The organism is Tenacibaculum sp. ZH5_bin.1 (assembly GCF_042865525.1).
Classification (GTDB): Bacteria; Bacteroidota; Bacteroidia; order Flavobacteriales; family Flavobacteriaceae; genus Polaribacter; species Polaribacter mesophilus.
Map to the genome: position 1 here is coordinate 57,672 of NZ_JBEGIO010000006.1, position 57,671 is coordinate 115,342.

At 31.8% G+C, this 57,671-nt stretch carries 51 protein-coding genes and 3 tRNA genes (2 of these 54 cut by a window edge); 21 read left to right on the plus strand and 33 right to left on the minus strand.

The window, feature by feature from the left end:
• The 11 genes from ABHQ57_RS13980 to ABHQ57_RS14030 form a co-directional block, all read left to right on the plus strand.
• Positions 1-360: the end of a UDP-N-acetylmuramoyl-L-alanyl-D-glutamate--2,6-diaminopimelate ligase gene (locus ABHQ57_RS13980; RefSeq protein ID WP_167712389.1), read on the plus strand. The gene continues 1,107 nt to the left of window position 1, outside the view; 360 of the gene's 1,467 nt are visible here — the last part of the coding sequence; its start codon lies beyond the left edge, outside the window; the stop codon is at positions 358-360.
• Between the two features lie 3 nt (positions 361-363).
• The gene (mraY, locus tag ABHQ57_RS13985; RefSeq protein ID WP_167712388.1) at positions 364-1,593 is read left to right on the plus strand and encodes a phospho-N-acetylmuramoyl-pentapeptide-transferase; all 1,230 of its coding nucleotides are present in this window, start codon (positions 364-366) and stop codon (positions 1,591-1,593) included.
• Positions 1,594-2,928, plus strand: a complete 1,335-nt coding sequence (gene murD / locus ABHQ57_RS13990) for a UDP-N-acetylmuramoyl-L-alanine--D-glutamate ligase (RefSeq protein WP_159615081.1) — start codon at positions 1,594-1,596, stop codon at positions 2,926-2,928.
• Between the two features lie 16 nt (positions 2,929-2,944).
• Positions 2,945-4,135 carry an FtsW/RodA/SpoVE family cell cycle protein gene (locus ABHQ57_RS13995; protein WP_073184272.1) on the plus strand — a complete coding sequence of 397 codons (1,191 nt, stop codon included), beginning with the start codon at positions 2,945-2,947 and terminating at the stop codon, positions 4,133-4,135.
• A 69-nt stretch (positions 4,136-4,204) separates the two neighbouring features.
• Positions 4,205-5,296: an undecaprenyldiphospho-muramoylpentapeptide beta-N-acetylglucosaminyltransferase gene (gene murG, locus ABHQ57_RS14000; protein ID WP_073184274.1), complete on the plus strand. Its 1,092-nt coding sequence runs from the start codon at positions 4,205-4,207 to the stop codon at positions 5,294-5,296.
• Positions 5,296-6,642, plus strand: coding sequence for a UDP-N-acetylmuramate--L-alanine ligase (murC, locus tag ABHQ57_RS14005; RefSeq protein WP_159494752.1), 1,347 nt, complete (start codon positions 5,296-5,298; stop codon positions 6,640-6,642). Before murG ends, murC begins: the two co-directional genes overlap by 1 nt.
• A gap of 1 nt (position 6,643) precedes the next feature.
• Positions 6,644-7,384, plus strand: coding sequence for a cell division protein FtsQ/DivIB (locus tag ABHQ57_RS14010; RefSeq protein WP_159494751.1), 741 nt, complete (start codon positions 6,644-6,646; stop codon positions 7,382-7,384).
• The gene (gene ftsA, locus ABHQ57_RS14015; RefSeq protein ID WP_047790372.1) at positions 7,371-8,711 is read left to right on the plus strand and encodes a cell division protein FtsA; all 1,341 of its coding nucleotides are present in this window, start codon (positions 7,371-7,373) and stop codon (positions 8,709-8,711) included. Before ABHQ57_RS14010 ends, ftsA begins: the two co-directional genes overlap by 14 nt.
• An 84-nt stretch (positions 8,712-8,795) precedes the next feature.
• Entirely contained in the window at positions 8,796-10,658 is a 1,863-nt protein-coding gene (gene ftsZ, locus ABHQ57_RS14020) for a cell division protein FtsZ (protein ID WP_047790373.1), read from the plus strand.
• A 69-nt stretch (positions 10,659-10,727) separates the two neighbouring features.
• A complete protein-coding gene (locus ABHQ57_RS14025; protein ID WP_073184279.1) occupies positions 10,728-11,174 on the plus strand; it encodes a GatB/YqeY domain-containing protein in 447 nt (148 codons plus the stop codon).
• 13 nt (positions 11,175-11,187) lie between these two features.
• Positions 11,188-11,261: transfer RNA gene (locus ABHQ57_RS14030), tRNA-Arg, on the plus strand.
• A gap of 94 nt (positions 11,262-11,355) precedes the next feature.
• Here ABHQ57_RS14030 and ABHQ57_RS14035 read toward each other — a convergent pair.
• From ABHQ57_RS14035 to ABHQ57_RS14075, 9 genes are all read right to left on the minus strand, one after another.
• A complete protein-coding gene (locus ABHQ57_RS14035) occupies positions 11,356-12,840 on the minus strand; it encodes a SusD/RagB family nutrient-binding outer membrane lipoprotein (protein WP_083574834.1) in 1,485 nt (494 codons plus the stop codon).
• 5 nt (positions 12,841-12,845) lie between these two features.
• Positions 12,846-16,040, minus strand: coding sequence for a SusC/RagA family TonB-linked outer membrane protein (locus ABHQ57_RS14040; protein ID WP_167712387.1), 3,195 nt, complete (start codon positions 16,038-16,040; stop codon positions 12,846-12,848).
• Positions 16,041-16,473: 433 nt separating this feature from the next.
• Positions 16,474-17,586, minus strand: a complete 1,113-nt coding sequence (locus ABHQ57_RS14045) for a DUF4932 domain-containing protein (RefSeq protein WP_159494749.1) — start codon at positions 17,584-17,586, stop codon at positions 16,474-16,476.
• Positions 17,587-17,866: 280 nt separating this feature from the next.
• Entirely contained in the window at positions 17,867-19,864 is a 1,998-nt protein-coding gene (locus ABHQ57_RS14050; RefSeq protein WP_167712386.1) for a cadherin domain-containing protein, read from the minus strand.
• 173 nt (positions 19,865-20,037) lie between these two features.
• Positions 20,038-20,493, minus strand: coding sequence for a hypothetical protein (locus ABHQ57_RS14055; protein ID WP_047790376.1), 456 nt, complete (start codon positions 20,491-20,493; stop codon positions 20,038-20,040).
• Position 20,494: 1 nt separating this feature from the next.
• Positions 20,495-21,502, minus strand: a complete 1,008-nt coding sequence (locus ABHQ57_RS14060) for a hypothetical protein (RefSeq protein ID WP_047790377.1) — start codon at positions 21,500-21,502, stop codon at positions 20,495-20,497.
• Between the two features lie 3 nt (positions 21,503-21,505).
• Entirely contained in the window at positions 21,506-22,339 is an 834-nt protein-coding gene (locus ABHQ57_RS14065) for a hypothetical protein (protein ID WP_159615075.1), read from the minus strand.
• Positions 22,340-22,467: 128 nt separating this feature from the next.
• A complete protein-coding gene (locus ABHQ57_RS14070; RefSeq protein WP_167712385.1) occupies positions 22,468-25,425 on the minus strand; it encodes a histidine kinase in 2,958 nt (985 codons plus the stop codon).
• Complete coding sequence (locus tag ABHQ57_RS14075; RefSeq protein WP_053056758.1) at positions 25,409-26,152, minus strand: LytTR family DNA-binding domain-containing protein; 744 nt, start codon at positions 26,150-26,152, stop codon at positions 25,409-25,411. The genes ABHQ57_RS14070 and ABHQ57_RS14075 overlap by 17 nt, the downstream gene beginning before the upstream one ends.
• A gap of 135 nt (positions 26,153-26,287) precedes the next feature.
• Between ABHQ57_RS14075 and ABHQ57_RS14080 the strand changes: the two genes are divergently transcribed.
• Entirely contained in the window at positions 26,288-26,365 is a 78-nt protein-coding gene (locus ABHQ57_RS14080) for a hypothetical protein (RefSeq protein ID WP_156167118.1), read from the plus strand.
• 18 nt (positions 26,366-26,383) lie between these two features.
• Here ABHQ57_RS14080 and ABHQ57_RS14085 read toward each other — a convergent pair whose 3' ends face one another.
• The 8 genes from ABHQ57_RS14085 to ABHQ57_RS14120 all read right to left on the minus strand — a co-directional run bounded on the left by ABHQ57_RS14085 (position 26,384) and on the right by ABHQ57_RS14120 (position 35,832).
• The gene (locus ABHQ57_RS14085; protein ID WP_167712384.1) at positions 26,384-26,572 is read right to left on the minus strand and encodes a DUF2892 domain-containing protein; all 189 of its coding nucleotides are present in this window, start codon (positions 26,570-26,572) and stop codon (positions 26,384-26,386) included.
• A 1-nt stretch (position 26,573) separates the two neighbouring features.
• Positions 26,574-29,780 (minus strand): efflux RND transporter permease subunit, encoded by a 3,207-nt coding sequence (locus ABHQ57_RS14090; protein WP_167712383.1) that lies wholly within the window; start codon positions 29,778-29,780, stop codon positions 26,574-26,576.
• Positions 29,781-29,843: 63 nt separating this feature from the next.
• On the minus strand, positions 29,844-30,917 hold the full coding sequence (locus tag ABHQ57_RS14095) for an efflux RND transporter periplasmic adaptor subunit (RefSeq protein ID WP_167712382.1): 1,074 nt from the start codon (positions 30,915-30,917) through the stop codon (positions 29,844-29,846).
• 7 nt (positions 30,918-30,924) lie between these two features.
• Positions 30,925-32,238, minus strand: coding sequence for a TolC family protein (locus tag ABHQ57_RS14100; protein ID WP_167712381.1), 1,314 nt, complete (start codon positions 32,236-32,238; stop codon positions 30,925-30,927).
• Between the two features lie 117 nt (positions 32,239-32,355).
• Positions 32,356-33,432: a cytochrome d ubiquinol oxidase subunit II gene (gene cydB / locus ABHQ57_RS14105; protein ID WP_167712380.1), complete on the minus strand. Its 1,077-nt coding sequence runs from the start codon at positions 33,430-33,432 to the stop codon at positions 32,356-32,358.
• 3 nt (positions 33,433-33,435) lie between these two features.
• A complete protein-coding gene (locus tag ABHQ57_RS14110; RefSeq protein ID WP_167712379.1) occupies positions 33,436-34,764 on the minus strand; it encodes a cytochrome ubiquinol oxidase subunit I in 1,329 nt (442 codons plus the stop codon).
• A 75-nt stretch (positions 34,765-34,839) separates the two neighbouring features.
• Positions 34,840-35,139 (minus strand): thioredoxin, encoded by a 300-nt coding sequence (gene trxA / locus ABHQ57_RS14115; RefSeq protein WP_167712378.1) that lies wholly within the window; start codon positions 35,137-35,139, stop codon positions 34,840-34,842.
• Between the two features lie 60 nt (positions 35,140-35,199).
• On the minus strand, positions 35,200-35,832 hold the full coding sequence (locus ABHQ57_RS14120; protein ID WP_047790387.1) for a Crp/Fnr family transcriptional regulator: 633 nt from the start codon (positions 35,830-35,832) through the stop codon (positions 35,200-35,202).
• 142 nt (positions 35,833-35,974) lie between these two features.
• Here ABHQ57_RS14120 and ABHQ57_RS14125 point away from each other — a divergent pair, with 142 nt between their 5' ends.
• Together ABHQ57_RS14125 and ABHQ57_RS14130 are read left to right on the plus strand one after the other, a co-directional pair.
• On the plus strand, positions 35,975-36,394 hold the full coding sequence (locus ABHQ57_RS14125; protein ID WP_047790388.1) for a CBS domain-containing protein: 420 nt from the start codon (positions 35,975-35,977) through the stop codon (positions 36,392-36,394).
• A gap of 125 nt (positions 36,395-36,519) precedes the next feature.
• Entirely contained in the window at positions 36,520-36,672 is a 153-nt protein-coding gene (locus tag ABHQ57_RS14130; RefSeq protein WP_156167105.1) for a hypothetical protein, read from the plus strand.
• A gap of 121 nt (positions 36,673-36,793) precedes the next feature.
• On the opposite strand, the gene rpe is transcribed toward ABHQ57_RS14130, so the two are convergent.
• Together rpe and ABHQ57_RS14140 are read right to left on the minus strand one after the other, a co-directional pair.
• Entirely contained in the window at positions 36,794-37,450 is a 657-nt protein-coding gene (rpe, locus tag ABHQ57_RS14135) for a ribulose-phosphate 3-epimerase (RefSeq protein ID WP_159494738.1), read from the minus strand.
• A 150-nt stretch (positions 37,451-37,600) separates the two neighbouring features.
• The gene (locus ABHQ57_RS14140; protein ID WP_028891227.1) at positions 37,601-38,464 is read right to left on the minus strand and encodes an RNA polymerase sigma factor RpoD/SigA; all 864 of its coding nucleotides are present in this window, start codon (positions 38,462-38,464) and stop codon (positions 37,601-37,603) included.
• A 221-nt stretch (positions 38,465-38,685) separates the two neighbouring features.
• Here ABHQ57_RS14140 and ABHQ57_RS14145 point away from each other — a divergent pair, with 221 nt between their 5' ends.
• The 3 genes from ABHQ57_RS14145 to ABHQ57_RS14155 are packed head-to-tail and all read left to right on the plus strand — an operon-like array spanning position 38,686 to position 40,319.
• Positions 38,686-39,255, plus strand: a complete 570-nt coding sequence (locus tag ABHQ57_RS14145) for an RNA polymerase sigma factor (protein ID WP_159494737.1) — start codon at positions 38,686-38,688, stop codon at positions 39,253-39,255.
• 6 nt (positions 39,256-39,261) lie between these two features.
• On the plus strand, positions 39,262-39,456 hold the full coding sequence (locus ABHQ57_RS14150) for a hypothetical protein (RefSeq protein ID WP_047790391.1): 195 nt from the start codon (positions 39,262-39,264) through the stop codon (positions 39,454-39,456).
• Between the two features lie 35 nt (positions 39,457-39,491).
• Positions 39,492-40,319: a hypothetical protein gene (locus ABHQ57_RS14155; protein ID WP_047790392.1), complete on the plus strand. Its 828-nt coding sequence runs from the start codon at positions 39,492-39,494 to the stop codon at positions 40,317-40,319.
• 332 nt (positions 40,320-40,651) lie between these two features.
• On the opposite strand, the gene ABHQ57_RS14160 is transcribed toward ABHQ57_RS14155, so the two are convergent.
• From ABHQ57_RS14160 to ABHQ57_RS14180, 5 genes are all read right to left on the minus strand, one after another.
• Positions 40,652-41,350 carry a porin family protein gene (locus tag ABHQ57_RS14160; RefSeq protein WP_047790393.1) on the minus strand — a complete coding sequence of 233 codons (699 nt, stop codon included), beginning with the start codon at positions 41,348-41,350 and terminating at the stop codon, positions 40,652-40,654.
• A gap of 1 nt (position 41,351) precedes the next feature.
• Positions 41,352-42,080, minus strand: coding sequence for a bifunctional demethylmenaquinone methyltransferase/2-methoxy-6-polyprenyl-1,4-benzoquinol methylase UbiE (gene ubiE, locus ABHQ57_RS14165; protein WP_047790394.1), 729 nt, complete (start codon positions 42,078-42,080; stop codon positions 41,352-41,354).
• 25 nt (positions 42,081-42,105) lie between these two features.
• Positions 42,106-42,999, minus strand: a complete 894-nt coding sequence (locus tag ABHQ57_RS14170) for a NifU family protein (RefSeq protein ID WP_159495183.1) — start codon at positions 42,997-42,999, stop codon at positions 42,106-42,108.
• A 100-nt stretch (positions 43,000-43,099) separates the two neighbouring features.
• Positions 43,100-44,494 carry an OmpP1/FadL family transporter gene (locus ABHQ57_RS14175; RefSeq protein WP_047790396.1) on the minus strand — a complete coding sequence of 465 codons (1,395 nt, stop codon included), beginning with the start codon at positions 44,492-44,494 and terminating at the stop codon, positions 43,100-43,102.
• Positions 44,495-44,540: 46 nt separating this feature from the next.
• Positions 44,541-45,770 (minus strand): hypothetical protein, encoded by a 1,230-nt coding sequence (locus ABHQ57_RS14180; RefSeq protein ID WP_167712377.1) that lies wholly within the window; start codon positions 45,768-45,770, stop codon positions 44,541-44,543.
• A gap of 145 nt (positions 45,771-45,915) precedes the next feature.
• On the opposite strand from ABHQ57_RS14180, the gene proS reads away from it, so the two are divergent.
• The 4 genes from proS to rpsT all read left to right on the plus strand — a co-directional run bounded on the left by proS (position 45,916) and on the right by rpsT (position 48,006).
• Positions 45,916-47,394 (plus strand): proline--tRNA ligase, encoded by a 1,479-nt coding sequence (gene proS, locus ABHQ57_RS14185; RefSeq protein ID WP_073184319.1) that lies wholly within the window; start codon positions 45,916-45,918, stop codon positions 47,392-47,394.
• 74 nt (positions 47,395-47,468) lie between these two features.
• Positions 47,469-47,540, plus strand: a tRNA-Glu gene (locus tag ABHQ57_RS14190).
• A gap of 108 nt (positions 47,541-47,648) precedes the next feature.
• Positions 47,649-47,720 (plus strand) — tRNA-Glu (locus tag ABHQ57_RS14195).
• Between the two features lie 34 nt (positions 47,721-47,754).
• The gene (rpsT, locus tag ABHQ57_RS14200; RefSeq protein ID WP_028891217.1) at positions 47,755-48,006 is read left to right on the plus strand and encodes a 30S ribosomal protein S20; all 252 of its coding nucleotides are present in this window, start codon (positions 47,755-47,757) and stop codon (positions 48,004-48,006) included.
• 608 nt (positions 48,007-48,614) lie between these two features.
• Here the strand turns inward: rpsT and rodA are convergent.
• From rodA to ABHQ57_RS14245, 9 genes are all read right to left on the minus strand, one after another.
• Positions 48,615-49,892: a rod shape-determining protein RodA gene (gene rodA / locus ABHQ57_RS14205; protein WP_047790399.1), complete on the minus strand. Its 1,278-nt coding sequence runs from the start codon at positions 49,890-49,892 to the stop codon at positions 48,615-48,617.
• Positions 49,873-51,759 carry a penicillin-binding protein 2 gene (gene mrdA / locus ABHQ57_RS14210; protein WP_073184324.1) on the minus strand — a complete coding sequence of 629 codons (1,887 nt, stop codon included), beginning with the start codon at positions 51,757-51,759 and terminating at the stop codon, positions 49,873-49,875. Before mrdA ends, rodA begins: the two co-directional genes overlap by 20 nt.
• Positions 51,756-52,262 carry a rod shape-determining protein MreD gene (gene mreD, locus ABHQ57_RS14215; protein WP_047790401.1) on the minus strand — a complete coding sequence of 169 codons (507 nt, stop codon included), beginning with the start codon at positions 52,260-52,262 and terminating at the stop codon, positions 51,756-51,758. Before mreD ends, mrdA begins: the two co-directional genes overlap by 4 nt.
• Complete coding sequence (mreC, locus tag ABHQ57_RS14220) at positions 52,255-53,082, minus strand: rod shape-determining protein MreC (RefSeq protein ID WP_073184325.1); 828 nt, start codon at positions 53,080-53,082, stop codon at positions 52,255-52,257. Before mreC ends, mreD begins: the two co-directional genes overlap by 8 nt.
• A gap of 16 nt (positions 53,083-53,098) precedes the next feature.
• Positions 53,099-54,127: a rod shape-determining protein gene (locus ABHQ57_RS14225; protein WP_047790403.1), complete on the minus strand. Its 1,029-nt coding sequence runs from the start codon at positions 54,125-54,127 to the stop codon at positions 53,099-53,101.
• 82 nt (positions 54,128-54,209) lie between these two features.
• Positions 54,210-55,736 (minus strand): bifunctional phosphoribosylaminoimidazolecarboxamide formyltransferase/IMP cyclohydrolase, encoded by a 1,527-nt coding sequence (gene purH, locus ABHQ57_RS14230; RefSeq protein WP_167712376.1) that lies wholly within the window; start codon positions 55,734-55,736, stop codon positions 54,210-54,212.
• A gap of 136 nt (positions 55,737-55,872) precedes the next feature.
• Complete coding sequence (locus ABHQ57_RS14235; RefSeq protein ID WP_255724779.1) at positions 55,873-55,998, minus strand: hypothetical protein; 126 nt, start codon at positions 55,996-55,998, stop codon at positions 55,873-55,875.
• Positions 55,999-56,080: 82 nt separating this feature from the next.
• Complete coding sequence (locus ABHQ57_RS14240) at positions 56,081-56,533, minus strand: GAF domain-containing protein (protein ID WP_047790405.1); 453 nt, start codon at positions 56,531-56,533, stop codon at positions 56,081-56,083.
• A 245-nt stretch (positions 56,534-56,778) separates the two neighbouring features.
• A protein-coding gene (locus ABHQ57_RS14245; RefSeq protein ID WP_167712375.1) for a DUF5458 family protein crosses the window boundary here: on the minus strand, positions 56,779-57,671 show its 3' portion. The gene runs 472 nt beyond the window's last position; 893 of the gene's 1,365 nt are visible here — the last part of the coding sequence; its start codon lies beyond the right edge, outside the window — the gene reads right to left on this strand; it ends in the stop codon at positions 56,779-56,781.

Below are 57,671 nucleotides of genomic sequence, written 5' to 3' on the forward strand. Positions count from 1 at the left end.
ATTACAGTTGTAGGTTGTGGTGGAGATAGAGATACAACAAAGCGTCCTAAAATGGCATTAATTGCTTCTCAGTTGAGTGATCAAGCTATTTTTACTTCAGATAATCCTAGGACAGAAGACCCTCAATCGATAATTGATGAAATGGAAACTGGAGTTGCGGCAGAAAACTATAAAAAAACACTATCAATTGTAGACCGAAGACAGGCTATAAAAACAGCTTGTAAACTAGCAACTTCAGGAGATATTGTACTTATTGCAGGAAAAGGACATGAAACTTACCAAGAAATAAATGGTGTTAGGCATCATTTTGATGATTTAGAAGAAGTAACCAACTATTTTAATCAACTAAAAAAACACTAACGAATGCTGTATTATTTATTTCAATATTTAGAAAGTGAATTTAGCTTAACAGGAGCAAGTGTGTTTCAATTCATCACATTTCGATCTGCAATGGCATTCATATTATCTCTGTTGATTTCAACCATTTTTGGTAAAAAAATCATTAACTACTTAAGAAGGCAGCAAGTAGGTGAAACAGTAAGAGATTTAGGTTTAGATGGTCAAGTACAAAAAGCAGGAACACCAACTATGGGAGGTGTAATTATAATCCTTGCAACATTAATTCCTGTGTTATTTTTAGCAAAGCTAGAAAATATATATATCGTTATTTTATTGATTACGACTGTTTGGATGGGGCTTATTGGTTTTGCCGATGATTACATCAAAGTATTTAAAAAAGATAAGGCTGGTTTAAAAGGAAAGTTCAAAGTTTTAGGACAAGTAGGATTAGGTATAATCGTAGGTTCTATGCTGTATTTTCACCAAGATGTAACCATCAAAGAACAACTGCCAACTTCAGAACAAGTTGTGCAAGTAGATGATGGTAAAAAGAAGGTGTTTGGTGAGGCTCATAAATCGACAAAAACAACAGTTCCTTTTTTAAAGAATAACGAGTTAGATTATGCAAAAGCATTAAGCTTCTTAGGAGATGGATATGAAAAATTTGGATGGATAATCTTCATTTTTGTTACCGTTTTTATCGTTACAGGAGTTTCAAACGGTGCGAATTTAACAGATGGTATTGATGGATTAGCGGCAGGTTCATCAGCAATTATGGTAATAACGCTGGCAATTTTTGCATGGGTATCTGGTAACATCATTTTTGCAGACTATTTAGATGTAATGTACATTCCGAAGTCTGGAGAAATGACTGTTTTCATTTTAGCGTTTGCAGGAGCTTTAATCGGTTTTCTATGGTATAATACTTATCCAGCGCAAGTGTTTATGGGCGATACTGGAAGTTTAACTATTGGAGGTATCATAGCTGTAATAGCTATTGCCATAAGGAAAGAGTTGTTACTGCCAGTTTTGGCTGGAATATTTGTAGTCGAGAATTTATCGGTAATACTACAAGTTTCATGGTTTAAGTACACAAAGAAGAAGTTTGGAGAAGGAAGACGAATTTTTAAAATGTCTCCTCTACACCATCATTATCAAAAACTAAATTATCATGAAAGTAAAATTGTAGTACGATTTTGGATTGTAGGAATTTTATTAGCGGTATTTACCATAGTAACATTGAAGTTAAGATAAATGAAAAGATTAGTTGTGCTTGGTGGAGGAGAAAGTGGTGTAGGAACAGCGCTTTTAGGGAAGCAAAAAGGATATGAGGTTTTTGTTTCAGATAAAGGAGGTATAGCAGAGCGGTATAAAAAAGTTCTTTTACATAACTCAATCGATTTTGAAGAAAATCAGCATACAGAAGATAAAATTTTAAATGCTGATGTGGTAATGAAAAGCCCTGGAATTCCAGAGAAAGTTACACTTGTGCAAAAGTTGGTTTCAAAAGGAGTTAAAGTGATTTCAGAAATAGAATTCGCTGCTCAGTTTACAGAAGCAACTATTGTGGGGATTACAGGCTCAAACGGAAAAACAACCACAACCATGCTGGTACATTATGTGTTAAAAAAAGCAGGTTTAAATGTGGGAGTTGGAGGGAATATAGGTGATAGCTTCGCTGAACAAGTGGTTGAAGATAAGTATGACGAATATGTATTGGAATTAAGCAGTTTTCAGTTAGATGGAATTGAAAATTTTAAACCACATATTGCAATAATCACCAATATAACACCAGATCATTTAGATCGATATGAATATGAATTTGATAACTATATAAACTCAAAATTCAGAATTACAAAAAATCAAACGAAAGATGATTTTTTAATATATGATGCTGATGACGAAGCAATTCAAAATTGGTTAAAAAATAACAAAACAGAAGCAACGCTAGTGCCATTTTCAATGGAAAAAGAATTAGAGTACGGGGCTTTTTTAAGACAAGACACGATAATAATGAAATTTAATACAGAAGAAAAATTAATGAAGGTTTCTGAGCTAACATTACAAGGAAAGCATAACACTAAAAATGCAATGGCTACATCAATGGCAGCAAGGTTATTGAAAGTAAGAAAAGAAACAATTGCAGAAAGTTTGTCTGATTTTGAAGGAGTAGAACATCGTTTAGAAAAAGTGCAAAAAGTAAATGGAATTGAATTCATTAACGATAGTAAAGCTACAAATGTAAATGCGGTCTTTTATGCGTTGGAGTGTATGGACAATCCAACAGTTTGGATTGTAGGAGGGGTTGATAAAGGAAATGATTATACAGATTTACTACCTTTAGTAAGAGAAAAAGTAAAAGCAATAGTTTGTTTAGGGTTAGATAACCAAAAAATCATAGACACTTTTGCGAATGTAGTAGATGTTATGGTAGAAACTGCTGGAGCAGAAGAAGCAGTAAAAGTAGCTTATAAAATAGCGCAAAAAGGAGATACAGTATTGTTGTCACCAGCATGTGCAAGTTTTGATTTATTTGATAGTTATGAAGATAGAGGAAGAAAATTTAAAGAAGCTGTAAGAAATATATAAAGTACACTAAAGATTGATGAAAAACATCTTTCGACATATTAAAGGAGACCGAGCCATTTGGGCTATAGTTGCGATGTTGGCAATATTTTCATTTATGCCAATATACAGTGCAAGTACCAATTTGGTATACGTAGTAGGAAATGGATCTACCTTAGGGCATTTAGTAAAACATATTGTATTATTAATTACAGGTTTTGCAGTCATTTATGGAGTACATAAAATACCATATAGATATTTTAGTGGAGGTTCTGTATTAATGCTTCCTGTAGTTGTTTTACTGCTGGTTTTTACCTTAGCACAAGGAACTACCATTGGAGGAGCAAATGCAAGTAGATGGATTCGTATTCCGTTTGTAGGTATTGGATTTCAAACCTCTACATTGGCAGGTTTGGTATTGATGGTATATGTTGCTCGATACTTGGCAAAAAATAAAGAAAAAGTAATTTCTTTTAAGGAAAGTTTGTTGCAGTTATGGCTTCCAGTAGGTTTAGTATTGGTGTTAATATTACCAGCTAACTTTTCAACTACAGCCATGGTGTTCTTTATGATTTTAATGGTCTCGTTTATTGGAGGATATCCACTAAAATATATAGGATATATATTAGGAATAGGACTTTTTGCTTTTTTGTTTTTTATCTTAGTAGCTAAAGCATTTCCAGATGCAATGCCCAATCGTGTAAACACATGGAAAAGTAGAATTGAAAGCTTTTCTCAGTCTGATGGTGAAGAAGATTACCAAGTAGAAAAAGCCAAAATAGCAATTGCAACAGGAGGAGTAATAGGAAAAGGGCCAGGGAAAAGCGTACAGAAAAACTTTTTACCACAATCCTCATCCGATTTTATCTATGCAATTATAGTTGAAGAATACGGTTTTGCTGGAGCGATAGTGGTAATATTTATTTATTTCTTGTTGCTTTTCAGAATCTTAATAACTGCCAAAAAGGCTACAACCATATTTGCGACTTTATTAGTTGTAGGTGTGGGAATTCCCATTGTTTTTCAAGCAATGATTAACATGGCGGTAGCAGTGAATATTTTACCAGTAACAGGACAAACACTCCCGCTAATTAGTAGTGGAGGTACCTCAATTTGGATGACATGTTTCGCATTAGGAATGATTTTAAGTGTAAGTGCTTCTAAAAACGAAACTGAAGAAACAATTTTAGATGATAACCCTTTAGATATTTTACATGAAACGCTGGACTAAAAATACAGATGTATGGGTAGGAACTATTATGAGCGTTACATACAACACTGTTAACATAAAAAAGACTGTATGAAACAATCGATTAATATCATAATAAGTGGTGGAGGTACAGGAGGTCATATTTATCCTGCAATAGCAATTGCTAACGAAGTAAAAGTTCGTTATCCAGAAGCTAACATTTTGTTCGTAGGAGCAAAAGATAAAATGGAAATGGAAAAAGTTCCACAAGCAGGATATGAAATCAAAGGATTGTGGATTTCAGGAATCCAAAGAAAACTAACTTTAAAGAACTTAGTGTTTCCTTTTAAACTCTTAAGTAGTTTATGGAAAGCATATAGAATTATACGAAAATTTAAACCAGATGTTGCTGTGGGTACTGGAGGCTTTGCAAGTGGACCAACGTTAATGATTGCTAATAGAAGAGGGATACCGACCTTAATTCAAGAACAAAACTCGTACCCAGGAATAACAAATAGATTGTTAGGAAAAAAAGCGCAGAAAATATGTGTTGCATATGATAATTTAGAACGCTTTTTCTCTGAAGATAAAATAATAAAAACGGGAAATCCAGTTCGTCAAGATTTACTATTTATTCATACGAAAATAGAAGAAGGAAAAGAGTTTTTTGAATTAGATACATCAAAAAAGACAATTTTAATATTAGGAGGAAGTCTTGGTGCTCGTAAAATAAATCAGTTGGTAGAAGAAAATTTAGACTTCTTCAAAAAACAAGGAGTTCAATTGATATGGCAATGTGGTAAGCTGTATTATGAAGAATACAAAAAGTATGATGAATTAGAAAATGTTCAAGTGCATCAGTTTTTGAATAGAATGGATTTAGCCTATGCAGCTGCAGATTTCATCGTGTCGAGGGCAGGAGCAAGTTCAGTATCGGAATTATGTATAGTAGGGAAGCCAACTATTTTTATTCCATCACCAAATGTGGCAGAAGATCATCAAACAAAAAATGCAAAATCTATTGCCGACAAACATGGGGCTCTAGTAGTTAAAGAGAGTGAATTAGATACTTTTCCTGTCGTATTAGAAACTTTATTAAAAGACAAAGGGAAACAAGAAAGTTTAAGTGAAAACATTAACGAGTTAGCGTTGCCAAATGCAACAAGTAATATCGTTAACGAAATAGAAAAATTAATTAGTTAGTGAATTTAAAAACGATACATAACGTTTATTTTATTGGTATTGGCGGAATAGGAATGAGTGCCTTAGCTCGCTATTTCTCTGTCAATGGAAAAGTAGTTGCAGGCTACGATAAAACACCAACACCTATCACTAAAGGTTTAGAAGAAATAGAAATTGAAGTAAGTTTTGAAGATGAAGTAAAGAATATTCCAATTTCATTTTTATATAAAGAAAAAACATTGGTGGTATATACACCAGCAGTTCCTAAAAATCACTTACAATTAAATTATTTTAAAGACAACGGATATACCGTCTTGAAAAGAGCAGAAGTGTTGGGAGAAATTACAAAGAATACTTTTTGTTTGGCTGTAGCAGGAACGCATGGAAAAACAACAACTTCTTCAATTTTAGGACACATTATGCAACCAGAGAAAGCAACTTCGTTTTTAGGAGGTATTGCAGAAAACTATGATTCTAATTTAATTTTAGGAGAAGATAGGATCTCTGTTGTTGAAGCCGATGAATTTGACCGTTCGTTTTTAAAATTATCACCCAATATTGCTTGTGTAACCTCTATGGATGCTGATCATTTAGATATCTATGGAGAAAACGAATTCTTACAACAATCATTTAGAGATTTTGCAAGCAAAGTTTCTGATACTTTAATTGTCGCAAAAGGGTTGCCTTTAAAAGGTTTAACATATGCTGTTAATGAAGAAGCAGATTACAAAGCTTATAATGTAAAAATAGAAGAAGGTAAATATGTTTTTGATGTAAAAACACCAACATCGGAAATTAAAAATGTAGCATTTCATTTACCAGGAAATCATAACATGATGAATGCTTTAGCAGCATTAGCTATTGCAGATGTGTATGGAGTGTCTTTAGAGAAAGTTAAAAAGCAATTAGGAAGTTTTAAAGGAGTACAACGTAGGTTTTCGTATAAGATAAAAACAGAAGATGTTGTGCTAATTGACGATTATGCGCATCATCCTACTGAAATAAAAGCAGTAGCGCAATCTGTTAGAGAAATGTATCCCAAAGAAAAGGTATTAGCTGTATTTCAACCACACTTGTTTAGTAGAACAAGGGATTTTGCAGATGATTTTGCTAAAGCATTATCGTTGTTTGATGAAGTGTTGTTATTAGATATTTATCCAGCAAGAGAGTTACCGATAAAAGGAGTTACCTCAAGTTGGTTATTAGAGAAAATAACCATTGAAGCTAAAAAACTAATCTCTAAAGAAAAATTAAGTGACGAAATTATAAAGTCAGAGTCAAAAATTATAGTAATGTTGGGAGCAGGGGATATTGGTTTATTAGTTAATAAGGTAAAAAACAAATTAGAAGAAAAATATAAAAAATAGAATGAAAAAATTAGCAACATTTTTATCTTTTTTCTTGCTGCTGATGTTTTTGATGTTTTTGTATGGTTTTACAACTAATAGAAATGGATCAAAAAAAGTAAAAAGCACGGTAGTAGAGTTTGCTGCTGGAGATAATAACTTTTTGACACACAGTATGGTTGATAAAATGTTAATACAAAATGATGAATTTGTTAAAAACCAACCAAAAAGATTGGTAGATTTACATTTTCTAGAAACTAATGTTTCGGCGAACCCGTATGTTGAAAAAATAGCTGTGTTTTTAACCATAGATGGGGTGTTAAAAACTACCATAAAACAACGAACACCGATAGCTAGAATTGTTGATAAATACAAATCTTTTTATGTTGATAAGTATGGGGTTAAAATTCCGTTATCTACAAATTTTTCAGCAAGAGTACCATTAGTTTTAGGAGTGAGTGAGCCAGAAGAAATCAAAGAATTAACAACGTTAATAAAAACCATAAATAGTAGTAGTTTTTTTGCTAAAGAAATTATTGCTATAGAAAGAGACGCCCAAAGCGAATATACATTTACAGTTCGTAGTGGTGACTATAAGATAATTTTTGGAGAGTTAATAGATGCCTCAATAAAGTTTAAAAAGCTAACAGCATTTTATAACAAAGCATTTACAGACAAAACCATTAATAATTACAAAGCTATAAATGTAAAATACCACAACCAAGTTGTGTGCACAAAACAAAATCAAGATGGAGAACAATAAAATAGCAGTTGGTTTAGATATTGGTACAACCAAGATTGTTGCCATGATTGGTCGTAAAAACGAATACGGTAAGCTTGAAGTTTTAGGTATTGGTAAAGCGAAAAGTTTAGGTGTAAAAAGAGGTGTAGTCAATAATATTACGCAAACAATTCAATCTATTCAGCAAGCAGCTGAAGAGGCAGAAAGTATTTCGGGATATAAAATAGAAAATGTTGTTGTAGGTATTGCTGGACAACATATACGTAGTTTACATCATAGCGACTATATAACTAGAGAAAAATCAGAAGAGGTAATTGACAGAACTGATATAGAAAATTTAGTGAGTCAGGTACACAAATTGGTTATGTTACCTGGTGAAGAAATTATTCATGTATTACCACAAGAATTCAAGGTAGATAGTCAGCCAGATATCAAAGAACCTATAGGAATGTATGGAGGAAGGTTAGAAGCTAATTTCCATGTTGTAGTAGGTCAAGTATCTTCCATTCGAAATGTAGGAAGGTGTATTAAAAGTGCAGGTTTAACTCTCTCAGATATTACACTTGAACCACTAGCCTCAGCTTCGGCAGTGCTTAGTCAAGAAGAAAAAGAAGCTGGAGTAGCACTAATTGATATAGGTGGCGGAACTACAGATTTAGCAATATTTAAAGATGGAATTATTCGTCATACAGCAGTTATTCCCTTTGGAGGTAATGTTATTACAGAAGATATTAAAGAAGGTTGTTCAATAATTGAAAAACAGGCAGAATTATTAAAAATAAAGTTTGGTTCAGCATGGCCCGGAGAAAACAAAGAAACAGAAATTGTTTCGATTCCAGGGTTAAGAGGAAGAGAACCTAAAGAAATTACACTTAAAAATTTATCAAAAATAATTCACGCAAGAGTTCAAGAAATAATTGAACACGTATATCTAGAAATTAAGAACTACGGACACGAAACTCAAAAAGGAAAATTAATTGCAGGTATTGTATTAACAGGAGGTGGAGCTCAATTAAAACATTTACGTCAGTTGGTAGAATATATTACTGGAATGGACGTTCGTATTGGATATCCTAATGAACATTTAGCTGGAGATTCTGATGAAGTATTATCGAGTCCAGCATTTGCAACAGCTGTAGGATTGTTAATGGAAGGTTTACAAAAAGAAGCAGAAGAAAAAGTAGTTATTGAAGAAACACCAGAGGTGTTAGTAGAAGAAACTATTGAGGAAGAAAAAGAAATTATAGAAGAAGTTCAAGAAGAGAAGGAACATAAAGCGAAAAAACCTAAATCTTTTTTTGATAAGTTCACAGAACGATTCAAAGAATTTTTAGATAACGCAGAGTAATTAGTATATATAAGAATACTCCTAATTAATCCCCTAAAAAGGAGTGTAAAATTGAATAAGAATTAATAAAAAAGAAAAGTTATTATGAGCGCAGAATTTGATAACATTTCATTCGACATGCCAAAAACACAATCGAATGCCATTAAAGTAATTGGTGTTGGTGGGGGAGGAAGCAATGCTGTAAACCACATGTATAGTAAACAAATTCACGGAGTAGATTTTGTAATTTGTAATACAGATGCACAAGCATTAGAAAACAGTCCTATACCTAATAAGGTTCAATTAGGAGCACACTTAACTTCTGGTTTAGGTGCAGGTGCTAATCCAGAAATTGGAGCACAAGCAGCGGCTGAAAGTATACAGGAAATTCAACAAATGTTGAGTACACATACCAAAATGGTGTTTATCACCGCAGGTATGGGAGGAGGTACGGGTACAGGAGCAGCTCCTATTATAGCAAAAATAGCTAAAGATATGGATATTTTAACGGTAGGAATCGTTACGATGCCATTTCAATTTGAAGGACGAATGCGCTCAAAACAAGCTCAAAAAGGAATTGATGATTTACGTGATAATGTAGATTCATTAATTGTTATCAATAATAATAAACTGCGCGAAGTTTATGGTAACTTAGGTTTTAAAGCAGGTTTTTCTAAGGCAGATGAAGTATTAGCAACAGCAGCCAAGGGTATAGCAGAGGTAATTACCCATCATTATAAGCAAAACATCGATTTACACGATGCTAAAACAGTACTATCAAACAGTGGTACAGCAATTATGGGATCTGCAAAAGAAACAGGAGCAAACAGAGCTAAAAATGCTATTGTAAAAGCATTAGACTCTCCTTTGTTGAACGATAATAAAATTACAGGAGCTAAAAATGTATTACTATTAATCGTTTCGGGAGGAAATGAAGTTACGCTAGATGAAATAGGAGAAATTAATGATTATATTCAGGATGAAGCAGGTTATGATGCCAATATTATTATGGGTATTGGAGAAGATGAATCATTAGAAGACGGAATAGCTGTAACCGTTGTAGCTACGGGTTTTGCTGCTGATCAGCAAGGGAATATAACCAATACTGAGGTGAAAAAAATAGTTCATACTTTAGAAGATGAACAAAAGGCAACTTATAATTTTGGAGATCAACAAGTACAAACTTCTACACCAATTAATGAGCCTATAAAAAACAAGCCATCAAATAAAGTTATTCATGTTTTAGAGGAAGAAAAAGTTGAACCAAGAGCTGAAATTATTCCAACAACACAAGCAATAAAAAATATAGATGTTACATACGATGAAATTGAAATAGAAACAGTTTCTGAAGACGATTTCATTATTACTAATATAGCCGAACCTAAAGTAGAAGAAAGAGAAGTAAAAGAGCAATCAACACAACAAGACTTGTTGTTTGATTTACCATTAAATTCTTATGAAGAAATAAAACCAGCATCTCATCTAGTTGAAACGTCTAACGAGATTAAAAATATCGAAGTAGAAGCTGAAGAAGTAAAGTACCATAAGGTTGAAAAGCGCTATGTATTAGATGACTTCAGTGCACAACCAACAATTGGTAAAAGCTCTACTCCGATAATTAAAGACCAAGTAGAAGAGGAGTTACAATTTGAGGTAAAATCTCAAACACAAGAAAAAATTAATAATATAAACACTACAAGTGAAGAAGTTTCTCCGTTAGATTTAACAATTTCTGAATTGCAGAAAAGAGCTAAGGAAAGAAGAGAGAAAATGAAGGGTTTTAATTATAAATTTAATGATCAGGTTAGTAAAAATATAGATGAAATAGAACGTCAACCAGCATATAAAAGATTAGGAGTTGATATTGAAGCAGGATCAGATATTAGTAAATCAGATACAGCATTGAATACAGATAATAACGATTTATTACGTTCTAATAATTCGTTTTTACACGATAATGTAGATTAATAAAAGAATAACACTTATTTTTAAAATCCCGATTTATCGGGATTTTTTAATACTTTAAAATATAAAAATATGAGTTTGCAAAAGCAGGTAATGGATAAAATGAAAGAAGCTATGAAGTCTAAAGACACGGTAGCTTTAACGGCTTTAAGAGCATTAAAGTCAGCTTTTATGTTAGCAAATACCGAAGCGGGAGCAGGAGAGCTTACAGAAGCAGAAGAATTAAAAATTATTCAAAAGCAGGTAAAACAACGTAAAGATAGTGCTACTGTGTTTACAGAACAAGGACGTAATGATTTGGCTGAACCTGAATTAGCTGAAGCGGCTATTTTAGAACAATTTTTACCTGAAGCTTTAAGTGAAGAAGAAATTGGAAATATTGTAGAGAAAACTATTGCAGATGTTGGTGCTGAAGGAATGAAAGATATGGGAAAAGTAATGGGAATTGTATCGAAGCAATTAGCAGGACAAGCAGATGGGAAAACAATTTCAGCAATTGTAAAAGCTAAATTGGCATAACAATTATTTTATAGACTCAGTAGTTCAACTGGATAGAACATCAGATTTCGGCTCTGAGGGTTGGGGGTTCGAGTCCTCTCTGGGTCACTAAAAATAGAAAAGAGATTGTTATAGTAACAATCTCTTTTTGATAAAAACAATCTTTTTATGAGAACAAAGTTTAGTTTTTACCTACTATGTTTTAATACTTATCCCAAAATATTTTAGTAGTCATTAAATCTCCTCCTATTTTTGCTGAAGCAGTCTCATAATTCGTTTTGTTAAGTGTTGCTTCTAAATGAGAATAGATATTCCTAACAGGTACTTTGCCATCTGCTTCAGATACAGCATTATCAGGAGCTTTTATGTTTGGAAAGTCCAGTCTACGATATTCAGTCCAAGCTTCAAAGCCTCTATTGTAATAAGATATCCATAATTGATACGCGATTTTTTCTTTTGTGCTACCAGACGCAGTATTAAAAGAAACATCAGGTCTATTTAAGTAGTTTTGCTTATCTAAAGAACTTACATTCCAATAGTCCATGCTAGCTTCAATTCCTTGCATATAATAGGTGGCACTTGTTCCTCCAACATCAAAACCTCTATTAGCAGCATCAGCTAATAAAAATGATGTTTCAGCAAAATCAAACAAAACACCAGGCAAAGAAGGATCTCTAAATATTTCAATATTTGTATTAGATGTATTTTGATACCCACCTCCACTGGGACCTATTGCGTATGGATAACCAACATATTCTCCATTTATTTTTGAATTAGAATTAAAAAAAATATCTCTTCTAGGGTCTTTTTTTGAATTTAACTCATCTACTAAAAACTTTGTTGGAACATAATGATTTTCAGTTGTAAGAGCTAGAAAAATAGGATTCCTTTGACCAGAGACAGAATAATATTGTAATAGTGCATTTTCAGAATTATTAGATATTACTCCAGATTTAAAGGCGCTTTCAATTAAATCTTTAGCATCAGAGTTAAGTTCAGGTATATCTGCTAAATGAAGTCCTAACTTTAGCTTAATACTGTTAGCTAGTTTTTTCCATAGATTAACATTTCCTCCATAAATTAAATCTCCAGAAGAAAAACTAGATTCATTCGTGTTTAGCTGATTAATGGCTTTATTAAGACGATCTGCTAAGCTTAAATAAATTTCTTGAGCATCATCGTATTTAGGTTTTGGATATTTTACAAAATCTAAAGCTTCAGTATATGGTACATCACCATATAAATCAACAAGTGTTTGAAAAACGGCAATCATTTGTATTTCTACAATAGCAATTTTGTTTTGCTTTTCAGCTTCTTTGTTAGGTGTTACATTTTGTGATATTATTATCTCTTTTGCGTTTTTAAAATCAGTTAAAACATCTCTATAAAGTAGATTCCAGAAACCTGTACCAATATTTCTTTTTGTTTGATTATATCTGTCTTCATCAACAAATTCGGTATTAGTCCAATACTGAACATATTTTCTGAAATTATTAGAGTTAGGGTTTGTATTTGTTAAGAAATACATGTAGCTCACTTGAGATTGCGTCATAAGAGCTTCAGGTAATACAGTTTCATACCCTTTAGTGTCAGTATTTAGGTTTTCAATATCATTACAAGAAGAAAATAATAAAGTTATTCCTAATCCTAATATTACAGTTCTTTTTATTTTATCGACTATTTTCATATCTATTAAAATTGAGCTTTTATGTTAAAACTATATTCTTTAGTAGTAGGTAATACACCTGTTTGGAAACCTTGTAGGTTACCAGAAGAAGCACCAGCTTCAGGGTCTGCATATGGTAAATTTTTATGTATTATCCATAAGTTGCTACCACTTGCTGTAAAAGAAAGGCTATTGAGAAAAGTGTTTTTTAAAAATTTCTTAGGAAGATTGTAACTAAAAGAAACTTCTCTTAATTTAACAAAAGAAGCATCATATACATACCCCTCATCTGGGGTATTTGCACCTAAATCATAATCAACAGGAACAATTTTGGTATTTCTAGTGCCATCTGAAAGCACTCCATCTAATATAACTCCTCCACTATTTTCATCGTTTGTAACAGAGTTTCTTTTAGGGTTTCCTAAGTGATTATTTCCAACACTACTTTGGTAAATACCAGTTTGTGCTCCGTATTTTTGATCTAAAGACCATACATCTCCTCCTTTTTTAACGTCTATTAAAAAACTAAAAGAAAAATCTTTGTATTTGAACTTATTGTTTATACCACCAATCCAATCAGGATTTATGTCACCTATGATTTTACTGTTTTCAATATCGTAGTAGCCGTTTTCTTTTATAACTTTTTGATTGTTAATGTATTTGAATCCTGAGCTAACCATTTGTCCAACAGGTTTACCTACTTCTGCAACTAGAGACACTCCTTGAAATCTTCCAATTTCAAAACGACTATCATTTTCATTAAGGCTAATAACTTTATTTTTGTTGGTAGACCAATTAATTTGAGATTCCCATGTGAAATTATCTGTTTTTATAGGGGTAGCATTTAAGCTGACTTCAATACCCTTATTTTCGACATTACCAGCGTTAACCCATGCAGATGTACTTCCTGTAGCTCCCGTTACACCAACAGACATTATTTGGTCTGTAGTGTTGGTTTTGTATAATGAAAGATCTAACCCCAATTTATTATTAAACATTTTTGTTTCTAAACCAATTTCATAACCTTTAGTTTTTTCGCTTCTTAAGTTTGGGTTTTTTCTGCTGTTTTCTGTGGAAAATTGTATAGCGTCTCCAAAGTTTGAATATTTAATATACTGAGAGTTAAGTACAGCAAAAGGAGCATCGTTACCTGTTTCAGCATAATTAAGGCGCAGTTTTCCAAATGAAAGCCAGTTAGCTTTCAAGTGTTTGCTAAAGATATATGTAGCAGTTAGAGAAGGATAATTATAAACATTATTTTCTTTAGGTAAAGTAGAAGACTGATCAACTCTGTAGGTAGCTTCTAAAAAATAAGTATCATAAAAGCTCAAAGAAGCGTTTGTATAAATACTATTAGTACCAATTGATGATATAGACTCAGATAAAGGGTCTGGATTTTGAACAGAATTGTTTATAGCGTAGATGTTAGGTATAACTAAGCCGCCTTTTGTAATAGCGTAAGTATAATTGCTTTTTGTTCTTCTTACGTTTCCTCCTAATAATGCAGTGAAACTTATATTATTGGTAATTTTTCCTTGAGCATTAAAAATTAAATCTAAGTTGAACTCCCTAAAGTTTTTATCAAATCTAGAGTATTGCCCTTTAAGTTCAGGTTGTCTTTTAGAGCCAACAGCTATTGTTTCTTCTTGAGTTTGATTATAAGAATCAATACCACCTCTTCCGGTAACACTTAACCAGTCTTTTATTTCAGTTGTTAAACTAAAATTACCGAAAAAGCGGTTTCTTCTTATACTTCCTATATTATTCTTTCTTTGAAAATAAGGATTGTCATGAAATGCAACATTTAAATCGTAAGGTCCATATACACTCCAAGTTGTGTTTAGTTGTGTTTCTTTATAAGCTGTTTTTAAATCAGCAAAGTCAACACTAGAAGAGTACCATTGTCTTACACTACTGAGGTAATTGTTACCACCAGCACCATATCCAGTTTCATTAAGACCTCTACCATGGGTTTTATTGTAGTTAGCAGATGCAGTAACAGTAGTTTTATTACTTAGCTTATAGCTTCCTGATAAGTTAAAATTATCTCTTTTGTAACTACTGTTTGGTAATATTCCTTGATTTAAATCATATTTGGAATAACTAAAACGAAAACTTCCAACTTCATTATTACCAGAAATAGAAATGTTATTGTTAAAAGTAATACTTTTTGTGTAAAAGCTATTAGCATCATTTTTAGGAGCCGTCCATGGTGTTGCTTTACCGTAGGTAGAAAGTTCAGGAAAAAAAGAGTTCCACCTGTATACTAGTAAATTAGGGTCGTAAGCAGGCCCCCATGAAGCATCATCTGTAGGCTCATAAGGGTGAGAACCACTGCCTAAATCGATATTTCTTGAAGGGTCTGAAAAAGAATTCCACCAACCACTACCATATTCTTTTTGATATTTAGGTAAGGTTTTAAAATCTACAGCTCCAATTGTTACGCCACTATTAATTGTAATACCTAAACCCTTACTTTTTCCTCCTTTTTTAGTGGTAATTATAATAACACCGTTTGTAGCTCTTGAACCATATAAAGCAGAAGCAGCAGCTCCTTTTAATACATTCATAGTTTCAATATCATCAGGATTGATGTCAGCCACAGCATTACCAAAGTCATATCCTCCTGTGTTACCTCCGCTTTTTTGATCAGCAGTATTTGTGTTATCATTATTTAACGGGACTCCGTCAACTACCCAAAGAGCTTGGTTGTTGCCAGTTAAAGATGTTGTCCCTCTTATAATTACATTGGTGGATCCTCCAATATTACCATTTCGTCTAATTTGTACTCCAGATATTTTACCAGAAATAGAATTAGCTATGTTTCCTGAATTTACCTTAGTTAGGTCGTTTCCTTTGATTTCCTGTGTAGCGTATCCTAAAGATTTTTTTTCTCTTTTTATACCTAAAGCTGTAACAACTACTTCATCTAAAACATTTTCGTTTGTAGACATAGTTACACTTATCACGTTAGAGGATCCAACTGTTTTTTCAATAGTTGTCATTCCTACAAAACTAAATATTAAGATATCATTTTCTTTAGCCTTGATAGAGTAGTTACCATCAAAGTCTGTTTCTGTACCTTTTGTGGTACCCTTAATGAGTATACTTACCCCTGGAAGCCCCCCGGATTCATCTGAAACTACCCCAGATACTGTTTTTTCTTGAGCAATTACAATTGATGTAACAAGAAAGAACAGTAGTAACAATTTTGTTTTCATATTTTTAAAAAAATTAAGTTTATTTTGTAAATAAATAAAAAACAAATTGTTATTATTGTTGTTTTGTTAATATAGTATTGTTATTAGTTATAATAGTTTAAGTTTTGTTCTTTTTAATTGTTTTTTACCTTAAGATGTTGTTTTTTAGAACCTATTACTGTTTTGGAGTTTTTTAATCTTGTTTTATTTAATAAATAGTATAGAGGTTACTATTTTGATTTATTCTAATTATAGAAGTTAATAAGAATGTAGGTAGGTTTATTAATTTAGTATAAGGAATCAATACTAGTTAAATGTTCTCTTAAAATATTTTCCTTAATTTCTACTGAATTTTTAATTGTATAATAATTATTATGATATAATAAATTAGTTGTAGCGTTATGGAGAGTAATAAGTATTTCTTTGTTGAATAATTTTAACTGTTTTTTAGGGTTTATATTTTTTGTTTGCTTATTTCAGAAGCTGTTTTATTGAAAAAAAATATTAACTCTGTCATAAAACTCTCTAATGTTGGATATCTATCTCTATTATTATCATATCTTTCTAGTTCTTTGACTAGCTCATGAGTCCATAAAAAACCGCTATTTAATTGCTCATTCAATTCGTTTTCGATTGTTTTTTTATCATAATTATGGTCCTTCATATATTTAATAACAGTCGCTCTAACCAACGCTTCATCATACATAGTTTTCCAATTACCATATGCTTGTTTATTCATTTTATCTTTTACTTTATCAAAGATGATTGTCCCGCTTTCTTGTAGTTCAGAGCGGTGCTTTTCTATAATATGATTTACAAATGAGTGATTGAATTCATGTAAAATAGTTGGAAAATAATCGTTCACTTCATATTTAGGCATACCTAAGTTATCAACACTCCACGTTCCCATTATAGCATAGATCACCTCATTTCCATTCGGATAAATTATTTTTGGACCATAGCTCGCTCCTCCATTTCCCAAGGCATTTATAATTTTAAATTCTCCTTTTGGGTCTTCTCCATAAAATTTTTGATACCATTCTAGGTCTAAATTTTGATAAACTTTTTTAAATCTATTTGATGCAGCTTTGTAGAGTTCTTTATTGTTATTAAAAAAAGTTTCACAGTCGGCATCAATATAAAATTCATTTAACAGTTTTAAAAACTGTGTAGAGCTTTCTTTACTCCATGGTCTTTCTAGTGATTTATTTGAAAAAGGCACTATCATAGCTTTTATATTTTGAGGTTCAGTTATATGTATAGCCATACTCATAACTGAACTAAAACCAATTCCTTTTTCATGTAATTCACTTTTTACATACTTAATTAAATCGTGACTTTTAAATTTCTCAAAATGATTTTGAATGCTTTCAACATACTTAGGAAAAAGATTTTGACTATATTCATGACTGTCTGCAAGCCTAAAAACAATGCTTAATAACTCTATACGTTTATCTACTTTTGGTTCTTTTAGTATTGTTTCTTTTTGTTCGCTTACTTTTTTTTTCTCTTGAGAACAAGCACTTAAAGTGATTAAAATCAAGAATATTCCTATTATTTGTTTCATCTTTTGTTTCAATATCTAATCTTAATGAGTTACTGTTTTGCTTTTGAGGGATACTACCCTCGGCAATACTTTTTTATGAAAATGCTTAGAACTGGCCAAAACTAGACTATAATACACATAACATGCCCATCAGTATATGGGCATGTTTTCTTATTTGGTTTATATTGATAATTTTGTTCTAACAGCCCTTTTAAAAACTGGTCGCTATTTTAGATGTTTTAGAAAAACCAAGGTTGTATAACCCCGGTTTTAATGAACACAACTTTTACAAAATATATCTTTACTCCTCTATCCTACGCAGCGAGTGCCAGTTGGTTATAATAACAGAAGTAGCGGGAGCATCTGAATCACTTATAATTCCGTACGGAAAGTTTAATTGTGCAGTATTCCCACTTCCATCCGTATTTCCACGACCATTACCACCGGCAACGGTAACCAGTTCTAACCGTGAGGTTCCAAACCCGCCACCACCGCTGGTAACGACGGATGTCACTTTTCGGATAGCATGGTTGCCTCTGTCAGCAATATACAAATCCGTTATGCCAGAACCACCTACCGTTATTTGCTGGGGGCTATTTAATTTTCCTGTATTGACAGCTCCGTCTTGAAACCCAAAGCTATTTGGATCACCAGCATGTAAACGTACCGTTACACCTCCATTAATAGTTCGGATTACATGGTTACCATTATCACTAACATAGAATGTTCCTCTAGTATCTACTGTAATATCTACAGGATTATTAAATCGTGCCTCGGCTATTCGGTCGCCATTTACATAACCAGCATTGCCAGGGCTGCCTGCATAAGTGGTGACGACTGCGCTTGGTGTAATTCTTCTAATGGTATGGTTGCCAGAATCGGCCACATAGATATCACTGCCCGAAAAGCACAGCCCACTTGGATTGGAAAAAGAGGCAGCCGTACCTGTGGCATCCACATTGCCAAAATTACCAGATCCTGCAAATGTAGTTACCTCTCCTGTTGGGGTAATTTTTCTAATGACATTGTTCCCTGTGTCCGCTACATAAACCGTTCCATGGCTATCAACAATAATATCTCTGGGGGCATTGAACATAGCAGCCGAACCATTGCCGTCTGCAAAGCCTTGGGTAGAACCAGCAAAGGTTGTTACTTCTAGCGTATTTCTGTTTATTCTTCTAATCCTATGGTTCATTTCATCTGCCACATAATACAACCCTCCATGTTCTGCAATACCTCCTGGTGAATTAAAAAGGGCATTAATACCGTCCCTATCGCCAGAGCTACCACTGGTAGATCCTGAGAAAGTACTTACAGTGGCACTGCTTCCGTTTTCATCTACATCGGTTACTTTTATTGTAAATGTTTCTTCGGTAAATAAGGCTTTATCATCTGTAACTCTTATGGTAATGGTATGAGAAGTATTTGTTTCGTAATCTAATGATTTACCTGTTTTTAATGTGATTTTTCCCTGATTGTCAATTTCAAAAAGTTGATCAGGGTCTGAGGTAATACTGTAATTAATAACATCATTTTCAGGATCAACAGCAACTATTTCAGCAATAATATCATCATCATTTATATTTTCTGCCACGTCATTAACAAAGGAGCTGTCGGTAATAGCTGGAGCCTCATTTACATCTGTAATATTTATAGTGATTGTTGCTGTACTGGTATAAACTCCATCACTAACAGTTATCTTTAGTTCATGTTTGTTCTTAGATTCAAAATCAAGAGACTTTCCCGTAGCCAACTGTAGCTTTCCTTCATTTGTAGAGGTGAATATAAAAAGACTATTGTCATCAATAGTAAAAGTGATTGTGTCATTATTAGGGTCTGAGGCAATTACAGTTGCTAAGGTAACCCCTGTAGTCGCATCTTCTGAAACCTCAAAACTTTGATCGTTAATTTTTGGGGCTTCATTTTCAACTACATCGGTGACATTGATGGTCATAGTGGCAGAAGCTTTGTCTTTACCATCACTTACTTCAACTGTAATTTCGTGTTTGGTTTGGGTTTCATAGTCTAAACTTTTGTTAGCAGCAATGCTTAGTTCTCCAGAAACATTAACAGCAAATAAGTTGTTGTCATTTTTAGTAATTTTAAATGTTAAGTCGTCTTTATTAACATCGGTAGCAGCAATAATACCTATTTTGGTGTTAGCTGCTTTATCTTCTGCTACGGCGAAGCTTTGTGCTTTAATTACAGGAGGTGTATTTTGTGGTTCATCGTCTTTACTACAAGAAATAAGCTGAATAGCAATAAAGCTTAGTAATATCCCTTTTTTAAATAATTTCATTTTGATCTTTTTTAATTAATAGTACAAGAGTACTTTTATATGTAGATATTTTAAAAAAACAGTTTACGAAGAGTAAATTGAGTTTGTAAATTGAAAATGTAAATTCAAGATAAACCATGAACCCCCTAAAAATCAATTGATTTTTAGGGGGCATGTTTTATGAAAGACGATTACTAATTTGCTATTCGTACAATAAATTCTTTAATTTTTTTTTGAGACATTGCTTTTACTTTTGTGTAATTTTTACTATAAAAATTACTGTATGCAAAGTTAGTCCAATCTGCATCTTGCTTATTGGCTGCCATTACCATAACAAAACTTTCTTTATCATATGAAATTAAAAAAAGACCAATATTATTATAAAAAACTGGCCTGTTCAGCTCTTTACTTTCTGCTTCTTGATATTTGTAAATTGCAGGGATACATTTTTTACAAGCAGCTACGGCTACTGTTTTTGTAGTACCTAATAAGCTATATTGAAAAAACTTAGTTTTGGTTTGCTTATTTCCAACAGTTCTTTCTCCTTCAAGTAAATGATAAAGACCATTAATATTTTTAGTAGGTACTTCATTTTGAGTATAGACTGTAATGGGGAATATAAATACGAGAATATAGTTGAAAAATTTCATGTTATTTTACGATTACTGACCTTTCGCAGCCAGAATTAGCATTGTACAATTGTAAACCCGAACCACCACTATTTGGATTAAATTTATAAGAATAACTGTAAGAACAATTAAATTTAGAAGAGCTATTGGCTCTTATAGTGGTTGAGTTTTTACTACCCGCTTTAAAAACATAAATATCTTTACCAGTTCGGTTTATAAAAGTTACGGTTGTTAAAGCATTTCCCTCATCCATAGCTTTCATACGAGCTTGATGCTCTTTCAATTTTTTGTATTCAGGAGTGGCTCTGATAGAATCATTGTAACGTTTTATTTCATCAGCATCCATTTTTTTTGCTTTTTTAATAGCGCCTATTTTAGCTTTGTCTTTTGCTGTTAAAGGTATTGCTTGCTTTTTTTTCATAGCAACTACATAGTCGTTAAACTTTTTATCGAGGTTTAAAGATGTAAGATATTTGTAAGTAGGTGAAGAAGGTACTGATGAGTTTCTGGCTGATTTAATTTTAGCTTTCATTCTAGAAAGGAACCCTCCCTTTTTCTTTTTAGGAGTTTTAGCTGTAGCTTTTCTGTCTTTTACAAGCACATAAACCGAAGTTACATTTTCCATACTAGGGGCACTTCCGTCGTATATTTTTCTTAATTCAAATAGTAAATCATCAATTACCATATAACCTTTTTTTGTATAACCGTGTTTTATACTCATAGGATACACATAATTGTCTATGGTACCATAATCACTTAGTTCGGTTTCACGAAAAGCTCGTTTGTTTTCACTAATAAATCTAGCTTCAAAACCAACAGGAATGCCCGATGGGGTGCGCTCTAATTCAATTTTAACAGGCAGATAGTCTGTATTAAAATTATAAGTACCATCGCCTTTAGCTACTAAACCACCAAAACCTTGGTAGGTAGCTCCATCTCCATTGTTTTCTAGTGCTTCAAAAAGAGTTTGTTGTGCTTGTATTGTTATTGTTAACAAAGTTAATACACTTAGTAAGAATATTTTTTTCATCTATTATTTTATTATATTGATTTTCTGATAAGGACTGTATCTTAATTCACCTGTTGTAAAACCTTTTAATCTTAAAAAGTAATTCCCTGTACTTGGAATATAGGTTGAAAAATTTGAAGTAATAAAAGAGTATGCCCAGGTGTTTCCTGATAAGAAACGAGTAGTAGCAACTTCTCCTAATTTATTTAAACTTAAATCATATATTTCCATACTTATGGTTAAGTTGTTAGCAATAGCAGAAGCTGCAGATGATCCAAAGTGAAAATCGAATTGCTGACGGGTACTTAAACCTAATTCGGTTAATACTGTTGAGGTTGAAGTTCTATTGCTTAGGAAAAAGAAGTGATATAAAAAATCATCTTCATCTCCATCAACCATAATATAAGGTCTGTTAGGTGAAGTAGGAGGTATGCTTATTTCTAATTCTGTGTTACTTTCTTTTTCTACAATAAAAGCTTTGTAAATGTCTGTTTTAGCTTTAAAATGTTCTTTTATAAAATTTAAGATACTAATATTTGCATTAGCATCATCAACTTTTGAAAACTCAAGAGGTAATGTATATTCTTGTTTTAATACATCTCCTTTAATTTTTATTTCATAATTGTAATCACTATTATATCCTTCAACCGAAACTTCTGGAACCCAAAAATTATTAATTACATCTCCTAAATCATAAATGAAATAGGTGTCTTTGAAGTTAGCAAACGTTTTTGTGAAATAGGCTTTTGTGATACTTTTGTTTTTAGGAGTATCAACTACATTATCATCATTATTTCCACATGATATTAATTGTAGTCCAATCATTAAAATAAATAATCTTTCTTTTAAACTTTTCATTTTTACTATTTTTTAGTATTAGATATGCAATAGTAGTTGTAAAGGATTATTTTGTAAGAAAATGTTTTGTGAACAGTAAAAAGAGTTTATGAATAGTTTTTTACAAGCAGGTAAAAAGCGATGTTAATTTAGAATAGATACTTAAAAGGCATGGTTACAATTACTCTTGTGCCATTAGGATTGTTGTTTTTATAAATATCTTCAATAACAAAACCTATTTTAGTAACATATTGTTTTTGAAAAATTTCTAAACGTTTTTTTATGGAGTTCAACGCAAAAGATTCATGACGGTTTCCTTGGCGGAGATTAATTTCTTTACTTTTCTTTCTTCCAATACCGTTATCAGTAATAATACATTGTAAGGTGTTTTCTGATAGATTGAAGGTGATGTCTAGTTTTTTTTCTCCTTCTTTATGTAGTAAACCATGTACTAAAGCATTTTCAATAAAAGGTTGAATTAATAAAGAAGGAACTTCTAATTCTTCATGAGAATCGTAGGTAATGGTGTAGTTAAAGTCATCACCAAAACGAAGTTTTTCTAGTTGGAGATATACATTTAAAAATTCTAACTCTTTTTCTATAGGAATAAAATCTTGATTTGTATAGTTTAAGGTGCTTCGTATAAGTTTAGCAAATAATACAATATAGTCGTAGGAAGCATCAGTGTCTTGTTGTAAAACTAAATCTTGAATAGAGTTTAACGCATTAAAAATAAAATGCGGATTCATTTGTGAACGCAAAGCAGTTAAATTAATAGCGATCAGTTCTTTTTCTAAAGATATTTTTTCAAGTTGGGCAATGCGCTCTTTTTCCTTTTTTAGCATTGCTTGTTTAAAGTATAAAATAGTAGCTCCTAAAATAATAGAAACAATTAATAAGATAAACCATAACGTTTTCCAAAATGGTTTTTTAATAAAAAAGTGTAGCTCTTTTATTTCATAGTTAGTACTTGTACTATTTAAAAATGGGTGTACTTGAAAGGTGTATTCACCCGCGGGTAAACTATTGTATTTTATTGAGTTTTCACCAATAGCTGTAGTTAACCAAGCATCGTTATATCCTTTTAAACGATATTTATACGTTCCTTTTTGGTTAAACAAAAAACCATTAACATTAAAATTTATTCTTATTGCGTTTTGATTATACCTTAAGGTATAATTTGAAGTAATTAGGGTGTCTTTTTCATTAATTTCTACAGCACTAAAATATACTTTAGGATGTAATGTTTTAAAAGCATTGTTTTTATCAACGGAAAATAACCCTTTGTCAGATGAGAAATAGATTTTGTTACCAATTATTTCAATACCAGAAATATTGTATGATTTAATACCGTCTCGCTTGGTAAGTGTTTTGAATTTGTGGGTGAGGATATCGAGTTTTTGAATACTGTTTACACCTACAATCCATAGGTTATTTTGGTCAGCTTTAATTTTTTCAATAATATTTGAGGTTAAGCCATTTCGTGTGGTATAATGTCGAATTACTTTGCCATTTTTAATTCCCAAAAGGCCATTTTTAAATGTGGCAACCCAAATAATACCATTAGCGGTTTGGGTTATCGATTTACTATAGATGGGTTTTTTATTGTTTACAATTATTTGTTTGTTCCAAAGGCTATCATATACAGCTAATTCGTCAACAAAGGCAACATAAACTTGGTGTTTTATTTCGTCATAAAAAGAATCGTAAGTTCTTTTATTTGTTGAAATAAATTTTTCTTTACCGTTGTAATTAGCATTTTTTAATAAAACAACTTTGTTATGGTTGGTATATAGTAAATCGTTGTGAGCTAAGAATGAAAAACTTTTTGCAGCATCAAAAAATCTAGTTTTTTCAAGGGTTAAATTTTTATAATCTAAAATATAACTTCTAAACCCCTTACTAAGGTAAATTTTTTGCTGATTAGGGTTGTATTTTAGTTTAGATAATTTTCCTTCGTTAACAGGTAAATTAATAGTTTTAGAAGTATGGGAGTTGGTATTATAAAAAATAACATTTCCACGGTTACTCCCCATAACCAAGGTACTATCGTTTATTTTGTCTAATGTTTTTATATTTTCTTCTTTTAGAGGAATATTACAGGTTTCTATATGAATATTTGGAATAATATAAACACCATTATTTAAACTAGTAAGCCAATAGTTATTGTCTTTATCTCTAATGATTTTGGTAATGTGTTTGTCTGTTAAAAATCTTTTTTTTAGTTGAAAAGCAGCGTTTTTGAAAGCAAAAACCCATACTCCTTGATTTGTTGCTATCCAAATTTCATCGTTATGCTCAAAAATAGTATAGAGCTTTATTTTTTCAAGAGATTTTAGCCCTTTTACAGATTCTAATTTTTTTTGAGAGAAGTTTAATTTATAAAAGCTGTTTTTTTTGTTTCTTATTTGGGAGTATATGTAAGTTGAGCTCGTTTTAAAGATAATAGACTTTCCCAAACTTATAGCGTTACCTTTTTTTCCTTTATAAGGAAGATTGGTTTCTATTAGTGAAGTTATACTGTTGTCTTTGTTTATTGAAATAATAGAATCGATGGCTCCTGAATAAATCGTATTGTTAAAAGAAAACGGAGTTCCAAAACCTTTTTTAGTAGTGTGTTGTTGTATTATTTGTTTAGTTTTTAAATCTATTTTGTAGATCGTTTTTACAGTAAAAACCCATAAAAAATCATTTTGTATTACAAAATCACCCAGTTCACCATTTAAATAATCACTTAAGTCTTTAAATAAATGTAGCTCATCGTTTTGGATATAGAAAAACTGACCAGAAATATTATTGCACCAAATTCGTCCTAAGTTATCTTCTTGAGTATTAAATACAGAAGCTCCACGTTGTAAAGGATTACTATAGTTTTTAAAGGTTTTACCATCGTATCTATACAATCCTTTGTTTGCACATAGCCATATAAAACCTTTACGATCTTCATGAATGTTATAGAATTCATTATCGGGAAGTTTATTTTTTTCAGATAATTGTATAAATACAGGATCTTGTGCTTTTGTTGCTATTGAAGTACAAAGAATAAGTAATAAAAGAAAATACTTTATTAAAAGAAATGATGGTTTATGACTAAATACTACTTTCAAAGCTACTTATTCTTGATCTAGAAATTTTAGCAGTAATAGCTCCATTATCTAGAGTGAGGTTTAAAGTTGTTTTGTTTAAAAACTCAATGTAAGTTAAATTAACAATCCACGCTCTATGAGAACGGAAGAAAGAAGGCTCTTCAGACAGTGTGTTTTCGAAAAATTTTAAATTTTTACTAGCGATAATAGTTGTTTTATTCACAACGTGTATTTTACTATAAGCTCCGTCAGCTTCAATAGCAACAATGTCTGTTAAATTAAGAATATGTCTATTCCCTAATTCAGGGATAACAATTTTTTTATAGTTTTTATCTTTTATAGTTTCAAGAAGTGCTTGATAGTCAACTAGCGAAGCTTCTTGATGTAGTTTATGCTCTAGTTTTTTAAGAGCTATATCTAGTTTATTTCTGTCAATAGGTTTTACTAAATAATCAATAGCATTTAACTCAAAAGCTTTAATAGCATAGTGATCATATGCAGTAACAAAGATAATTTCAAATGATATAACATCAAAAAACCTTGCGATTTCATAGCCCGCATAATTAGGCATCTGTACATCTAAAAACACCACATTGGGTTGTAGTTCTTTTATTTTTTGAACACCAGACTCTAAGTTATTACAAGAATCGAGAACAGTAATATTGATAGATGCTCTCTCTAGTAAGTTAGATAAAACATTTCTAGCACTTTGTTCATCATCAATAAGGATTGCTCTAATTTCATCCATAAAAACAAATATAGGGATAGTACGTTATATAATTATCAGTATTTTACGAAAGAAAAAATGGGTTTATGAGAAAGAATTAAATAGTAGGAAGAAGGTTTGTTACTAAACTATAAATAGAAATGTGTTGCTGTAATTATGGAGCATTTTTTTGAAGCTCCAGCAGATTTACAGCAACAATTCCCAAAATTGTATAAGAAAATCAACTTATGTTGAATTATTCTATAGAATAAATTAATCTTTTACTTTAAAAACCTTGGTTAAAATATCATCTAGTAAACACCATTTGGTTAATGATGATTGTAATAAGTTGGCTCCTACAAACGCAGTGAACCATAACCAATTACTATTTACTTTAATTGCTAGGATTAAACTACTAAGTATAAAAGTTCCAGCAATACCACGTACAATTCTATTTTTCATGTTATTTATAATTTTTACGTTCAATTAAATAATATACCAAAGGCACTACCAACAAGGTAAGTACTGTAGCTGTAATGGTTCCTCCCATTAAAGAGATAGCTAACCCTTGAAAAATAGGGTCGAATAAGATTACAAATGCGCCAATAACTACCGTACCTGCTGTTAATAGGATAGGAGTGGTACGTACTGCACCAGCTTCAATCACAGCTTGCTTTAGCGGAACTCCTTCTGCCAAACGTAAGTTGACAAAGTCAATAAGTAAGACGGAGTTTCGTACCATAATTCCTGCGAGGGCAATCATTCCAATAAATGAAGTTGCAGTAAAGTAAGCACCCATCATCCAGTGTCCTAAAATAATTCCTACCATTGATAAGGGAATGGCAACCATCATTACAATTGGAGCTTTAAAGTTTTGAAACCATCCTACAATTAACATATAAATAATGATGATAACTCCTAAAAAGGCAATACCTAAATCTCTAAACACTTCTAAGGTAATTTGCCATTCACCATCCCATTTTACGGTATAATCATCTTCAAAATCGGGTTGTTTAATGTATAATTCGTTTAATTCATATCCCTTCGGAAGTGGAATATCTTTCAACTTTTCTTCCATTCCTAAAATAGCATAGGCAGGACTTTCTAGCTCACCAGCCATATCAGCCATAACATATACTACACGTTTTTGATTCTTTCTGTAAATACTTTTTGCACTGTTTTTTTCTTCCACAGAAACTAAATCACTTATAGAAACTAGGTTGCCGTGTTTCGATTTAATTTGCAATTGAGCAATGTCTTGCACAGAAGATTTTTCTTTTTCATCCAGAGCAAATACAATTCCTACTTGATTAGAAGCATCTTCATCATATAAAGTTGAAACCGCTCTGTTAGATAGTGCCATGTTTAAAGTGTAAGCAATTTGTTGAGGAGCTACGCCATATAACATTGCTTTTTCTTTGTCAATTACAAACTCATATTCAGTTTGATTGTCTTCTACCATCCAATCGATATCTACTACATCGGTTGTATTGTGTAAGATATTTTGAACTTCGTTGGCAATTTCAATTTGCTTTTCATAATCTGGACCGTACACTTCTGCAACAATAGTTGATAATACAGGAGGTCCAGGTGGAACTTCTACTAATTTTACATTGGCATTAAATTTAGCTGCAATAGCTTGAATTTCTGGTCTGAACAATTTTGCAATATCATGACTTTGTTCACTTCTATCATGTTTATCAGTTAAGTTAACTTGAATATCCGCCATATTGCTACCCCCGCGTAAGTCGTAATGACGAACCAATCCGTTAAACGTAATAGGTGCAGAAGTACCCACATAGCTTTGGTAGTTTACTACTTCTAGTCTTGTAGCTAAGTATTGTGCAATTTCTTTAGTTACCGCATCGGTACGTTCTAAAGTAGTACCTTCAGGCATGTCAATGACTACTTGAAATTCGTTTTTGTTATCAAAAGGCAACATTTTTACAGCGACTGATTTGGTAAAGAATAACGACATAGAACCTAGCAGTAGAGCAATAGTGATTCCTAAGAATGCCCAACGTTTGGTTTTATTTTCAATAAGCGGACGCTCGAACTTCTCATATAATTTATAGATTAGCGTGCTTTGCATTGCTTTGGTTTCATCTGCTTCAAACTTTTCTTCAGCATTATGTTTATCTTTTTCACGTAAGAAAATATATCCTAAATATGGAGTAATCGTTAGGGCAACAAATAGTGATAAAATCATAGCGATAGAAGCTCCAATTGGCATCGGACTCATATAAGGTCCCATCAGTCCAGAAACAAATGCCATAGGTAACACTGAAGCAATTACCGTAAAGGTTGCCAATATGGTTGGGTTTCCTACTTCATTAATAGCGTACAAGGCAGCTTGCTTAAACGGTAGTCGCTTCATTTTAAAATGCCTGTGCATATTTTCAGCAATAATAATGGAGTCATCTACCACAATACCCGTCACAAATACCAAGGCGAACAAGGTAATTCGGTTTAAGGTATAATCTAACATGTAGTAACTTAGTAAGGTAAGTGCAAAGGTGATGGGAACCGATAAGAATACCACTAAACCACCACGCCAACCCATGGCTAACATTACCACTAAGGTTACAGCGATAATTGCACCGATTAAGTGTAATAATAATTCTGATACTTTTTGTGATGCTGTTTCACCATAGTTACGGGTAATTTCAACATGTACATCATTAGGAATTAAGTTGGTACGTAAATGATCAACCTTCGCTAAAATTACATCGGCAATTTGCATAGCATCCGCTCCTTTTCGTTTTGCTACCGAAATGGTTACTGCTGGGTATTCTGATTGATACGTTGAAGCATTACTACTTGCTTGTCCATAACCAAAACTTACATAGTTTTTAGGAATTTCTGGTCCGTCTAGTACGTTCGCAACTTGTTTTAAATAAATCGGTTGATTTTGTTGTACGCCAACCACTAAGTTTTTAACATCTTCAGCAGATTGTAAAAATTTCCCTGTAGTGACTAAAAACTCGGTATCATTTTTATCATAACTTCCTGCACTTAGTTGCTGATTGCTGGCTTTTAACATTTCAGTAACCGATAGAAAGTCTAATCCACTTGCAGCTAATTTATCTTTGTCTACTACCACACGAACCTCACGATTTCTACCTCCAATTTTTTGAGTAATCGCAACATCGTTTACTTTTTCAATTTCGTTAGTAAGCTCTTGTGCGAGTTGCTTTAACTGATAATCGTCGTAGTTTTCACTCCATAATGTCAACCCTAACATAGGTACATCGTCAATCGCGCGTGTTTTTACCAAAGGCATCGTAACACCTTTCGGCATTTGATCCATATGTTTGTTAATCTCATTGTATAGTTTTACGAACGAACGCTCGATGTCTTCTCCAACATAAAACTGAACAATCACCATTCCTTGTTCTTTCATTGAAGTAGAGTATACGTACTCTATTCCTTTGATGTTCGAAATTATTTTTTCTAAGGGTTTGATAACTCTTGATTCTACTTCTGTAGGGCTCGCTCCTGGATATCCCACAAAAATATCAGCCATTGGTACGTCAATTTGTGGTTCTTCTTCTCTCGGAATTAAAAAAGAGCTGTACACACCAATTACCATAAACACTACCATTAATAATATGGTAAGTTTAGAGCCTATAAACCCTTTGGCTATTTTTCCTGCTAAACCTTCTTTCATTTTATATAATTTGAAAATTTGTTGATTTGAAAATGGGGTGATTGGTTCATTTTCAAATTGATTTTATTGAATTGTAATATTCGCTCCGTTGTAAAGTTTACCTTCAGAAGAAATGATATAACTTTCATCGGCTGATAAACCTGATAATACTTCTACTTGATTTCCAAAAGTTCTTCCTAAGCGTAACCAACGCAACACAGCAGTATTACTTTGACTTACCGTATAAATTCCTGATAATTGTCCTTTGTGTACTAAAGCTTCTGACGGAATTAAAACCATGTCAGTACTTTTTTGTGTTTTTTCAACAGGAAACTGAACTGTTGCAAACATTCCTGATAACAACTTTTTATCTGTTTTATCTAGGTCAATTTTAACTAAGTATTGTCCACCCGTATTTTTTGCTGAGGTACTTACTTCTGATACGTTACCTGTGACCATTTTATTGATTGATTTGATCGTTACATCAACTTTAGTATCTTTTTTAATTTGAGAAATATCACTTTCTGGTACTAACGCAGTAACTTCAAATCCGTCTTTTCCTTCTACAGAAATTAAAGGCATTCCAGGATTCGCCATTGCACCTTTATCGATAAATTTGTTAGTTACCACTCCTGAAAATGGGGCTCTGATATTCGTGTAAGCAAACTGAGAATTGATTTCATTTCTTAGCTGTTTAGCAGCTTCTAAATTCGCTTTGGCAACATTGTAATGAACAGTGATATCGTCAAACTCTTTTTGAGAAGCGCTATTTTGTTTAAATAAGTTTTTAAAGCGATTGTAATCTTTTTCAGCGCTTGAAAATCCTGCTTGTGCTTTAATTATATTAGCTTCTACTTGTGCTTTTTTAGCTTGTAAATCGCTATTATTGATAGATACTAATAATTGATCTTTGTTTACTTTATCACCAACTTTTACGTGTATGTTGGTTACATAGCCCATCATACGAGTACTTAATTCAGCACTGTTGGTGGCTGCTACTTTTCCGCTTGCTGTTATAAACGGATTGTTATCAATAGCGGTTACTTTAGTAACTTTTACAGCAACTGTTGGTTTGTTGTTATTGTTTGTTGTTTCTTTTTTACCGCAGCTTAAAGCTAAAAGTGATGCGGCAAGAGCGATTGTATATATAGTTTTCATTTGTTGACTATTCTTTAGTTAAAAAATCTAAGTAAGCTTTGGTATAGTTGTATTGATATACGGTTTGGTAATATTCTAATTGTTTTTGAGCGTATTGTGTTTCAGCGGTTAATAAATCGGATGTTTTTTCTAGTCCTTCTTTAAATCTGTTTTTTCTGATTCTTAAGGCTTCTTCCGATTGTTGTAAGGCTAATTCGGTTAACTTTAATTGTTCCTCTGCATCGTTTAATAATCGTTTAGTGTTGTTTAACTCTAATTGACTTTTAGATTTGTACTGCTCGTATTCTAATCTTGATTTTTCATACTGAGCTTTGCTTTTTTGTGCTTTTCCGTAGCGTTTAGAACCTTTGAAAATATCCCAAGTTAATTGTGCTCCTACTACGTAACCATTTGCATCAACATTGAAAATTTTATCATCGTACAATTCGTAACTACCAAAAGCATTTAAGCGTGGAAGAAAATCCATTTTATCCGCTTTGTGCATTTTTTGATAGGCTTCAGAAGCTAATTCCATTGCTTTAATATCTGAACGATTTTCAGAAATAGTAATGTCAGCAACTTGATTCGTTAAGTGTACTTGTAAACTATCTGAGGATTCATAAATGTTGTTTTGTTTTTCATTCATTAAAAAAGACAAGTAGTTAGAAACATTTAGTACATTGCTTTTTGCTGTTTGTAATTGATTTTTTACTTCGGTAACTCGAACTTTAACGGCTAATACATCAGCACGTTGTAAATACCCTTGTTTAAAGCTATTTTCTGCCATTTGTTGATTAGCTTCCGCAGCTTTTAAGGCTTTTTCTAATACCGAAACTCCCTTGTGAGCTAATTGCAATTGCATGTAGGCTTTTTCAACTTCTAACAATAAATATTCTTGAGTACGTTGCGTCTGCAAGTTGGTTGCTTCCATTTTAGTTTTAGCGGCTTTACGTTGGTAAATACCGTCTAAGTTCACTAAAGGTTGTTGTACTTCAATTTTAGTAGCAAAGTTTTGTGTTCGTTTCGGATTGTTTAATAATTCAGGATTGAAATCTGCCTGTGTTAAAATTTCTTGATTCAATTTACTGCCAAATGCCATTAACGGATTGGTAGTTACAATTCCTGTATGAGAAGCAGTAATATTTGGCAAGAACACAGCGTTGGTCTGCTTGTAATCGGCACGTGCTTGTAAATAGTTTTGTTCAGATATTTTTAATGAGGTATTATTTTCCTGAACTCTTTTTAAAACCTCACTTTTGGAAATTGAAATTTTAGTTTGAGCTAGGGTAGTAGCAGTTATAAAAAGTGCTAGCGTAAATAAACGAATATATGATGTTTTCATTTTTACTGTTTTATAACAGCAAATTTAGTGGCAACATATACGGTAGTCAGTAACTTTAGTTACACAGGGTATGTTTTTTAGTAAAGAGGATATGTAGAATATACAAAAGAGAATATACTAATGTTCACCATAGTCTACATCATCCATTTTTCCTTTAAAAACTTTATACTGAATAATAAAATAAACAACTACTAGGATTGCAGCTATAAAAAACCAATTTAAACCTACGGACAAACCATACTCATTAGCAGCTACATTATAAATTGTTAAATCAGGATTTATGTTATTGGTTGAAGGTAAAACTTTAGGGAAAATTGAAGCGACTGTAGTTGCCAAACCTCCTAATAAAAACAAAGAAGAATATAAAAACCCAGTGATGTGTTTTTTGTGCTTTTTTACGTTGAATAAACCAAATAACCCTACAAAAGTTAGCAGAGGGAAAATCCATAAAAAAGGATGCTCTATGAAATTATGAAATGGTTTAGGCTCTATAACATGCCAAGCGATTAATGAAATAATTACTAAACCTAATAAAACAAAAGAAAGAGTAAAAACAACCTTTTTTAGTTGGTTGTTAATACTAGCATTAGTTTTGAAAATAACCCAATTGGCACCATGGATAGTTAGTGATACCACTGCAATAATTCCCAGAAGTAAAGTAAACCAGTCAATAACTCCAAGTGTTTCAGAGTGAGGAGAGAATTCCGAATTCCATAAAGGGAGGAAAAAGTAATGTGCTTCATGAGTAGAAACACCATCTACTACATTTCCTAGATTAACACCACGTACCACATTTCCTAATGCAACTCCAAAAAATAAGGCGAGAAGCAAACTTGCAATCCCAAAAGCTTTGTCCCAAATACTTTCCCATATCCTATTATGTATTTGTCCGCGAAGTTCTAATCCAATAGCTCTAAAAATTAGTAACCATAAAACCATCATTAAAGGAAGATAAAAACCACTAAATGAAGAAGCATATAAAGTGGGGAAAGCAAAAAATAAGACACCACCCGCAGCGATTAACCATACTTCGTTCGCATCCCAAAAAGGACCTATTGCTTTTACGATTTTCTTTTTATCTTCTTCTTTTTTAGCAAAGAATAAGTGAATAATTCCTGCTCCAAAATCATAACCATCTAAAATAACATAAATGGTTAACATCGTAACTAATACTATATACCAAAAAAGTTCCATAATTTAATGTGTTGTTTGAGGTCCTTTGTTAATGATTTTTCCTACTAAAATTAGAAATAACATTCCTAATAGTAAGTATAAACCTATAAACCCTAAAAGAGTAAATAAAGTGTTTCCTGAAGATACTGTAGGAGATGCTCCAGCGGATGTTCGTAATAAGTTATAAACTAACCAAGGTTGGCGTCCTAATTCAGCGGTATACCAGCCGGTAGTATTGGCAATATATGGAAATGGAATCATGAAGAGTAAAGACCATAAAATCCATTTTGTTTGATATAATTTTTTTCTGAATAATTGTACAATGCTAGCTAACATTAATGCAATAAAAATAGTTCCTAAACCTACCATTATATGATATGCATAATATAGTCCAGGTATATTTGTTGGGTAGTTTTTTTCATCAAATTCATTGAGTCCTTTAATCTCAGCATTCCATTCTTGGTAGGTTAAAAAACTTAAGATGTTAGGGACAGCTATTTTATTATCTAATTTTTTCTCCAGCATATTTGGTTGTCCAATCAGCACTATTTCAGAGCCTCCTTTTTCTGTTTCAAATATCCCTTCCATAGCGGCAAAGGTTATAGGTTGATATTTGACAACATTTTTAGCGGCTAAATCGCCTGTAGGAAAAGCAACCAGAATAGATGCTATAACTCCAAAAATAACTCCCGTTTTTAAAAATAATTTTCCAAATTCTACGTGTTTTTTATTTAAAAGATAAAGAGCTCCAATGCCAGCTACTACGAAAGAACTCGTTACCAAGGAAGCAGCCTGATTGTGCAAATAAGAAGGCCATAACCATGGGTTTGAGAACAAGGCTGAAAAGTTATTTAGTACAAATTTACCATTGGCTAGTATTTCATATCCTACAGGATTTTGCATCCAAGAATGTGTAGCTATAATTAGAAAACCACTCGCCCAAGAGCCTAAAAAGACAAGGAATCCAGTTAAAAAATGAAGCTTATGTCCTAGTTTTTTCTCTCCAAATAAAAACAGCCCTAAAAAGGAAGATTCTAGGAAGAAAGAAAACATTCCTTCCATAGCTAATGTTTGACCTATAATACCACCAGTAAGCTCGGAGAACTTAGCCCAGTTAGTTCCAAATTGAAATTCCATAGGGATTCCAGTAACAACTCCCATGGCAAAGTTTAAAGCAAAGATTTTCATCCAAAACTTAGCAGCGTCGTTGTATTTTTCAAGTTTAGTTCTTAAAAATTTCCATTTGAAAAAAACTATCATTAACGATAGTCCCATTGTTAATTGTGGAAATAAGTAGTGAAAAGTAATAGTGAAAGCAAACTGCATTCTATCATAAAAGAGCATGTCTTCCATACCGAAGATTGTTTATGAGGTTATTAAATAAGAACGTTTTTTTAGTAGCAATAAGGTGGAATAAAAATAGTGATATTATTTCACATGACTATTAATAATTTGAATCAAATCATCCTTGTGTAACGTCCCAGATCGTCTCCATAATAGCTTCCTTTCTTTAAAAAGCATAAAGGTAGGAACTCCCTTAATTTGGTAGGTATTGGCTATTTGTTGATTTTTATCAACGTCTATTTTTAAAATAATAACATTTTCTCCTAAATCTTTTTTTACTTCTTTTAAAATAGGAGTCATCGTTTTACATGGACCGCACCATTCGGCAAAGAAATCAATCAAAACAGGTTTTTTACCTTTAATTATTTCAGAAAATTTACCCATCGTTTTTTTCTATAAAGGTAAAACGATTCTCTTGTAATAAATGTAACTTAAGTTACAGGGTTAAAGTTCTAACACTTTAACTTGATTTCTATTTAGTTCTATTTTATCTTTTTTTTCTAAAGCTTTTAAAAGTCTTGAAATAACTACTCTTGAAGTATGTAAGTCATTAGCTATTTGTTGGTGTGTTACGCTAATTGTTTCATTTTGATTTACTAAGGCTTTGTCTTTTAGGTATTTTAATAAACGTTCATCCATGTTTAGAAAAGCAATAGTATCAATAGCATCAATAAACTCTTGTAATCTGCTGTGATAACTATGTAAGATGAATTCTTGCCAGCTTTTATATTTACTAAGCCATTCACTCATTTTTTGTTTAGGAATCATTAATAGCTTTACATCAGTTTCAGCCACGGCTTTAATTTTACTTTTAGTCTGTCCCATACAACACGAAAGTGTCATAGCGCAAGTATCACCTTTTTCAATATAATATAAGACTAAGTCGTCTCCCTCTTTATCTTCACGCAAAATTTTTATAGCACCACTTAATAACAAAGGAATAGAAGTAATGTAGCTTCCAATATCAATAATAACTTCATTGGCTTTAAATTCTTTAGCTATTGCAACATCAGTTATTTCTTTTAATAATGCTTCTTCAAATAAATAACCATAGTATTTCTGTAAATCTTCTATCAAGATAAAATGTTTTTGTAAAAATAGTTAAATAATTACATTTTAGATAGAAATAAAATAGATGATAATCTATGATTTTAATCAGGTTTATACTTGTTTTTATTACTGAAATTTGAAGTAGATAATAACACAAAACTTTACTAAAATGAAAAAAAGAACACCAGTTTCAGTTATAATGACTAAAGATGTAATTACATTAAGTAGTACTGATGATTTAATGACAGCAGAAAAAATATTTAAAAAAGAACATATAAGACATATTCCGGTAGTTAGCGGAAATGAAATAAAAGGAATGTTAAGTTATACAGACCTTTTACGAATAAGTTTTGCAGATGCAATTGATGAAAATGAAACTGACGTTGATACTGTGGTGTACAATATGTTTACAATAGATCAAGTAATGGCAAAAAACTTAGAAACTGTAAATTCTAGTACTACAATTAAAGAGGTAGCAGAAATTCTAGCTAAAAAAGAGTTTCATGCTTTGCCAGTTGTTGATGATAATGAATTAGTCGGGATTGTAACTACCACGGATTTAATTTATTACTTATTAGAACAGTTTTAGCTTTTTCTTCAATATAAGCCGTGTGAAAAGTTTAATTTTACGATAAAACCATACTTTTATTATGGTTTTTTGTGAGTTAAATTGTTTTCTAGAATTTATTTTTGAGAAACTTAAAACACTTTATTATGTTTAAAAACATTTCAAACCTAGGTATTGCTTTAAATAAAGCAGAACAAAAATCAATTAATGGAGGATGGATTTACGTTTTGTGTCATAGCTGTGAACCACTTCCTCGAGGCTATGTTTGTATGAATGATGTTATTTGTGGGGGAGAATAAGTTAACCTCAAAAAAGATTACATTAATATTGACTATATTATATTTATAGTACCTTTTAAGGGATTAAAGGGCTGTTAAATCAAAAGCGTACTTAGATTCGTTTCTAAATACGCTTTGACTTTTAATTTATAATAGTTTTTAAATTTTCAATTGTTTCAGTTGGGTTGTCACTTTTGAAAACAAAACTGCCAGCAACTAATACATTAGCACCTACCTCTACAAGTTTATTAGCGTTTTGATCAGTTACACCACCATCAATTTCAATTAGGGTAGAAGCTTCACTAAATTCAATCAAGTTCTTTAACTGTTGAATTTTTTTGTACGTATTTTCAATGAATGATTGCCCTCCAAACCCAGGGTTAACACTCATAATACAAACCACATCTAAGTCCTTTATAATATCTTCTAAAACTGCAATTGGTGTATGCGGATTTAAAGCTACTCCTGCTTTCATACCAGCTGCTTTTATTGCTTGAACTGTTCTGTGTAAATGTGTACAAGCTTCGTAATGTACTGTTAAAATGTCGGCGCCTAAATCAGCAAAAGTTTGAATGTAACGATCAGGGTCTACAATCATTAAGTGCACATCAATAGTTTTATTAGCGTGTTTTGTAATTGATTTTAAAACAGGCATTCCAAAAGAAATATTTGGTACAAAAACACCGTCCATAATGTCAATATGAAACCAATCTGCTTTACTATCATTTACCATTTCAACATCACGTTGAAGATTTCCAAAATCAGCCGCTAAAATTGATGGGGCTACAAGTTTTTCCATTAATATATAAGTTGTTGTGTTGTTATTATGTGCAAATATAGTTAAAACTAAGGGCATTAAAATGAAAAAGAAAGCTCTCTAATTAGAGAGCTTTCATTCATTAATCAAAAAACGAATAGTTACGATAACTATTTGTTGTTGTTTATGTTATTAACCTAAGTAAGTCATTAAAATCTTACTACGAGATGTGTGTTTTAATCTTCTGATGGCTTTTTCTTTGATTTGACGTACACGTTCACGTGTTAAATCAAATGTTTCACCTATTTCTTCTAAAGTCATTGGTTGATGCTCTCCTAAACCAAAGTATAATTTTACAACATCAGCCTCACGTGGAGTTAATGTTTCTAGTGCGCGGTTAATTTCAATACGTAAAGATTCATGTAATAATGTTTTGTCAGGGTTTGGTGATTCACCTGAGTTTAATACATCATATAAATTAGAATCTTCACCTTCAATCAAAGGAGCATCCATTGATACATGACGTCCAGAGTTTTTCATAGACTCTTTAACATCATTAACAGTCATGTCTAGTTTCTTAGCAATTTCCTCAGCACTTGGTGGGCGCTCATTTTCTTGCTCTAAGAAAGCATACATTTTATTAATTTTATTAATAGAACCAATTTTGTTTAAAGGTAGGCGAACAATACGAGATTGTTCAGCTAATGCTTGTAAAATAGATTGACGAATCCACCATACTGCATAAGAGATGAATTTAAAACCACGAGTTTCATCAAAACGTTTAGCGGCTTTAATTAAACCTAAATTTCCTTCATTAATTAAATCAGGAAGTGTTAATCCTTGATTTTGGTATTGTTTTGCAACCGATACCACAAAACGTAAGTTAGCCTTGGTTAGTTTTTCAAGAGCTCTTTGGTCACCAGCTTTAATTCTTTGCGCTAATTCTACTTCTTCATCAGCAGTAATTAAATCTACTTTTCCAATTTCTTGTAAGTATTTGTCTAAAGAGGCTGTTTCTCTGTTGGTAACCTGTTTTGTAATTTTAAGTTGTCTCATCTACTTCAAATATATTTTTAATTTATCAATCACTCTGCATTAACTTATACGTAAGAGGTTGCAATAATGTTACAAAATTTTTGTGTTTCTTAAAAAAAATCGTCTATTTGTTAAATAAATGTTAAAACGAATTGTATTAATGTTTTTTAAAGTGACCATACTATTAAAGTAGTGTCTAAATTTATTCGTAACTAAGAAGGAAAAACTAACTATACTGCCCCTTGGAGAGTATTGATGTAAAGAAAATAAACGACGAAGATTTGGTTCGTAAAATAGTAGAAAAAAATGATACTCATTTGTTTGCTATTTTATACGACCGTTACGCAGGTGTGGTGTATAATAAGTGTTATAGTTTTTCTAAAAGTAAAGAAGAGGCACAAGATTTAACACACGATGTTTTTATACGATTATTTGTTAAATTGAGAACTTTTAAAGGAAAATCTAAATTCTCTACTTGGTTGTATTCTTTTACGTATAATTTTTGTGTTAATTACGTGCAAAGAAACAAAGAGAAAAAAAAAGAAAAAGTTACCTTAGTAACTGATGAAATAAGAGAAGAAAGCAATATTGATGATATTGAAGACGCTACACTATTTGAATTAAAATCAGATAAACTAGCTAAAGCACTTGAAATAATTTCTCCTTCAGAGAAAATGATCTTGTTAATGAAGTATCAGGATGATATGAGTATTAAAGATATTTCTATAGGTTTAGATTTAGGAGAAAGTGCAGTTAAGATGCGATTGAAAAGGGCTAAAGATAAAGTAGTGAAAGCGTATAACGAACTGTAATAAATTATGGATAATCCATTTAAACAAATATTACATAACGAGGAGTTACCGGAAGTGCTAAAAGATAAAGTGCTTAATGATGTAGCAATGATAAAGCTATCAATTGATATAGCAGATTTATTTGTTGTGAAATATCCGAGTACTATTGTAGATTTGCTTAGTAGCAGTTCGCATAACAAAAACGAATCTAAAAAAGATTAAAAACTAAATTTTAACTACTCTAACTACAAAAAATTATGATTACTCTACAAATAGATATTTTAGCCCCCTTTTTAAATCTTTTTCAAGACATAGCTAAAACATTACCAACTGTAGCGATGTTTATTCTTTTTGTAATTGTTTCTTGGCTGGCAATAAAAGTATTTCTATATATCGTTAGAAAGGCTTTATCAAAAACTAAAATAGATGAATGGTCTAAAAAACTCAACAAAACAGAGATTTTTGGGAACAGTACCATTAATATTGTTTTAACTAATGTGATTTTAGCTGTTTTAAAGTGGTTTTTAATTTTCATTTTTGTAATGGTTGGGGCAGAGGTATTTGGTATGAATGTCGTTTCTGATGGGATAAAAAGCTTTTTTGCTTATTTGCCAAAACTACTAACAGCAGTAGGTATTTTTGTGGCAGGTGCATATTTAGGAACAATGGTAAAAAAAGCCATTCAAACCATGTTTAAGTCTCTTGAAATTTCAGGTGGAAATTTAGTAGGAAATATTGCTTTTTATTTAATTGTAATATTTTTATCTATAACAGCTCTTGATCAAGCAGGTGTAGACACATCAGTAATAAAAAGTAATTTAACATTACTAATAGGTTCTGTACTACTAGCGTTTACTTTAGCTTTTGGTTTTGGAGCTAGAGATGCTGTTGCTAGATTACTTTTTGGCTATTATTCAAGAAAGAATATATCAATAGGAGAAAAAGTTATAATAGATGAAGTAGAAGGTGTTGTTGTGGCAATAGATAATATTTGTATTACGATTAATACAGATACAGGAAAGGTTATATTACCAATTAAAAATGTAGTTGACAATAAAATAGTTATAAAAAATAATAAAAATTAACATTTTTTTATATCTTTGAAAACGCTAAAAACAATGTTTTTAACAGTACGATAGATTTCGGGGGACTTCTATCCGATTGATAAAGAGAAATCTTTATGAAAAGCCGCTTTTTGCGGCTTTTTTTATTTTAAAATTTAAATAAATCATTTACATCTATTGTGTTTTTGAATAAATTATTAAATAATTTATAAAATAAGTGACCAAATAAAATTTTTTGTGTCTAAATAATAAAGAGTAATAGGATTTCGGGGGACTTCATATTATTTTTAAACTTAAAAAGGCTTTCTAATTTAGAAAGCCTTTTTTTATTGTGAATATATGTTTAAGGAATCTTATTCAAAAGCTAAGTGCAAAAACACTCCTCTAGTTCCTAAGAAATTAATTGGGTCTGTCCATTGACTAGGAGATTTGTTATCGTATATAGCCTCATTATTTATGGCAAAAACCCCTCTTATAGAAGGTGAGAATTTAAAATAACTTAAGTAAAAATCAACACCAATACCTACTTCGTACATGAAATTAGTGGTTGATGTTCTAAATTCTCCAGCAAAATTATCATCACTGTTTTTTTCATTACTTGAAAAGTTATGATCGTATGAAACTCCTCCAATAACATAAGGTCTCATATTATTAAGCCTGTTTGTGCTAAATTTTAACAGCAGTGGTAAGTGTAAGTATGTGGCTCCAACCTCACGTGTTTTTTCGTTTTCTGCTCCAGGTATATGTTTAAAACGTAATGTTTTGGTGTTAGACATTAAACCAGGTTCAAAACGTAGGTTAATATTATTATGTAACCTTAAGTCAGCAATTAAACCTACATTAAAACCAATAGAGGACTCTACTTCGATTTCAGCATTATCAAAATCACTTGGAGCATAAGAAATTTTATAACCATTATTATTAGCTCCTAAGTAAAAACCATAGTGAAAAAGAGGTTTGTCAAAACTAGGAAGTTTCAATATTTTTTCTTTTTGCGCTTGTGTGGAAAACGACGTTACTAAAATTCCGAAAAGTAAAAGCTTTTTTAACATATTATTTTAAAGCGGTATAAATTGATGCAACACCAAACGTTACAGGTATATTCTTTGCATTCTTAAACCCGTTTTTTTGTAAAATATTGTTGAAAGCCTTTCCAAAAGGGAAGGAATTTGCTGTTTTTGATAAATAAGAGTAAGCAACCTTATCTTTTGAAAAGAGTTTACCAATAATAGGTAAAATATAATTAGTATACAATTTATATCCTTGCTTGAAAGGAAACTTGGTTGGATTTGAGGTTTCTAATACAACAAACTTACCTCCAGGTTTTAATACACGTAATATTTCGGTTAAGCCTTTATCTAAGTTTTCAAAGTTTCTAACACCAAAAGAAACAGTAATTGCATCAAAGGTATTATCAGGAAAAGGAATGTTTTCACTATCTCCAACAATCATTTTAATTTTATTAGATAAATCAGCCTTGGCTATTTTATGTCTTCCTACTTGTAGCATTCCTTCAGAAATATCTAACCCTACAATTCTTTCAGGGTTTAATTTAGACATCATTAAGGCTAAATCACCTGTACCAGTAGCAATATCTAAAATTTGTTGGGGTTTATTTTCTCCTACTAATTTTACCACTTTTTTACGCCAGCTAACATCAATTCCTAAAGAAATTACACGGTTTAAGCCGTCGTAATCTTCAGAAATATTGTCAAACATTTGAGCTACTTGCTCTTTCTTTCCTAATTCAGAATCTTTATATGGTTTAATCTTTTCAGACATATGTTTTTGTTAGGTTTACGGTAAATTACCCATTAATGGCAACTACTTCATTAATTTGATTAGGTAACATTTCTTTAAGCATAGTTTCAATACCGTTTTTTAATGTTACTGTTGATGATGGACAGCCACTACAAGCTCCTTGTAAAATAACGCTTACTCTTTTGCTATCAGCATCATATGCTTGAAAAGCAATATTACCGCCATCAGAGGCTACGGCAGGCTTTATATATTCATCCAAAATATCAACAATTTTAGCTTCAGTATCGGTTAAATTCTCTTTAGGAACTTCAACGTTTTGCTTAGTTTGCTGTTTTGGTAATTCAGATATAATTTTTTTGCCTTCCTGTATATAACTACGAATAAAAGTACGTACTTCTTGGTATACTTCATTCCAATCAATCATATCGTATTTGGTGATTGAAATGTAGTTTTCAGAAATAAAAATTTCTTTTACAAAAGGAAAACTAAATAAGGCTTGAGCTAGAGGAGAAGATTTGCTAGCTTCTTCAATATTAGTATACTCAACATCAGTTTGTGTTAAAGCTTTGTTGGTTCCGAATTTCATTACAGCTGGATTTGGTGTAACTTCAGCATATACTTCAACAGCATCTTTTTTGGTAGTTTCTTCTTTTACTACAGAATTACCATCTTGGATGTAAGCTTCTATTTGCTCGCGAACCTCTTCTTCAACATCGCTCCATTCAACAATATCATATCGTTGAATAGCAATGAAGTTAGCTGTAACTAATACCTTCTTTACAAAAGGAAGATAAAATAGCTGTTGTGCTAACGGAGAGTTTTTAGCCTCGTCTATATTATTGTATTCATAACTACCACCGTTTACTAATATTTTGTTACTAACAAATTTTAGAATGGTTTCGTTATTAGTTTCTTGTATGTTTATTTTTATTGAACTCATAAGTTGTAAATAAGAAGCAAAATTAAGGTAAAAAACTGAGATATGTATATATAAAAAGTCCTGCATATAGCAGGACTCTTCTTGTATGTTTTTTTATATATTATAAACTGAAAGTGATTGTTCCAGAGATTCTAGAAGTATCGGTTGTTAATTCAATAGGATCTACATTTACAGCAGTTGAGTTATAAATATGGTACGGACTGTTGTTTTCTGAGTTAGTATATGATAAATCAAACTTAACGTTTCCGAAATTATAACCAAGTCCTAATGAAAAACCAGAAATATTATCACCGTCTAGAGCATTTTTATAAGGGCTTTCTTCATAATGATAACCACCACGAACACTCATTTTGTCAAAACGCCACTCAGTACCAATGTTTAAGGAATGAGTACCTTTGAAATCATTATCAAAGTTTTGATTAGTTTCTATAAAATAAGGGGCGTTCTCTCTATATTTTGTGCCACTGTAATCTTTATAAGTATAGTCAGCACTTATTAAACCCTGTTTACCAAAAACAAATGCTGCACTGGCTGTAAGTTTACTTGGTGTTCTTAGTCTGAAAATGTTTGAGTTAAATTCTTCGCCACTGTTAACATCGGTATTTTGGTTTGTTGCTGAAATTTCAGTGTAACCTATCCAATCATCATATCTAGAGTCATTCGGGTCGAAGACGTTTAAGTTGCTGTCTTCAAAAACTTCATTATACCATGTTGGAGTCTCATAAGCTAACCCGAAACGGAAGCTTTGATTTACTTTATAAATAAAACCAGCACTAAAAGATACTCCGCTACCTTCAAAGTAACTATCTTGAACATTAAAAGCGTTTAATGTGTTACCATTATTATCTTCATTAACTTCTCTAAGTTCTGTAACTTGACCAAAGCTTAAGTTATGAAACTTTATACTAGCTCCTGCATATAATTTGTTTAGATGTACAGCAGAGAATCCCATCTCAAAAATGCTACTCTCTCCGTAGGTAGAATTAAAAAAACGTTGTTCTTGTCCATTGTCGTACTGATTGGTAATATCATCAGGATGTTCATTGAATAATGCCTGACCACTATTACCTTGTGAAGAAAACAAACCTTCAAAATCACTTTTTAATCTATAGTTAAAGGTTAATGCAAAACGGTTCCAGTCAGAGTTATGAGCAGAGTCAAAAGATAAAATACCACCAGCTTGGGTAATGTTAAAAAAATCATCTTCTGTTTCTGTTGTGTTTCCGTAATACTTAGCTGTATATGTAGTGTTTCTATTACCTAAAGTTACCCCAAAAGTACTTTTAATGGCAACGGCACTACCAGCTGGGTTAATACCAAAAGAAGATATGTCTCCACCTAATGCTCCAAAGGCTCCACTCATTGCTTCAAAACGAGCAGTTCCATAATTATTGTCTCTTGAAAATAAGATTCCTAAATCATTGTAGCCCAAAGATTGCGAGTAGGCAGTATACGTACTAGCGATAATTATCGCGAAAGTTAAAATTCTTTTCATTTTTTCATTAATTCGTTAAAACTTATCTTGAAATTTTGATGCAAGATTATCTTCTAGAGCTTCTTGATGAGCTTCTGTTACTTCCTCTTGAGCTTCTGGTAGAAGAACTTCTTGTACTTCTTGATGGAGCAGAGTAACTACGAGAATTTCTAGAAGGTTTTGAATAACTTTTAGAGTTTCTTGGAGAATACGACTTTCTAACAGATCTATTAGAATATTGGTTTCTCTTGGTATAGCTTCTAGAATTTCTAACTGATGAAGATTTACGAACACCGTCATTATTAGAAGCTCTATGATTTCTAGTAGAATATCCTCTTGAACTCCTTGTTGAGCGAGGCGTACTTCTATAACTACGGGTAGATCTACTACCGTTAGAATTATAACTTCTTGTTCTAGTTGATCGTTTTATACTTCTATTGTTAGAGTTGCTTCCTCTTCTAGTATTATAGCTTCTCGTATTTCTTGTAGAACGAGTATTTCTGTTGTTACGATAAGTTCTACTATCACTTCTTCTGTAAACATCAGAAGAGCGTCTAGAAGTGGTAGTTCCTCTACGACCTGTAGTATAACCTCTTCTAGAAGTTGTTGCAGTTCTGTGACTTCTATAGTAGTTGGCACCTCTGTAAGGACGTCTATAATAGCGATTATTATAGTATCTATATGGTCTGTAATGGTTGTACCTGTAATACGGAGAGTTCCAGTAAGAGTTATAGAAACCTCCTCCTAAACCTACATAAAACCCAGAGTTCCAGTGGTAAGGGTGCCAGTGAGAGTTATATGCCCAACCACCATAGTAACGAGGCCTCCACCAAGGTCTGTAATAATCATAGCCATAATTCCAATACCAATCGTTGTAATAACCCCATCTTGGATAAGTATTAATATTTATAACTACATCATTATTGTCAGAATAACCCCATGGTTCATTACCATTGTATGTAATTCTTGTTTCAGGTTCTTCTTCATAAATAATATCTTCATCATTATAAGAATCATCGTTTTCAGACTTATAATTTTCTATATCAGTAAAAATATCAGTACCATTTAAAGCGTCTAAACGTTCCACTTCTTTGGTAAAATAATTTTCTTGATATTTATCATATGCACGATCATCAGTAACAACTACTTTACTTTGTGGTTGTTCTATTTCATCAGCATAAATACCGTCATCACTACCAGTAACCGTTTGCGCAGAACCACAAGATATAAAGGTAGCTGCTATCAAAAATGATAAGGTATAAAAAGAGAGTTTGGTTTTGGTGTAATGTAGCTTCATGACTTTTTATTTTATGTTAAAGTAAATTGTTTTTTTATGAGCTGCAAAAAATTAGTTCTTTGTTGGGCTTGTTACCTTTTTAATGTAGTTTTGCAGATACAATTTACGCATAAAAAATAACAATATTTATGCCAAACTTTTGATTATGAGCAAACATTTAACAAAAAGAGCCGAAGATTACTCTAAATGGTATAACGAATTGATTGTAAAAGCTGATTTAGCTGAGAATTCAGCAGTAAGAGGTTGCATGGTAATTAAGCCCTACGGATTTGCAATTTGGGAGAACATGCAAAAAGAATTAGATAGAATGTTTAAAGAAACAGGACATCAAAATGCTTATTTTCCTCTTTTTGTGCCCAAAAGTTTGTTTGAAGCAGAAGAAAAGAATGCTGAAGGATTTGCAAAAGAATGTGCGGTAGTTACACATTACCGATTACAAAATGACCCAGATAATGAAGGAAAGCTACGTGTAGATCCTGAGGCTAAATTGGAAGAAGAGTTAGTCGTTCGACCGACATCTGAAGCAATTATTTGGAATACTTATAAAGGATGGATTCAATCACACAGAGATTTACCATTGCTAGTAAATCAATGGGCAAATGTTGTAAGATGGGAAATGCGTACACGTTTATTCTTACGTACTGCTGAGTTTTTATGGCAAGAAGGTCACACAGCACATGCAACAAAGGCAGAAGCAATAGCTGAAGCAAAGCAAATGCAAGAGGTGTATGCAACTTTTGCTGAGAACTTTATGGCAATGCCTGTTGTTAAAGGAGCTAAAAGTGAGAGTGAACGTTTTGCTGGGGCAGATGATACCTTAACAATAGAAGCTTTAATGCAAGATGGTAAAGCATTACAAGCTGGAACTTCACACTTTTTAGGACAAAATTTTGCTAAGGCATTTGACGTAAAGTATACCTCGAAAGAAGGAAAGCAAGAATATGTATGGGCTACTTCTTGGGGGGTATCAACACGTTTAATAGGTGGATTGATAATGACACACTCTGATGATGCTGGTTTAGTACTACCTCCAAAGCTAGCGCCAATTCAAGTTGTAATTGTACCTATATATAAAGGAGAGGAACAATTAAATGCTATTTCTGAAAAAGTAGATGTAATTGTAAAAGAATTACGAGCTAAAGGAATATCAGTAAAATTTGACGATAGAGACACTTTTAGACCAGGTGCTAAGTTTGCTGAGTATGAATTAAAAGGTGTTCCCGTACGAGTTGCAATGGGAAAAAGAGATTTAGAAAATGGAACAGTAGAAGTAGCGCGTCGTGATACTTTTGAGAAACAAACAGTCTCTAGAGATGAGGTGGTAGATATTGTAGCTAATTTATTAGAAGAAATTCAAAAGAACTTATATAATAGAGCATTAATTTACAGAAACGATCATATTACGGAAGTAAACTCTTTTGAAGAGTTTAAAGATGTGATAGAAAATAAAGGAGGGTTTGTATCAGCACATTGGGATGGTACAATTGAAACAGAAGATAAGATAAAGGAGTTAACAAAAGCTACAATAAGATGTATTCCTAATGATGTAAAAGAAGAGAATGGAGTATGTGTGTTAACAGGAAAACCATCAACAAAAAGAGTATTTTTTGCAAAAGCATATTAAAAAAATAAAAAAAAGCTTTGTGTAATAAAAAACAGTTTTTATATTTGCACCCGCAATCGCAAAAAGATTGTTTTGGTCCGTTCGTCTAGGGGTTAGGACGCCAGGTTTTCATCCTGGTAACACGGGTTCGATTCCCGTACGGACTACAAGTTCTTTTTATTTGTTTTTTTTGAAATAAATAAAATAAAAATAAATTTAGTTGCAGATAACAAAAATAATTGTATATTTGCACCCGCAATCAGAACGATTGTTTTGGTCCGTTCGTCTAGGGGTTAGGACGCCAGGTTTTCATCCTGGTAACACGGGTTCGATTCCCGTACGGACTACAAGTTTTTTATAAACAATTAACGTATTAATAGAATGGCAAATCATAAGTCAGCATTAAAGAGAATTAGAAGTAACGAAGCAAAGCGCTTAAGAAATAAGTATCAGCATAAAACAACTCGTAATGCTGTTAGAAAATTAAGAGCTACTGAAGATAAGAAGGAAGCAGAAGGAATGTTTTCGACTGTTGTGTCTATGTTAGATAAGTTAGCAAAGAACAACATTATTCATAAGAATAAAGCAGCAAATTTAAAGTCTAAACTGGCTAAGCATGTTGCCGCTTTATAAGAGTTTTAAGGTTAGTTAATAGTTAAACGCTTCGATATTTTTATCGAAGCGTTTTTATTTTATATTAAATACAAAGAGCCATTTAGTAGCACTCACAATTATTGTGTTTATACAAAGATTGTTATTAATTTATAAAGGAAGAATTTTGTTTTTTTACCTCTCTACATTATGTTTTTAACGCTTTTATTTTAGTGTTAAAAGATTTAGTCCTAGCATTAGGTAATCCTATTTATAAAATTATAATTAATAATTATCGTATTTGCTATGGAGTAGTAATCCTTGATGTGGTAAACAAGTGCTTTTAAAAAAGTAACTAATTCTATTTTTCTATGAGTTCCCTATACTACAAAATCCTAATTCCGATGCACGATTTATTAAGATGATCTCTTCTATCTATCGTTAGTCCCTAATATGTAAATAAACACGCTTACACGAAAAGTGAAAGTTTGAATTATGACTTCTTTATTGGAACCGTTTGAAATAAAAATAATGTTATAAATCCAAGTCCACAACAACTTTTGAGATCCATTATTTGACTTTTATTCTTTAAGTAAGTAAAAAGACTACAATTTCTCTTTTTAATGTTTAAAAAGATGGTTTTAATTTATTTACCAATCATATTTTTTATGAGCATCTAAACGAATGAAAATGAATAGCAGTAAGGTGAATCCCCATAAAGATGATCCTCCATAACTAAAAAAGGGTAGTGGTATTCCTACAGTAGGTAGTAGCCCTATTACCATACCAATATTAACAATAATATGAAAAAAGAAAATAGAAGCTACACTATAGCCATATATTCTTGCAAATTTATTAGTTTGTGTTTCTGATAAGTAGATTATCCTATAGAGCAAAAACATAAATAAAACTATGACAAGAGAACTCCCTAAAAAGCCCCATTCTTCACCAACGGTACTATATATATAATCTGTGTGTTGTTCAGGAACAAAGTTGCCTTGAGTTCTATCTCCCTGCAAAAAGCCTTTTCCAGAAAAACCACCAGAACTAATTGTTTTTTCAGATTGATAAGAGTTATAGCCAATACCTTTGTTGTCTTGTATCTTTCCTAATAAAATATCAAACCTGTCTTTTTGATGTTGACCTAATATATTATTATAAGTATAACTAATTCCCAAAATAAAAAAAATAGAAAAAAGGTAAGAACCAATTATTTTTATAACATTGAAGCGAAAAAATCGCTTATTTCTATAGATTCCATAAAAAACAACAAGTGTTATTACAAGTAAACATGAAATAAGAACCCACTTTGCTCCAAAATATATAGTTAGTAAGAATAGAATTATAGAAATTGTTCCGAATAATATATATGCTAACGTAAGCCCTTCTCTGTTTAAAACAAAAAAGAAAGCGAAATATATTAGTACGGATCCCATGTCGGGTTGTAATGCGATGAAAAAAGCTGGTAAAAAGATAATTATAAAAGCTTTGGCCTGATTTTTTATTAGTTTAAGATTGTATTGACGATCACTCATTAGCTTAGCCAATGCTAGTGCGGTAAAAGCTTTTGCAAATTCAGAAGGTTGCAATCCTATACCTCCAAAATTATACCAAGAAGTAGCCCCATTAATTTTTTTACCAAATACAAGTACTCCAGCTAATAAAACCAGAGAAAAAATGTACATAACACTGGAAAATTGTTCGTAAAACTTTGAATTAAAAAAAAGGATGAAGATGATAACTGGCAAACTAAGTCCTATAAAAATTAATTGTTTGCCATATTTTGTAGAAAAGTCAAAAATTTCTCTCGATTCTTCTGTAGAAGATGCAGCATAGATATTAACCCATCCAAAACCAACTAATAGTATATAGAGAAAAACAAGTAGCCAGTCGACTCCAGCAAAAATATTATTTCGTTCCTGTCGCAATAGTATCGCTTTTTTGAATTAATAATTGATTGTCATATCTTTCTTGAAGACTTAGGTTAATCATACGGTTTTCAAGATGTTTTCTTGATATAGATTTGTTTAAGTATTTTTCAATTAGTAAGCTGGTAATAGGGGCCGCAATTGTAGATCCATATCCTCCGTTTTCTACAAAAATAGCTATGGCTATTTTGGGGTTTTCTTTTGGAGCAAAGGCTATAAAAATAGAGTGATCTGTTAACTGAACTTTTTTCTTATTTACTCTAATAAAGTTTTCAACCGTTCCTGTTTTCCCACAAATATCTATTCCCTTAACTTGACTATATCTAGCTGTACCTCTGGTAAATGTTTCATACATTGCCTCAATAGCAATAGGGAAATGTTCAGGGGAAACTGTTGTTTTTCTAGGAGTTGTATATATTGAATCAAGATTAGGTTTATCTTCAATTTTCTTAACAATATGAGGGGTGTAAAAATAGCCCTTGTTAGCAATAGCTGCAGTCATGTTTGCTAACTGAATAGGTGTGGTTTCTACCTCACCTTGTCCAATGGCATTTGAAATTGTTGTAGTAGCTCCCCATCTAAAATCATAACTTCTGTCGTAAAATCTTCCATTTGGTATTCTTCCTTTTTGACCAGAAGGAAGATCGTAACCTAAATAGTTACCTAACCCAAAGCTTTTTGCATGTTCACTCCAAGCATTAGTTCCTATTGTTGGGTTTTCATAGTTATCTATAATTTTCCTATAGGTGTTAGCAAAATAAGTATTACAAGATTTAGCAATAGCTGTTTTTAGACGTACAGGTCGTCCAACAATTCTACAGTGGCATCCCATAAAAGCATTTGGTCGTTTACCGTAGCGATATCCGTGATTACAATAAAAGCCTGAGTTTTCATCAATCACACCTTCTTGTAAGCCAATTAAACCGGTTAGGATTTTGAAAGGCGAACCAGGAGCATACATTGCTTGCAGCCCTCTATCAAAAGTTGGCATGTTTATACTGTCGTTAAAAAGTTTTACAGAGTTAGGAGAGCGTTGCCTTCCAACCAATAAATTCGGGTCATATGAAGGAGCGGTTACTAATGCTAAAATCTCGCCTGTTTGAGGTTCTATTGCAACAATACCTCCTCTTTTTCCAGACATTAATAATTCTCCATATTGTTGTAACTCACTATCAATAGTTAATGTCAAATCTTTACCAGCTACAGCAAGTGTGTCATATTTTCCATCTTTATAAGAACCAGTAATTTTATTTAGGTTATTTCTTTTAAAGTATTTTCTCCCTTTAATACCTCTTAATTCTTTCTCATATTGTTTTTCAACACCAAGCTTACCAATTAATTCTCCTTGTTCGTAGTAATCACTATTCTTAGCTACATATTCGTTTACCTCGCTAATAAATCCGAGTACATTGGCTGCAGATTTTATAGGATAGTTTCGGATAATACGTTTTTGTATATAGAATCCTTTATACTTAGGTAGTTTCTCTTGTAAAAAAGCATAGTCTTCTTTGGCTAGTTGTTTTAGAAATACCGAAGGAAGCCATCGCGCATAGTTTTCAGCTTTTTTAAAACGTTTTATAAAATCTTCCTTGTCGATTTTTAAAAGAGAGCAGAATTCTAAAGTGTCTAAAGGTTCTACTTCTTTGGGAGTAATCATTACATCGTAAGATAATTGATTAGCGACTAACAATTTTCCATTACGATCATAAATATAACCACGTTCAGGATAATCGTATTCAATTTTTATGGTAGCACTATTGGTTAGGCTTTGTTCACCTCCGTGTACTACTTGTAATTGAAATAGTCGACAGATATAAACAATTCCAATAAGAGTAATTAAAAATATAAGTAAGAAACTTCTTTTCATGTGAGTTTTTTCCTAAATATAAAACTTCCTAAAAAATACAACAGTAACGTAAAAACACTAGAAAAAAGTGTATTGATAAGCACATTTGAAATGTTATAAAAGCTAAAGTTAGTTAAACTAAATAAAATGAAGTGGTGAACTAATGTTAAAATTGCTGTATAATTAAATACTTTATCAAAAGATTCATGTCTTAGGTTAAAGAGCAGATAATCTGATGATGTTTTTTTGAAAACAGCCTTAAAAACAAATAGACGGATATAAGCCATAAATACAGTAGAAAAAGCATGAATTCCGCCAGAGTTAGAAAAAGCATCTACACATAAACCTAATAAAAAAGCTACTAATAAAAGAGAAAACCTGTTTTCTTTAATAGGGAATAAAAAAATAAAAACAATATAAATGTAAGGGTTTACATAGCCTAAAAATAAAATATTATTTAGAATCAACACTTGTAGTAACAAGAGGAAAACGAATAAAAATATTAAGTATACTGTTTTATTCATTGTTATTTTCTACAGTTTTTATTTCTTTTTTATTTAGGTTGGTTATTATATAAACATGACTTAAGTTAGACATATCGTTAAAGAGTTTAATGTTTATACTATTAACCGCAGATAATTCTTCAGGTACTTTTACGACTGTTCCAATAGGTATCCCGTTTGGAAAAATGGTAGATCTTCCTCCAGTAACTACAGTATCACCTTTTTTAAAAGCTGCCTGACGTGGAATGTCGGTTAGTTGTACAATATTGTAATCCTTACCGTCCCATGTTAATGTACCGTAATGATTGTTATTTTTAAACTTAGCGTTGATATTGCTTTTTGAATTTAAAATAGATTGTACTCTAGCAAATTTATTAGAAACATTGTCAGTAATACCAATAACCCCTTTGCTATTTATTACTCCCATTTCTTGAAAAACATTATAATTTTTACCTCTGTTAATTGTTAAAAAGTTGTCAGCTTTGTGAAAAGAGTTCTTAATTATTTTTCCAGAAATGTAGTTGAAATTTTGATAGAGATTTATTGTATCTATTATCTGATTAGCAGAAACACTATCAAGATAAGTGTTAATTTTTTCTAATTTATTTTTTAACGCTAAGTTTTCTTCAACAAGTACAGAGTTTGTTTCTTTTAAGTTAAGATACTCCGATATGTTAGATGATTTTTGATATAGCCCACCTGTAATGAAATTAGTAGAGCTAATAAATTTACTTTTATGAAAAGAATGGTTGTTAATGATTAATGCAACAGCTATAACTTCTAGGAATAGAAAAAATAAGAAATACTTATACTTCTGTAAGAAATAAATAAGCTGTTGCATAAATAATCATTCAAATTTATTTGATTAATACAGTTTTGTATTTTTCTAAATTTTTAAGTGCAATACCTGTTCCTCGAACTACAGCACGTAACGGGTCTTCAGCAACATATACTGGTAAATCTGTTTTTCTAGATAAACGCTTATCTAAACCTCTAAGCATTGATCCACCCCCAGCTAAATAAATACCTGTATTGTAAATATCAGCAGCTAATTCAGGAGGTGTTTTAGATAGTGTTTCCATTACGGCATCTTCAATACGTAAAATTGATTTATCTAGAGCTTTTGCAATTTCACGATAAGAAACTTGTATTTGTTTAGGCTTTCCACTTAATAAATCACGTCCTTGAACCATCATGTCTTCAGGAGGTGTGTCTAAATCTTCTGTAGCTGAACCTATTTGTAGTTTTATTTTTTCGGCAGTAGTTTCCCCAACATATAAATTGTGTTGCGTACGCATGTAATACATAATATCGCTGGTAAATAAATCTCCAGCAACTTTTACTGATTGATCACAGACAATACCAGCTAGTGCTATAACAGCAATTTCAGTTGTACCACCACCTATATCAATAATCATGTTTCCTTTAGGCTCCATTATATCAACACCAACACCAATAGCTGCTGCCATTGGTTCGTAAATCAAATAGATTTCCTTAGCATTCATGTGACGACCAGAATCAATAACTGCTCGTTTTTCAACTTCAGTAATTCCAGAAGGAATACAGATTACCATTCGTAATGATGGTGGAAATAATCTCTTTTTTATAGCAGGAATTTGTTTTACAAATTCCTTGATCATTTCTTCAGAAGCTTGAAAATCAGCAATTACACCGTCTTTTAAGGGGCGTATAGTTTTGATGTTTTCATGGGTTTTTCCTTGCATTCTACTGGCTTCGTGACCTGTAGCGATAATTTTACCAGTGAGCCTATTTCTAGCAACAATAGAGGGGTTGTCAATAACTACCTTACCATTGTGGATTATAAGTGTATTTGCAGTACCTAAATCTACTGCAATATCTTCTGTCATGAAATCGAAAAAACCCATAAAGATTTCGTTATTTATATTTAATTTTAATGTATTCTCACAAATCTAATAAAAATCTGTGGGTATTTTACACTCAATATAATTAATGTTTAAAATGTCTAGTTCCAGTAAAAACCATTGCTACATTATTATCATTACAATAATCAATACTTAATTGGTCTTTAATAGATCCCCCTGGTTGAATTACACTTTTTATACCTGCTTTATCTGCTATTTCTACACAGTCAGGAAAAGGGAAAAAAGCATCACTAGCCATAACAGCTCCGTTTAAGTCAAAGTTAAAACTATTAGCTTTTTCAATAGCTTGTCTCAAAGCATCAACTCTACTTGTTTGACCTGTTCCCCCAGCTAATAATTGCTTGTCCTTTACTAAAATAATAGTATTAGACTTAGTGTTTTTACATAGTTTAGATGCAAATAACAAATCCTCTAACTCATTTTCTGATGGTTTATTGTTAGTAGGGTAAGTTAAATCATCTAATTTGTCTGTAATATAATCTTTATCTTGAACTAATACTCCGTTTAAAGCAGTTCTAACTGTTTGTTTAGGTAATTCAATTTCTTTTTGAATCAATATTACTCGATTCTTTTTACCTTTTAAAATTTCTAAAGCATCAGCATCATAAGCAGGAGCAATAACTACTTCACAGAATAATTTGTGAATTTCTTCGGCAGTGGCTTTATCAATTTTCGTGTTAGAAATTAAAATCCCTCCAAACGCAGAAACAGGGTCACCAGCTAAAGCGTCTATATAAGCTTGATGAATTGTTTTACGTTGAGCAAAACCACATGCATTGTTATGTTTTAAAATAGCAAATGTTGGATCTTCACCTTTAAACTCTTCTATTAAATTAACAGCAGCATCAACATCTAATAAGTTATTATAGCTTAATTCTTTTCCATGTAGCTTATCAAACATAGCATCTAAATCGCCAAAGAAAAAACCTTTTTGATGAGGGTTTTCTCCATAACGTAATACTTTAGATGTAGTTTCACTAGCTTTATATACAACTTCATCTTCATTGAAATAATTGAAAATGGCAGTGTCATAATGAGAGGAGATATTAAAAGCCTTAGCAGCAAACTTTTTTCTATCGTTTAACGAAGTTTCTCCGTTGCTTTCTGAAATAATAGTTAAGAAATGTTCATATTGTTCCATTGAAGAAATAATAACAGTGTCTTTAAAGTTTTTTGCAGCTGCACGGATTAACGAAATCCCACCGATATCAATTTTTTCAATAATATCTTGCTCTGAAGCTCCAGAAGCAACTGTTTTTTCAAAAGGGTATAAATCTACAATTACTAAATCTAACTGAGGAATGTTATATTCTTCCATCTCAGTAATATCGCCTTCGTGATCTTGTCTGTTTAAGATGCCGCCAAAAACTTTAGGGTGTAACGTTTTTACTCTTCCTCCTAAGATAGAAGGATATGAAGTAACATCTTCTACAGGTACTACATTAACACCTAAGTCTTTGATGAATTTTTCAGTACCTCCCGTAGAGTATATAGTAACACCTAGATTATTAAGTTTTTTAACAATAGGCTCTAATCCGTCTTTGTGAAAAACAGAAATTAACGCTGATTTAATAGTTTTTATATTGTTCATTATTGTTGTGTTGTTAAGCTTGCAAAGCTAGTAAAAGAGTAGTCGACACACAATATTTTTTTAGCTTTTAAGATTGAAAACACCACCAAAAATATTCTTTGGTGGTGTTTTAATACAACAAAACTATAAATATAAATTACTCTGCTGTTTCTAAGAAGTTTCGAAACCAGATTGTGAATTTTTCTATTAAAGATTGTTGAGATTTTGAACGAGCATTAGCACTGCCTAATGCTGCATAAGAAGGATGTTCTCTATTGCTCATATTTAAGGGGATTAATGGGGTTGTTTAAAATCACATCAAATAAAGTAAAAAAAAACTTAATAATCAAGTGATTATAAAATAATTATACAAAATTAGCTATTTTTTTGCAAATATATTCCAATAAATCTTCGTCGTTTTTAGTAAAAGGGTTAACAGTATGAGAGTCAATATCTATTTGACCGATGTTTTCGCCGTTTACAAAGATGGGAATTACAATTTCAGATTTTACTTTCCAACCACATGAAATATAATTGTCTTGTTCACTAACATCTTGTACAACAAAGTTTTTATTGCTAACTGCTACTTGTCCACAAATACCTTTTCCAAAAGGGATGATTGTGTGTTCTGTAGGTTCACCGTTAAATTGAGCTAGTTTTAACTCGTTTTTATCACCATTTTTAAAGTAAAAACCAACCCAGTCATAGTAAGAGATTTCTGAAGCTAAATAATCGCAGATTTGTTGTAGTTTTTCTTCTTTAGAAGAATTATTACTAACTATTAAGTCTATATTGTTTTTTAGTTCTTGTATGTTCATGAAAATATTTTTTATCTTATTCGTAAAGAGTGCTTAAAGCTTACAAAAATAGTTGTAAGGATTGTGATAAAAAACTGAATTTTATTTTTTATAGCTTAGACAAGAGGTTTTAAGTGTTTTTTTTGTGAAAGACGATACAATTTCAAAAAGAATGAGTTTAAAGTTATGTGATAGCTAAAATATTTTCAATAAAAAAAGCAAAAGTTAAAAACCTTTGCTTTTTTATTTTTCTCTGTAGTATAAAATTACTGTTGAACGTATTCACTATGCCAAACAGCATCTTCAGGACCATCTCCTTTGTGTCCATCTAGTTGGATAACAAAGCTTTTAGCAGGAAAATAAGGAGTGATATGAATATCTAATAAAACACGGTCTTTTTGATTTTGATCTTGTTCTATTTTTATAACCTTAAAACGCTCAATTAGCTTAGTAGGTCCTTGAATATCGTCTAAGAATTTAACTATTTGGCGACGTAAATCAGCCTCAGTTCTAGAGCTCCAGTTTTCAAAAGCTCTTCTATTTAAAAAGTCAAATAAAACCTTTGTTATGTGATCGAATACTCTTACAACAGAGTAGGTTTGTAAACCTAAGTTGTCTCCGTTAAATAAAGTCTTGGCTGAAAAAGCCATTACTTTACTATATTCGTTAACCATAGGAACAAGTCCCATTTTTTCAATTTCTGAAATTTCACTCTTTTTAAGATCGAATCGTACACTTTCTACCTCATTAATACCTCCAAATTTTTTACCTGCTACTACTTGAGACATTAATGTGTGATATATTTTACCAGCCAAAGCAGAAGATGGCGGAACGTATAGGTTGTCTTCTTCACCCACGGCATCTTCTTTTTTTCTTCCTAGTAGCCAGTTACAAGTCATTAAAGTGTTTGATTTGTGAATTTCGCCACCAGAGTGATTTGCATTTGAGAACATGTCAACAATGTCGTCAGGTGTTTCAAGATCTTGGAAGTCTGTTAATAAAACAGCTTTGTTGTCATGTGCTATTTTAGACCATTTGTCTAAGACTACGTTAGATCCTAAATAACCAGGAACTACTAATATAGAGTAGTTGTCTTTTAAATCTAATCTATCAAAGTTTTGTTTAAACTCATTTGATACATAGTCTATAAAAAGAGGAT

Excerpts from the sequence above, each read along its gene's own strand:
- ABHQ57_RS14050 (WP_167712386.1), bottom strand. The coding sequence starts at position 19,864 with ATGAAATTATTTAAAAAAGGGATATTACTAAGCTTTATTGCTATTCAG.
- ABHQ57_RS14155 (WP_047790392.1), top strand. The coding sequence starts at position 39,492 with ATGATTACTCTACAAATAGATATTTTAGCCCCCTTTTTAAATCTTTTT.
- ABHQ57_RS14035 (WP_083574834.1), bottom strand. The coding sequence starts at position 12,840 with ATGAAAATAGTCGATAAAATAAAAAGAACTGTAATATTAGGATTAGGA.
- ABHQ57_RS14010 (WP_159494751.1), top strand. The coding sequence starts at position 6,644 with ATGAAAAAATTAGCAACATTTTTATCTTTTTTCTTGCTGCTGATGTTT.
- ABHQ57_RS14100 (WP_167712381.1), bottom strand. The coding sequence starts at position 32,238 with ATGAAAACATCATATATTCGTTTATTTACGCTAGCACTTTTTATAACT.
- ABHQ57_RS14045 (WP_159494749.1), bottom strand. The coding sequence starts at position 17,586 with ATGAAACAAATAATAGGAATATTCTTGATTTTAATCACTTTAAGTGCT.
- mraY (WP_167712388.1), top strand. The coding sequence starts at position 364 with ATGCTGTATTATTTATTTCAATATTTAGAAAGTGAATTTAGCTTAACA.
- ABHQ57_RS14065 (WP_159615075.1), bottom strand. The coding sequence starts at position 22,339 with ATGAAAAGTTTAAAAGAAAGATTATTTATTTTAATGATTGGACTACAA.
- proS (WP_073184319.1), top strand. The coding sequence starts at position 45,916 with ATGAGCAAACATTTAACAAAAAGAGCCGAAGATTACTCTAAATGGTAT.
- ABHQ57_RS14140 (WP_028891227.1), bottom strand. The coding sequence starts at position 38,464 with ATGAGACAACTTAAAATTACAAAACAGGTTACCAACAGAGAAACAGCC.
- trxA (WP_167712378.1), bottom strand. The coding sequence starts at position 35,139 with ATGGGTAAATTTTCTGAAATAATTAAAGGTAAAAAACCTGTTTTGATT.
- rpsT (WP_028891217.1), top strand. The coding sequence starts at position 47,755 with ATGGCAAATCATAAGTCAGCATTAAAGAGAATTAGAAGTAACGAAGCA.
- cydB (WP_167712380.1), bottom strand. The coding sequence starts at position 33,432 with ATGGAACTTTTTTGGTATATAGTATTAGTTACGATGTTAACCATTTAT.
- ABHQ57_RS14130 (WP_156167105.1), top strand. The coding sequence starts at position 36,520 with ATGTTTAAAAACATTTCAAACCTAGGTATTGCTTTAAATAAAGCAGAA.
- ubiE (WP_047790394.1), bottom strand. The coding sequence starts at position 42,080 with ATGTCTGAAAAGATTAAACCATATAAAGATTCTGAATTAGGAAAGAAA.
- ABHQ57_RS14175 (WP_047790396.1), bottom strand. The coding sequence starts at position 44,494 with ATGAAAAGAATTTTAACTTTCGCGATAATTATCGCTAGTACGTATACT.
- ABHQ57_RS14055 (WP_047790376.1), bottom strand. The coding sequence starts at position 20,493 with ATGAAATTTTTCAACTATATTCTCGTATTTATATTCCCCATTACAGTC.
- ftsZ (WP_047790373.1), top strand. The coding sequence starts at position 8,796 with ATGAGCGCAGAATTTGATAACATTTCATTCGACATGCCAAAAACACAA.
- ABHQ57_RS14180 (WP_167712377.1), bottom strand. The coding sequence starts at position 45,770 with ATGAAGCTACATTACACCAAAACCAAACTCTCTTTTTATACCTTATCA.
- purH (WP_167712376.1), bottom strand. The coding sequence starts at position 55,736 with ATGAACAATATAAAAACTATTAAATCAGCGTTAATTTCTGTTTTTCAC.
- ABHQ57_RS14025 (WP_073184279.1), top strand. The coding sequence starts at position 10,728 with ATGAGTTTGCAAAAGCAGGTAATGGATAAAATGAAAGAAGCTATGAAG.
- ABHQ57_RS14240 (WP_047790405.1), bottom strand. The coding sequence starts at position 56,533 with ATGAACATACAAGAACTAAAAAACAATATAGACTTAATAGTTAGTAAT.
- ABHQ57_RS13995 (WP_073184272.1), top strand. The coding sequence starts at position 2,945 with ATGAAAAACATCTTTCGACATATTAAAGGAGACCGAGCCATTTGGGCT.
- mrdA (WP_073184324.1), bottom strand. The coding sequence starts at position 51,759 with ATGAAAAGAAGTTTCTTACTTATATTTTTAATTACTCTTATTGGAATT.
- rpe (WP_159494738.1), bottom strand. The coding sequence starts at position 37,450 with ATGGAAAAACTTGTAGCCCCATCAATTTTAGCGGCTGATTTTGGAAAT.
- ABHQ57_RS14080 (WP_156167118.1), top strand. The coding sequence starts at position 26,288 with ATGGAGCATTTTTTTGAAGCTCCAGCAGATTTACAGCAACAATTCCCA.
- ABHQ57_RS14110 (WP_167712379.1), bottom strand. The coding sequence starts at position 34,764 with ATGGAAGACATGCTCTTTTATGATAGAATGCAGTTTGCTTTCACTATT.
- ftsA (WP_047790372.1), top strand. The coding sequence starts at position 7,371 with ATGGAGAACAATAAAATAGCAGTTGGTTTAGATATTGGTACAACCAAG.
- ABHQ57_RS14040 (WP_167712387.1), bottom strand. The coding sequence starts at position 16,040 with ATGAAAACAAAATTGTTACTACTGTTCTTTCTTGTTACATCAATTGTA.
- ABHQ57_RS14085 (WP_167712384.1), bottom strand. The coding sequence starts at position 26,572 with ATGAAAAATAGAATTGTACGTGGTATTGCTGGAACTTTTATACTTAGT.
- mreD (WP_047790401.1), bottom strand. The coding sequence starts at position 52,262 with ATGAATAAAACAGTATACTTAATATTTTTATTCGTTTTCCTCTTGTTA.
- ABHQ57_RS14150 (WP_047790391.1), top strand. The coding sequence starts at position 39,262 with ATGGATAATCCATTTAAACAAATATTACATAACGAGGAGTTACCGGAA.
- ABHQ57_RS14075 (WP_053056758.1), bottom strand. The coding sequence starts at position 26,152 with ATGGATGAAATTAGAGCAATCCTTATTGATGATGAACAAAGTGCTAGA.
- ABHQ57_RS14225 (WP_047790403.1), bottom strand. The coding sequence starts at position 54,127 with ATGGGTTTTTTCGATTTCATGACAGAAGATATTGCAGTAGATTTAGGT.
- murD (WP_159615081.1), top strand. The coding sequence starts at position 1,594 with ATGAAAAGATTAGTTGTGCTTGGTGGAGGAGAAAGTGGTGTAGGAACA.
- mreC (WP_073184325.1), bottom strand. The coding sequence starts at position 53,082 with ATGCAACAGCTTATTTATTTCTTACAGAAGTATAAGTATTTCTTATTT.
- ABHQ57_RS14125 (WP_047790388.1), top strand. The coding sequence starts at position 35,975 with ATGAAAAAAAGAACACCAGTTTCAGTTATAATGACTAAAGATGTAATT.
- ABHQ57_RS14090 (WP_167712383.1), bottom strand. The coding sequence starts at position 29,780 with ATGAAAGAAGGTTTAGCAGGAAAAATAGCCAAAGGGTTTATAGGCTCT.
- ABHQ57_RS14170 (WP_159495183.1), bottom strand. The coding sequence starts at position 42,999 with ATGAGTTCAATAAAAATAAACATACAAGAAACTAATAACGAAACCATT.
- ABHQ57_RS14160 (WP_047790393.1), bottom strand. The coding sequence starts at position 41,350 with ATGTTAAAAAAGCTTTTACTTTTCGGAATTTTAGTAACGTCGTTTTCC.
- murG (WP_073184274.1), top strand. The coding sequence starts at position 4,205 with ATGAAACAATCGATTAATATCATAATAAGTGGTGGAGGTACAGGAGGT.
- ABHQ57_RS14060 (WP_047790377.1), bottom strand. The coding sequence starts at position 21,502 with ATGAAAAAAATATTCTTACTAAGTGTATTAACTTTGTTAACAATAACA.
- ABHQ57_RS14235 (WP_255724779.1), bottom strand. The coding sequence starts at position 55,998 with ATGAGCAATAGAGAACATCCTTCTTATGCAGCATTAGGCAGTGCTAAT.
- ABHQ57_RS14095 (WP_167712382.1), bottom strand. The coding sequence starts at position 30,917 with ATGAAAACTATATATACAATCGCTCTTGCCGCATCACTTTTAGCTTTA.